The sequence below is a fragment of the Phytoactinopolyspora halotolerans genome, from assembly GCF_010550675.1.
In the GTDB taxonomy this organism is placed as follows: domain Bacteria; phylum Actinomycetota; class Actinomycetes; order Jiangellales; family Jiangellaceae; genus Phytoactinopolyspora; species Phytoactinopolyspora halotolerans.
In genome coordinates this window covers 1-57,671 of record NZ_JAAGOA010000009.1, presented here as the reverse complement: position 1 = coordinate 57,671, position 57,671 = coordinate 1, and the positions used below count along the sequence as shown (strand labels likewise).

The window sequence follows — 57,671 nt, the reverse complement described above, 5'->3', positions numbered from 1 at the left end:
CTACGCGCAGCGAGCGGGCAGCACACGCACCGCCTGCGATCCTACGTAAGTCGGCCGCCCGGACGCGACTTGGATTCCACCGCCGCTGATGATCATCAACGGGTGGCCGTCCTGTGACCGGTCCACCCGTTGATGATCATCGGCCACCGGTCAGACCTTGTCCTCTTCCTCCGGTCCGCGTCCCCGGCGTGGCTCCTTCAGCATCATGCCCTCGGGGCTGTTCAGGTACTCACGCGTCTCCCGGGCGACCAGACCGGCGAGAATCAGCAGGCCGATCAGGTTCGGCAGCGCCATCAGACCGTTCATGACGTCGGAGAACGTCCAGACGGTCTCCAGTTCGGTCACCGCCCCGACGAAGACGACCACGACGAACACGGCCCGATACGGCATGACGCCGACCCGGCCCACCAGGCGTTCCACATTGCGTTCGCCGTAGTAGGACCAGCCGAGCAGGGTGGAGAACGCGAAGAACGCCACGCTCAGGGCCACCACATTGTCGCCCCAACCGCCCGGCAAGCCGTCCTGGAAGGCCAGCGACGTCATCGGGGCGCCATCCCGGCCGCTCTGCCAGGCGCCGGTGACGACGATCACCAGACCGGTGAAGGTCACCACGACGATGGTGTCGATGAACGTCTGCGTCATCGACACCAGCGCCTGCCGGACCGGATGCGTGGTCTTCGCGGCGGCGGCCGCGATGCCACCGGTGCCCAGGCCCGACTCGTTGGAGAAGATGCCGCGGGCGACGCCGTAACGCAGCGCCAACAGGAATCCCGCGCCGAGGAAGCCACCCACCGCGGAGGTGCCGGTGAACGCATCGGTGAAGATGAGCTCGATCGCGTCCGGCAGCTCGCCGACGTTCGCCAGCAGCACCCACGTGCCGGCGAGCAGATAGATCACGATCATCAGCGGCACGAACGCCGCGGTGACCCGGCCGATCACCTTGATGCCGCCCAAGATCACCGCGGCGGCGGCGACGGTGAGAATCAGCCCGGTGAGCCAGGTCGGCACGCCCCAGGAGTCGTCCGCCGTGCTGGCGACCGTGTTCGACTGGGTCATGTTCCCGATGCCGAAGCTGGCCAGGATGGCGAATACGGCGAACGTCACGCCCAGAATGGGGCCGAGCCGACCCTTGATCCCGCGGGTCAGGTAGGTTTGCGGGCCTCCGCTCTGCTCTCCCGCCGCGTCCGTGTGCCGGAACTTCACCCCCAGGAAGGCTTCGCAGTACTTGGTGGCCATACCGACCAGGCCGGTGATCCACATCCAGAACAGCGCACCCGGTCCACCGAGGTAGATGGCGCCGGCGACGCCTGCGATGTTGCCGACGCCGACGGTGGCGGCGAGCGCCGTCGTCAGCGCCTCGTAATGGGTGATGTCGCCCTCACCTTGAGGATCCTTGCGCTTGAGCAGACCGAGCCGCAGCGCCCGCCCCAGCGTACGAAACTGGATCGCGCTCAGACGGAAGGTCAGGTAAAGGCCCGTTCCCAGCAGGAGCGGGATGAGGATCCCGAAGAAGTCGTAACCTCCCCAGATCTCGCCGCCCCAGACCAAGCCGGACGCCCGGCTCAGAAAATCGTTCACACTGTCCATGCAGCAGCTCCTTCAGTGCTCGGGTCGGGGCACATCCTGCCGCGCGGAGCGCGTTTTGACCAGAGCTGGAACGACCGGTCACACGACCGTTACCTCAGCTACACCGCAGCTGCGACCCGGACCGGCGACTCTTCACGCCGGCGAAGCGAGCCGTTTCGTCACGTGGCCGAGGACGTCGGCGAGCGCGACGCCCTGTTGCTCACCCGACTCGAGATCCTTGACCTGCGCCACGTTCTCGGCCAGATCCCGTTCTCCGATGACGACGGCGAGCCGGGCGCCGCTACGGTCGGCGGCCTTCATCGCGCCCTTCAGCCCGCGGCCGCCGACGGACATGTCCGCGCGTACGCCGGCGCGCCGCAACTCCGCCACCACGCCGAACAGCGTCCGGGCGGCCTCCTCGCCCAGCGGCACCGCGAAGACGTCGACGCCGCTGCGGCCCGGTAGCGGGAGCCCTTCGGCCTCCATCGCCAGCAGCGTCCGGTCCGCGCCGAGCGCCCAGCCCACGCTGGGCAGCCGCGGGCCGCCGATCAGCTCGGAGAGCCCGTCGTACCGGCCGCCGCCGCCGACGGCCGACTGTGCGGCCCCGATGCCCTCATGGACGAACTCGAACAGCGTGCGGGTGTAGTAGTCCAGGCCGCGCACCAGCCTCGGATCGTCCCGGTACGGGACCCCGGCGTCGGTGAGCAGCGAGCGGACCATGTCATGGTGGGAGCGATCCGCGGCCGACAGGAAGTCGCTGATGACGGGCGCGTCCGCCAGCGCCGCCTGGATCTCCGGGCGCTTGTCATCGAGTACCCGCAGCGGATTGATCTCCACCCGCCGGGCGGTGTCCTCGTCCAGGTCCAATCCGCGCAGGTACTCCTGCAGCGCCGCGCGGTAAGCCGGCCGTGACTCCTCCGAGCCGAGCGAGTTGACCACGACGTGCACCCCGGTCAGGCCCAGCGACCGGTACGCGTCCATCGCCAGGACGATGAGCTCGGCGTCGACGGCCGGATCCTCCGTGCCGAGCACCTCCGCCCCGACCTGGGAGAAGTGCCGGTAACGGCCTTTCTGTGGCCGTTCGTAGCGGTAGTACGAGCCGGAGTACCACAGCTTCACCGGCAACGCGCCCCGGTGCAGCCCGTTCTCCAGCGCGGCGCGGAGCACCGGTGCGGTGCCCTCCGGTCGCAAGGTCACCTCGTCACCGCCGCGGGTGGTGAACGAATACATCTCCTTGGTCACGATGTCCGTGGACTCGCCGACCCCTCGAGCGAACAGCGCGGTCTCTTCGAACGACGGCGTCTCGATATAGCCGTACCCGGCATGCCGCAGCGGCTCGGCCATGGCGTCGCGGACGGCCAGGATCGCCTCGCCGCGGGGCGGGACGAAGTCGAACGTGCCCTTCGGGGCGCGGAATGCCGGTTGGTTCACGGGATCCTTCTCACGGGAGTCACTGTTCTCGTTGTCGATTCTGCGTCACGATCCGGTGTCGACGGTGCCCGGCCGTGCCGTCTCTGTCCGGCCGGCCGCCGGTGGTTCCGTCGTCATAGGTCGCGCAGGAACGGGTTCACCGATCGCTGCCGGCCCAAGGAGTCGCCCTCGCCGTGTCCGGGCAGCACCGCCATCGCGTCGGGCAACCCGCCCGCGCTCTCCGGGGTGGCGAGCCATCGCAACGTGCGCTGCATCACCTCGGTGTCGCCTCCGGGCAGGTCCGTGCGGCCGATCGTGCCGGCGAACAGCACGTCGCCGGTGAACAGCCACGGTGGCTCCGCAGCGTTCTGGTCCAACGGCGCGGCGGCCCCGTCGCCTGGTGCGGGTGCCGGGTAGGGCGGGTCCACGGAGTACAGCGTCGACCCCTCGGTGTGCCCCGGTGCATGCATGACCCGCACGCTCACCCCGGCGAGTTCGAGGTCCTCATCCCCGGTCAGCGGCCGCACGTCGGACGGTCGCGACCAGTCGTCGGCAAGCGCCCCGAGCGCCGATGCGAGTTCCGGGCCCAGCGTGCCGATCGGGTCGTCCAGCCGATACTCGTCCGCGCCATGGATGTAAACCGGGATCTCCCAGCGGCGGCACAGCCCGGCGAGTCCGTACGTGTGGTCGACGTGGCCATGTGTGACCAGCGCCGCCGCGGGCCGCAGTGCCCGCTCCTCGAGCAGCTCCACCAGCTGGGCGTCGACACCGATACCCGGATCGATGACCACGCACTGATCACCGCCCTCACGAGCCAGGATGTAACAGTTGGTACCCAGCACCGGGCTGGGGAACGACAGAAGCTGCACGCGGCGAGGTTACCGTCCACATCCCGACTACTGCGAATTGCCGCGAACTCGTTATCTTCTCTCCGGGATATCCTGCCTAGACTGACCCTTCGCAACACCCTAATACTATTGCTATGCCTTCACCCGACCCCGGATGAGGACCCGCCGTGACGCAGAACCCCGGTAGCCAGGAGCCAGAACCACTCCAGGCGGCCACCGCTGACGAGACCGCGCCGGAATCGCCGGCACCGGAACCAGCAGAAGAGTCCGCGCCTGAGACCGTCGCGTCCAACGCCTGGGGGCGCGTCGACGCAACGGGTGAGGTGTTCGTCCGAACGTCACAGGGCGAACGCTCCGTCGGTTCCTGGCAGGTCGGCCAGCCGGAGCAGGCGCTGGCGTTCTTCGGGCGGAAGTTCGACGATCTCGCGGTTCAGGTAGACCTGCTCGAGCAGCGTCTCACCTCCGGAGCCGCGCCGCCGGACGAGACCGCCGCCAGCGTGCGGAAGCTGCGCGAGCAGATCGCCGACGCCAAGGCGGTCGGCGATCTCGATGCCCTGTCGCGCCGGTTGGACGCCGTCGAGGAGCACGTCTCGCAGCGGCGCGCGGAGCGCAAGGCCGCCCGCGCGAAGGCTCAGGAAGAGGCACAGGCGCGCAAGGAGGAGATCGCCGCCGCCGCGGAGGAGATCGCCGAAGGCAACGACTGGCGGGGCGGCGCGGACCGGCTACGCGCACTGCTCGACGAGTGGAAGACGCTCGCCCGCTTGAATCGTGCGACCGACGACGCCCTGTGGCGCCGGTTCTCGACTGCGCGCACCCATTACACGCGGCGACGCAAGGCGCACTTCGCCGAGCAGGCAGAGCGCCGGGAGAACGCGCGCGTGGTGAAGGAGCGCATCCTCGCCGAGGCCGAGGAACTGGCCACCTCCACCGACTGGGGGCCGACCTCGCGCCGGTTCCGCGACTTGATGTCGCAGTGGAAAGCGGCCGGGCCCGCGCCGCGCAACGTGGAGGACACGCTGTGGAAGCGGTTCCGCGCCGCGCAGGACACGTTCTTCGATGCGCGCGCCGCCGAGCAGGCGCAGCGCAGTGACGAGGAGAACGCCAACCTTCAGGCGAAGGAGGCGCTGCTCACCGAGGCCGAGGCACTGCTGCCGGTGCAGGATTGGAAGGCCGCCCGGGCCCAGCTCCGGGACATCCAGGAGCGCTGGGAGGCGATCGGCTATGTGCCGCGGGACGCTCGGCGCTCCGTCGAGGGCCGGTTGCGTCGGGTGGAAGAAGCCATCCGTGACGCCGAGCAGGCCGAGTGGAAGCACAGCAACCCCGAGGCGTATGCCCGCGCGCAGGACACGGTCGACCAGCTACAGAACCTGATCGCCGACCTGGAACGGCAGGTGGAGAAGGCGCGCGCGTCCGGCAACGAGCGCAAGCTGCGCGAAGCGCAAGAGGCCCTGGAGGCGCGGAAGGCCTGGCTCGACCAAGCCATCCAGGCCCGCGACGAATTCGCGCGCTGACACCTCACCTGCGTCGTCCGCGAGCCGCCGGCGCCCGCCAGCGCCTACGGAAAGACATTGTGGTCGCTCCGGCAACCGCAATGTCGTTCGGTCGGAACGATCACCTAAGTGGACACGGCCGGCACGCCGCTGGTGAGGCGGTAGGCGTCGAAGACCCCTTCGACGCCCCGGACCGCCTTCAGGACGTGCCCGAGGTGCTTGGGATCGGCCATCTCGAAGGTGAAGCGGCTCTTGGCGATCCGGTCGGTGCCGGTCGCGACCGTGGCCGAGAGAATGTTGACGTGCTGGTCGGACAGGACGCGCGTGACGTCCGACAGCAGCCGGGCCCGGTCCAGCGCCTCGACCTGAATGGCCACCAGGAACATGCTGTTCGCGGTGGGCGCCCATTCGACCTCGACCATGCGCCCCTGCTGCTGGCGCAGCGCATCCACATTGGAGCAGTCGACCCGGTGCACCGACACCCCCGCACCGCGGGTGACGAATCCGACGATCTCATCCCCCGGTACCGGCGTACAACATCGAGACAGCTTCACCCAGACGTCGGTGACGCCCTTGACGACCACGCCTGGATCCCCGCCGGTGCGACGACGCGGCCGCTCCGGGCTGGCGGCCTCGGCGGCATCCTCGGTGGTGCCCTCCTCGCCGCCCAGGATGTAGACCAGCTTCTGCACGACACTCTGTGCCGAGACGTGGCCCTCCCCCACGGCGGCGTAGAGCGCCGAGATGTCGGCATACCGGAGGTCGTCCGCGACGGCGGTGAGCGCCTCCTGGCTGAGCATCCGCTGCAGCGGCAGATCCTGCTTGCGCATGGCGCGGGCGATGGCGTCCTTGCCGTGCTCGATCGCCTCTTCCCGGCGCTCCTTGGAGAACCACTGCTTGATCTTGTTCCGCGCCCGGGCGCTGGTGACGAACGTCAGCCAGTCCCGGCTGGGCCCGGCGCCCTGCGCCTTGGACGTGAAGATCTCCACCACGTCGCCGTTGTCCAGCTTGGACTCCAGTGGGATCAACCGGCCGTTCACCCGGGCCCCGATGGTGCGGTGCCCTACCTCGGTGTGCACGGCGTAGGCGAAGTCGATCGGCGTGGCCTCGGCCGGTAGCGCCACCACGTCACCCTTGGGCGTGAAGACGTAGACCTCGTTGGACTCCATCTCGAATCGGAGCGACTCGAGGAATTCGCCCGGGTCTTCGGTCTCCTTCTGCCAGTCGAGCAGCTGCCGCAGCCACGCCATGTCATTGGCGCCATCGCCGTCGGCGGTACCCACGGTCTTCTCACCGTTCCGGCCGGCGTTGCTCTCTTCCTTGTACTTCCAGTGCGCGGCGATGCCGTACTCCGCGCGACGGTGCATGGCGAAGGTCCGGATCTGCAGCTCCACCGGCTTGCCCTGCGGGCCGATCACCGTGGTGTGCAGCGACTGGTACATGTTGAACTTCGGCATCGCGATGTAGTCCTTGAACCGCCCGGGAACCGGGTTCCAGCGGGCGTGCACGATACCGAGCACGGCGTAGCAGTCGCGGACCGACTCGACCAGGACACGGATGCCGACCAGGTCGTAGATGTCGGTGAACTCGCGGCCGCGGACGATCATCTTCTGATAGATCGAGTAATAGTGCTTCGGGCGGCCGCTCACCGATGCCTTGATCTTGGCGCCGCGCAGGTCGCTCTGCACCTGATCGATGACGGAGACCAGATAGTCGTCCCGGGACGGCGCACGTTCGGCCACGAGCCGGACGATCTCGTCGTAGACCTTCGGATGCAGGGTGGCGAAAGAGAGATCCTCGAGCTCCCACTTGATGGTGTTCATGCCGAGGCGATGCGCGAGCGGGGCGTAGATCTCGATGGTCTCGCGGGCCTTACGCCGAGCCGACTCCTTCGGCACATACCGCCAGGTCCGCGCGTTGTGTAGCCGGTCCGCCAGCTTGATGACCAGGACCCGGATGTCCTTGGCCATGGCGATCACCATCTTGCGGACGGTCTCCGCCTGCGCTGCCTGCCCGTATTTGACCTTGTCCAGCTTGGTGACGCCGTCGACCAGCATGGCGATCTCGTCGCCGAACTCCTCTCGGAGTTGCTCGAGCTTGTAGTCGGTGTCTTCGACGGTGTCGTGGAGTAACGCGGCGGCGAGCGTGGGCGGGGTCATGCCGAGCTCGGCCAAGATCGTCGTCACGGCGAGTGGGTGGGTGATGTACGGGTCGCCGCTCTTCCGCTTCTGGCCGCTGTGCGCCTCCTTGGCCACCTGGTAAGCCTTCTCGATGACGCTGAGATCGGCCTTCGGATGCACCGCCTTGATCGTGCGGAAAAGCGGCTCCAGGGCAGGCTCGGACTGCTGACGCTGCGAGGTCAGTCGCGCGAGTCGCGCGCGGACCCGGACCGGCGCCAGGGCTCCGGTGGAGGCGGTCTGCTCGGCCACAGCACCCCCTTTCGTCTTGACGAAGAGGCAACGCGGTGTCTCTACGAGAGAGACAACACAGTGTAGGCGCCTAATGTTTCCTCGGTGAACCGGACGTCTGATTCCAGGCTAGTCCACCGGTCCAAAACATGGCTACGCAGACGCTGTCACAGCGACAGCAGAACGTGTACGTCCACGTCCAGGAGTTTCTTCCGGCCGTGCAGGAACCCCAGCTCCATCAGAATGCTCACGGCGGCCACCTCGGCGCCCGCGGCCCGGACCAAATCGACCGTGGCCCGCACCGTCCCGCCCGTCGCCAGCACGTCGTCGACGATGAGCACCCGCTCACCGTCCGTGAACGCGTCGCGGTGGACCTCGATCGTCGCCTGGCCGTACTCCAGCTCATAACTCGCGGACGACGTGTCGGAAGGCAGCTTGCCCTCCTTCCGCACCGGCACGAAACCGGCACCGAGCCGGTTGGCCACCGGGGCTCCCAGGATGAACCCACGAGCCTCGATGCCGACCACCGCGTCGATCGGACCGTCCGCGGCCGCCGCCAGCAGATCAACCGTCTTGGCGAACACGTCCGGCTGACGCAGGAGCGGCGTGATGTCCTTGAACATCACGCCCGGCTCCGGCCAGTCTGGGACGTCTCGGATATACGACAGCAGCAACTCGTGATCGGCGGCGCTGATCGCCGATGCTGGTGCGTCGCTCATCTGATTCAGCGTGACTCGGCGTCGTTCGCCTGGTTCTCCGGCTTCTTCTCCGCGGCGTCCGGCGTCGCGTCGTCTGCCTCGGCCATGGCCTCATCGGCCTCGCCTTCCGGCGTGTCCACGCTGATCTCGTCGTCGGTGACCGGGCTGTCGATCACGCGCGCGATGGCACGACGGACGTACACGTTGGTGACACCAGGCGACACCTCGAGCTCCACCTGGTCGTCTTCCTCATTGATGGCCGCCACAGTGGCGATCAGCCCGGCTGTGGTCATGACCTTGCTGCCCACGGCAAGTTCCCGCTGCATCTCCGCCATCTGCCGCCGCTGTTTCTGCTGCGGCCGGATGAGGAGGAAGTAGAAGACTGCAATGAGCAGAAGTGGGAGCAGCAGCAAGTCCATAACTGACGAGCTTCCTTAGATAGGGGTTTGCGGGACGTTCGCGCGATTCTAGTCCCTGTTCACCACCCAGTGTAGAACCTGGGTGCTAGTTGCGGCGAAGAGCTCGATATCGCTCACTCACCGTCGGCGACGCTGAACAGATCCGGTTCGGCGTTGGTGGAGAACGGAGCGTGCTGCGGGACCGTCATGCCCAGGTGAGCCCAGGCCGCCGGCGTCGCTACCCGTCCGCGCGGAGTGCGCGCCAGCAGGCCGGCACGGACCAGGAACGGCTCGGCCACCTCCTCGACCGTCTCCCGCTCCTCCGCGACGGCGACGGCGAGCGTGCCGAGGCCGACAGGTCCGCCGCCGAAGTTCTTGCACAGCGCGGCCAGCACGGCCCGGTCGAGCCGGTCCAGGCCGATCTCGTCGACCTCGAACACCTCCAGCGCGGCGCGAGCGATGTCGCCGGTCACCACCGCGTCGGCGCGGACCTCGGCGAAGTCTCGTACCCGCCGCAGCAGCCGGTTCGCGATGCGTGGCGTTCCGCGGGACCGGCCCGCGATCTCTCGCGCTCCGTCCTCGCGCAGCTCGACCGAGAGCAGCCCGGCCGACCGGTACAGCACCTGCTCGAGCTCCTTGGGCTCATACAGCTCCAGATGCCCGGTGAACCCGAAGCGGTCGCGCAGCGGCCCGGGCAGCAGTCCGGTACGCGTGGTCGCGCCCACCAGTGTGAACGGAGGCAGCTCGAGCGGAATGGCGGTCGCACCCGGCCCCTTGCCGACCACCACGTCCACCCGGAAGTCCTCCATCGCGGTGTACAGCAACTCCTCAGCGGGCCTCGCCGTGCGATGGATCTCGTCGAAGAACAGCACCTCGCCCTCGCTGATCGAAGAGAGGATGGCAGCGAGATCACCCGCGTGCTGGATCGCCGGACCGCTGGTGATCCGCAGCGGCACCCCCATCTCGGTGGCGACGATCATCGCCAGGGTGGTCTTGCCCAGTCCGGGCGGTCCGGAGAGCAGAATGTGGTCAGCGCTACGCCCGCGCCCGCGCGCGGCGTCCAACACCAGCGACAGCTGCTCCCGCAGCCGCTCCTGGCCGATGAATTCGCCCAGCGTGCGCGGCCGCAGCGCGGCCTCCACCGCCCGCTCGTCGGCATCCGCTCCGCCGCCGACGAGGCGGGCGTCCACTTGCTCGGACTCGTCGAACATGCTCATCGGCGAAACCTCTCGCTGCGCATCACTTCGCCAGCGTACGCAGCGCCGCCTTCAACAACGACGGCACGTCCGCAGCGTGGCCGTTCTCCGCTGCGAGCGGGGCGACCTGGTCCACGGCCGCGTCCGCATCCCGGGCCGACCAGCCCAGCCCGAGCAGCGCCGTGCGCACCTGTTCCTGCCAGCCACCCGCGGGCGCGGCGGCGATGGAACTCGTGCCGGCGGGCCCGCCGGCGGCGGCTCCCAGCTTGTCCTTGAGCTCGATGACGATGCGCTGCGCACCCTTTTTGCCGATCCCCGGCACCTTGGTCAGCGCTGCGAGGTCTTCCGTGGCCACCGCCCGGCGCAGATCGTCCGGCGAGTGCACGGAGAGCATCGCCTGTGCCAGCCGGGGGCCGACGCCGCTGGCCGTCTGCAACTGTTCGAAGACCGCACGCTCGTCGTCGGTGGCGAACCCGTACAGGGTGAGCGAGTCCTCCCGCACGACCAGGCTGGCCGATAACTGCGCCTCACTGCCCGTACGCAGCTCGGCCGTGGTCGACGGGGTGCAGTGCAGCGCCAGCCCGATGCCTCCGACGTCGAGGACCGCCTCGGTGGGCCGGACACTCGCCACTGTTCCGCGCACGAACGCGATCAACTACCTCACCCCATTCACCGTCGGACGCCGCTCACCGTCGGGCCCCGTTCACCGCGGCAGCCAGCCGGTTCGCCGCACCACCCCGCCAGACCTGACAGATCGCCAGCGCCAGCGCATCGGAGGCGTCCGCCGGAGCAGGTTTGCTCTCCAACCGGAGCAGCCGCATCACCATGAACGCCACCTGCTCCTTGTCGGCCCGGCCGTTCCCGCTCACCGCCGCTTTCACCTCGCTCGGCGTATGCATCGCGACGGTCAGGCCGCGCCGCGCCGCGACCAAAGCGGCGACGCCACTGGCCTGTGCCGTTCCCATCACCGTGCGGACGTTGTGCTGGCTGAAGACCCGCTCGACCGCCACCGCGTCCGGCGCATACTGCGATATCCACTCGTCCAGCTTGACCTCGATACGGAGCAACCGCTCCCCCAGGTCGGCAGCGGCCGGGGTGCGGATGACGCTCACGTCGACCAGCCGGAGCGGCCGACCTGGAGACCCCTCCACGACGCCGATCCCGCATCGGGTCAGCCCCGGGTCAACGCCGAGAACACGCATGCGACCCGCACTCCCCTGTCGTTCAGATTTCTGCTCATATGGACAGTCCGGCGTCCTGGCGGCTCAGCCGTGTGCACCGCCAAACGACGCCGAACACTAGTTCGGGCCTTACCTTACTCGCAAGGATCACCTCGTCCCCCAGCGACGCGCCGACACGAGTAGGCGCGACGCACGCTTCAAGGAGCGTCCGGGCCGTGGCGACGGAAGAAGGCACGGATCTCGGTCGTGGCGCTGATCGACTCCGTCTTGCTTCCGAGTCCGTCCATGGCCATGTCGATCGAACTCCCCGGCCAGGTATGTCCATCGCCCGCGGTGACGTAGAGCATGACCTCCGATCGGGCATCACGGCCGCTGTAGCGGATCCTGCTGACACCGGGGGCGATCGAGCGACGGCCGGCATCCTGCACGGCACCGTTGCGCCGTGCCCAGGTACGCGCGGCGACCTCGACCGGGTAGCCCCACCGAAGGCTGCCGTCGCCGTCGTAGGCGTTGACCGGGTCGCCGGTCCCATGGAACGCCACCACCGGGACGGGCGGGCCGGACGGGAAGTCCGTGGGATCCGGCGCGCTGGGATCGTCCGGCCGGGGGCGGCCCGCCCGCAGACCGGCGACGGCGGCGAGTGCCGTGACACGCTCGGGATGCCGGACCGCGAACGCCGCCGCCATCCGCGCTCCGCCGGAGAACCCGGCCATCCACGCCGCGCGCTTGCGAACGTCGGCCCGGACACATATCTCGTCGATCACCCGCATGAGGAAGCCGACGTCGTCGCGCGCATCCGCCGGTGGCAGGTCGCCCGCCGTGGTCGGAACGCCCGGCACGTTCCATCCCCACCCGCCGTCCGGGTCCGTGTCCCCGGGCATCCGCAGCGCACCCTGCGGCGCCGCCACCACGAACCGTTCCGCGTCCGCGACGTCGTGCAGACCGCTGAGCGCCATCTGCGTCCGCGCGTCGCTCTGACTGCCGTGCAACTCGATGACCAGGCCCGACGGATGCTCCCCGGGCCGCAGCCGCGGATGACGCACCAGGACAGGCCATTCCGCATGCCGGTGCCGGACGGTCACGACATCAAGCGACGTCCGGTCGCCAGCGTTGATCACGGCTTGATTCTCGCATCATCACGGGCGCCGACTTCCTGAGGGACATCATCGAGCCGCCGACCTCTTGAAGGGAGGTCACGGATGCGGCGCTGTCACGGGACGCCACGCGTCACCTCCCTCAAGAAGTCCGCAGGCAGGCGCAACTGAGGCACCATGTGTCAGTTTGGCAAGGCTTACCGAAATTCGCTACGGTAAGCCTCACCTAAATGGTTTGCGCTGGGCCTTCGTCGCGTCGATAGAGCCGTCGACGGACGACGGCCATCAAGGGTCGGCACAACGTAGGGATGCACGTATTCGCTTCTGCGTGGGCGCGCGCTGCGCCGACGCAGAACTGTCGCGGAGGTACCGCAATGCGCGCCAGAGGTGCGACCAGAAGGACCGCCATCACCGGGCTGACCATGAGAGGGCTGGTGGGTACGCTCGTTCTCCTCCCAGCGGTGACCGCGTGCGGCTCCGACGACGCCGACCTGACGGTCTACTCCGGCCGCGGAGAGTCGCTCGTCGGACCCATCATCGAGCAGTTCGAGGAGGAGAGCGGTCTCAGCGTCGATGTGCGCTACGGCAACACCGCCGAGATGGCCGCGCAGATCTTGGATGAGGGCTCCAACACCCCGGCCGACGTGTTCCTCGCCCAAGACGCCGGCGCACTGGGCGAAGTGTCGTCCACCGGCGCGTTCGCGCCGCTGCCGGCCGACCTCCTCGACCAGGTGGACCCGGCGTATCGCTCGGCGGACGGCGACTGGGTAGGGCTGTCCGGACGGTCCCGGGTGGTTGTCTACAACACCGACCGGCTCACCGAGGACGAGCTCCCCGAGACGGTCGCCGAGTTCACCGACCCGGGTTGGGAGGGCCGGATCGGCTGGGCGCCGTCCAACGCCAGTTTCCAGGCGTTCGTCACCGCGATGCGGGTCCTCGAAGGCGAGGACGCCACCCGGGCCTGGCTCGAGGCCATGCGGGACAACGGCACCCAGGTGTACGAGAACAACATCGCCATCGTCGACGCCGTCGCCAACGGGGAAGTCGACGCCGGCCTGGTCAACCACTACTACCTGTACCCGAAGCTGGAAGAGCAGCCGGACCTTCCGGCGGCCAACAAGTTCTACGGCGGAGGTGACGTCGGCGCGCTGGTCAACGTCGCAGGCGCCGGAATCCTCGCCGAGTCGGACGCGACCGACGCGGCCACCCGGTTCGTCGAGTTCCTTCTGAGCGATACCGGGCAGACGTACTTCGCCACAGAGACCTCGGAGTTCCCGCTGGCGGACGGCGTGGCCCAGCCGGAAGGGATGCCGGAGCTGGCCTCACTCACCCCACCCTCCATCGACCTCGCTCAGCTCGAGGACCTCAGCGGCACGCTCGACCTGCTGCAGGAGACCGGGGTGCTCTAGATGTACGCGCCCCGCCGGCAGTCCACCCGGCAGACGACCCGGCAGACGACCCGGCGGCTGAGCAGGCCGCTGAGCAGGTGGCCAGGCCGCGCGCCCGCACGCGGCCTGCTGACCGCGGCGGCGGTCGCGGTGGCCGCCCTCGCCGTCCTTCCCGCCGTCTACCTGGTCATCCGCGCTGCCGAGGGCGGACAGGCGACGGCGTGGGACGTGCTCGGCCACGCCCGCACGTACGAGGTGCTGCTGAACACGGCCGGGCTCACCGCCGCCGTCACCGTCGGCGCCATCGCGGTCGGGGCGCCGCTGGCATGGCTCACGGTCCGCACCGACGTCCCCGCCCGCGGGCTGCTGACCGTGCTGCTGGCGCTGCCACTGGCGTTGCCGTCATACGTCGCGGCCTACGCGTACGTGTCTCTGCTCGGACCTCGCGGACTGGTGCAAGGCTGGCTGGAGCCGCTGGGTGTGGACAGGCTCCCGTCGATCTACGGCTTCTGGGGTGCCTGGGCGGTACTCACCGTCATCTCGTATCCGTACGTGTTCCTGACCGTGCGGGCGGCGCTGCGCCGGATGGATCCCAGCGCCGAGGAAGCCAGCCGCACGCTAGGCCAGTCCGCTGCCGGGACCTTCCGGCGGGTGCTGGTGCCCGCGTTGCGACCCGCGCTCGCCGCCGGCGGTCTGCTGGTCGCGCTGTACACCCTCAGCGACTTCGGCGCGGTGTCGATGCTGAGGTTCGATGCGTTCACCCGCGTCATCTACGTCCGCTACGGCCTCATCGACCGGTCGGCCGCCGCGGTGCTGGCGCTGCTGCTCGTCGTCCTGGCCGTCGCCGTCCTCATCGCGGAGATGAGAACCAGGCGCGCGGCGGCCGCGCACACGCATGCCGGGGCCCGATACGTGCGCACCGTTCCACTGGGGCGCTGGCGGTGGCCGGCCTGCGCCGGCGCAGTCGCGGTGTTCGTCCTCGGTGCCGTGCTGCCGGTCGCGGTGATGGTGCTCTGGCTGGTGCGCGGGATCCGCGCCGGATACGCCTTCGGCGGCTTGGGCGAACTGGTACTGAACAGCATGCAGGCCGCCGGCTGGGGTACGGCCGTGGCCGTTGTGGCGGCTTGGCCGGTGGCGATCCTCACCGCCCGGCACACCACCGCGCTCACCCGGGTGCTGGAGCCCGCCACCTGGATCGGCTACGCGCTCCCGGGCGTGGTGGTCGCGCTCGGCCTGGTCTCTTTCGGAGCCCGGCACGCGCCGGCGCTGTACCAGACCATGGCGACATTGGTGGTCGCGTACGTGGTGATGTTCCTGCCGCTCGCCGTGGGACCGATCGCCACCTCGGTCCGCCAGGTCAATCCGGCCTGGGAACACGCCTCCCGCACTCTCGGACACGGCCCCCGTGAGACCTTCCGGCGGGTGGTGCTGCCGTTGTCCCGTCCCGGTGTCACCACGGCCGCCGCACTGGTCTTCCTGACCGTGATGAAAGAGCTCCCCGCCACGCTCATGCTCGCTCCGACCGGATTCTCGACGCTGGCGACCCAGGTGTGGAGTGCGACGACGGACAACTTCTACGGCCGGGCGGCGGCGCCTGCACTGACTCTGGTGCTGCTGGCCAGCCTCCCGGCCGCCGCACTCGCCTTGCGAGACGAGATCCGCCCCGGCCGTAGCGGCACAGCCGCCGGCGACCGTGCGACGGGACTGCGCCGTTCCGTGAGGGGAACGCGATGACCGTCTCCACCCCACCGCTGTCCCGGGCGCCGCTCGGTACCCCTGCCGGCGTGCCGTTCGCCCGGGGCCTCGCCGTCCACGGCGAACGCCTGGCGGTGCTCACCTCCACGGAACGTCTCACCTACGCGGACCTCGCCGAGCGGGTAGACGCCTGTGCCGAGCGGCTCGGTACCGCACGGCGGCTGGTCGTCATCGCCGGAAGCAACCAGGTGGACACCCTCGTGACCTATCTGGCCGCGCTGGCGGCCGGGCACGTCGCACTGCTCGCCGCACCCGCGCAGGCCGACCGGCTCATCGCGCGATACGACCCCGACGTCGTCGCGGGCGACGCGGGCGACGGGTGGCGACTGGACCACCGACACACCTCCCCTGCGCATGACCTGCACCCCGAGCTCGCGGTGTTGATGAGCACCTCGGGCTCCACCGGATCTCCCAAGCTGGTGCGGCTGTCCGCCAGGAACATGCAGTCCAACGCGGAGTCCATCGCCGCGTATCTGGGCATCCGCGAGAGCGACCGTGCCGCCACTACGCTGCCGATGCACTACTGCTACGGCCTGTCGGTCGTCAACAGCCATCTCAGCCGTGGCGCCGGGCTGCTGCTGACCGACCTCTCGGTGGTCGATCCCTGCTTCTGGGACCTGTTCCGCGAGCACCGCGGCACGACGTTCCCCGGGGTGCCGCACACATTCGACCTTCTCGACCGGGTGGGCTTCGCCGAGATGTCCCTGCCGCATCTGCGGTACCTCACCCAGGCGGGTGGCCGGCTGCCGGCCGACCGGGTCCAGCACTACGCCGCGCTCGGCCGCCGGCACGGATGGAATCTGTTTGTCATGTACGGGCAGACCGAGGCCACCGCACGGATGGCGTATCTGCCCCCGGATCTGGCGGCCACCCATCCACACACGATCGGGCTGCCGATCCCCGGCGGTTCCTTCTCCATCGAACCGGTGCCCGACGACGACGCGGCGACGGGCCACGGCGCCGACGGTGGCAAGACGACCGCCAACGGCACGGCGGCCCACGACGACACCACTGCCGTCGGGGAACTCGTGTATCAGGGGCCGAACGTCATGCTCGGCTACGCGGAGAACTCGTCCGACCTCGCGCTGGGACGCACCACACACATGCTGCACACCGGCGATCTGGCCCGGCGAACCGACGCCGGCCTGTACGAGATCGTCGGTCGGCGCAGCAGGTTCGTCAAGATCGCCGGACTACGCGTCGACCCCCAGCAGGTGGAGGCGCTGCTCGCCGAGCGCGGGCTCACAGCGTGTTGCGCCGGCATGGATGGACTCCTGTGCGTCGCCGTCGAAGCCGGGCACGACCGGGACGCGGGTGGGCGGCCACCGCGAGATCCGGAAACGGGCGAGTGCACAGAGCATGGTCTGGCCATGGGAGGGCGTGCGCCAGGTGACCTGGGGTCGCTCCGGCTGGATATCGCCGGCTCCTGTGCGCTGCCGCCGGCCGCGGTTCAGGTGTTCGGCGTCGACGCCATACCGCGACTCGGCTCCGGCAAGCCCGACCACGCCGCCGTGCTCGATCTCGCTGTCACCTCAACCCGGACCTCTGGGTCTACCGCCGCCCCTCGGTCTCCTGATACTCCCGCCGCCGGCACTCCCGGTACTTCCGTCGTTCCTTCGACACCCTCGGGCCCGGCCGCCCCTGTCTCGCCGGCCGCCCCTGCCTCCCCGGCGGCCCCGCGGTCGGCCGCCGACCCGGCGACCCTGCGCGACCTGTACGCCGAGATCCTGCACCGCCCGGACGCGACCGAGGACGCCACGTTCGTCTCACTGGGCGGCGACTCGCTCTCCTACGTCGAGATGTCGATCCGGTTGGAGGAGAAACTCGGGACCCTCCCGCTGAACTGGCATACGACGCCGATACGGGACCTCGCGCCACGGCCACGCCCACGGCCGTTCGGCGGACGCGCGATAGAGACGAGCGTCGTGCTGCGCGCCGCGGCCATCGTGGCCATCGTCGGGACACACGCAGGGCTGTTCACCGCGCTCGGCGGGGCACACGCGCTGCTCGCCGTCGCCGGGTTCAACTTCGCACGGTTCCGGCTCGATGAACCCGACCGCCGCCGGCGTCTGCGGCAGCAGCTGGGAGCGATCGCCCGGATCGCCGTGCCCAGCATGGTGTGGATCGCCGCCGTCACCGTGCTGACCAGTCAGTACGGGCTGACGAACATCCTGTTGCTCAACGGCTTCCTGGGCAGCTCGACCTGGACCGGCGCATGGCACTTCTGGTTCGTCGAGGTGCTGGTCTACATCCTGATCGGCCTGGCGGTGCTGATGGCCGTGCCATGGGCCGACCGGCTAGAGCGGCGGTTCCCGTTCTCGTTTGCGCTGGCCGTGGTCGCGATGGGCCTGTTGACCCGCTATGAAGTGGTCGGCCTCGGTGTTCCGTACATGCTGCCGGCGCTGTGGCTGTTCGCTCTGGGCTGGGCCGCCGCCCGCGCCCGTACGGTAGGGCACCGCCTCCTGCTCACGGCGGTGACCGTCGCCGCCGTACCGGGATTCTTCGACAACCTCGCCCGGGAGTCGGTCATGATCGCCGGCGTGGCGCTGCTGCTGTGGACCGTGCACGTGCCCTGCCCGGCCGTGGTGGGCCGGATCGCCGGGGTGCTGGCGAGCGCCTCGCTCTACATCTACCTCGTCCACTGGCAGGTCTATCCCCACCTCACCGGGATCCACCCGGCTGTCGCCGTCGCCGCATCGTTACTCGCCGGGCTGTTGGTGTGGCGGCTCGCGGCCCTGCTGGAGCACCGCCTACGGTCCGGCCGAGTCTGGTCCGCGGCGCGCTCCTGGACACCACCGCGGCGAGCCGACCGGGTAAGATGACGACCGTGAGCGAAGGAGCCAGTTCCAGCGGTGACCAGCACCGTCAGCAGGAGCAGCCGTCGGCCGAGGACGTCCGCAGATACCTCGAGCAGCTCCGCGGCGTACCGTGCGAGCAGATCCTCACCGAGACCCTCTCCGGCACGTTGACCGCGGCGCAGGCCAAGCTCGGCCGGCACGACGCGCGGTTGCTCATCGACACGGCCGGTCTGGTGTTCACGCATGCGAAGAGCTACCTGAACAACGCCACCGCCAGCCAGTTCGAGCAGGTGCTCAACCAGCTTCGCATGGCTCAGGTCCAGGCCGAGCAGCGCGCCGGCAGCCAGGCGGAGGAGAACGATCTCCCGCAGGCCCCGGCCCCGCCGGCGGCCGGCACACCATCCGCGGGCGCCCCGCCCGCCGGCGGCGCAGCGGCAGCCTCAACGCCTTCCGCGCCGCAGCAGCCCTCCCCCGCCTCCAAGCTCTGGGTTCCGGGCCGTCCGTAACGGTGTCCGCCAACGGTGGAGCGTTGTCCGAGTCAGGCGTCGATCCGGTAGGCGACCGCGGCCGGCCCCTGGTAGGCGACCACCACCGGCGCCCCGCGCTCGGCGACCGGCGGCCCCGAGCTGCGGACACGCAAGAGCTGGCCGTTCTCCATCCGTACCAGCGTCACTGTGTCGTGGCCGTAGAACTCCACCAGTTCGACGCGCGCCGCGCCCGCGGCATCTCCGGCGGCGCCGCCAGGGCTGATCGCGACTGATTCGGGCCGGACCAGCACATCGACCGTGCCTGACACACGGTCGGCGACGGGGATGCGCCCCAGTACGGTCATAGCCGCGCCACCTGAGGACTCACCCGGAACCAGGTTCGCGTCGCCGACGAACTCCGCCACCCACCGATCCGCCGGCCGAGCGTAGATCGTCGTCGGCGGTCCCTGTTGCACGATCTGGCCGTCCCGGATCACGGCCACATTCTCCGCCAGCACGAACGCCTCCTCCTGATCGTGCGTGACCACGACGGTGGTGATGCCGAGGTCGGCGAGCAGCTGGTGGACCTCCGTGCGCACCCGCACGCGCAGCGCGGCGTCGAGGTTGGAGAACGGTTCATCCAGCAGCAGCACCGACGGCTGCGGCGCGATCGCCCGGGCCAACGCGATCCGCTGCTGCTGCCCGCCGGAGAGGGTACCGGGTGCACGGTCGGCCAGCGCGCTCAGGCCGACCATCTCCAGCGCATCCCGCACCCGCGTGCCGATCTTCTCCTTGCCGAGCCGCCGTAGCCCGTAGGCGACATTGTCCGCGACGGTCAGGTGCGGAAACAGCGCCCAGTCCTGAAAGACCATGCCGACCCGTCGGCGTTCCGGCGGAATCCGATCCCCGGGCCCGACCAGCACCCGGTCGCCGGCCGCCACGGTGCCGCCGTCCGGGTCTTCCAGACCGGCCACGATCCGCAACAACGTCGTCTTCCCGCAGCCGCTCGGCCCCAGCAGAGCAAGCGTCCCACCGGCGCCGACCATCAGGGACACGCCACGCAGCACCGGCACCTCGCCGAATGCCTTGGTGACGTCGGTGACGCGCAGATCTACCGGCGAGGCCGCGGACGGGGGCACGCCGGACTCCCGGCGTGAGGACATCAGCCCACCGCTTCCATGATCTCGTCGGAGACGTCGTAGTTCGCGTAGACGTTCTGCACGTCGTCGCTGTCCTCGAGCGTCTCGATCAGCCGGAAGATCTTCTTCGCGCCGTCCTCGTCCAGCGGCACCGTCACCGACGGGATGAACGAGGACTCCGCCGACTCGTAATCCAGGCCGGCGCTCTGGATGGCTGTGCGGACGTCGACCAGCTCGCCGGCCTCGCACCGGATCTCGAACGACTCACCGAGATCTTCGACCTCTTCGGCGCCGGCGTCCAGCACCACCTCGAGCAGATCGTCCTCGGTGAGGGTCTTCTCCCCCTGCAGCTGTGGCACGACGACGACGCCCTTGCGGTCGAACAGATAGGAGACCGATCCGGCGTCGGCCATGGTGCCGCCGTTGCGGGTCATCGCTATCCGGACCTCGGAGGCCGCCCGGTTCCGGTTGTCCGTCAGACACTCGATCAGGACAGCCACACCGTTCGGGCCGTAGCCCTCGTACATGATGGTCTGGTAATCGGCGCCGCCGCCCTCGGCGCCCGAGCCGCGCTTGACGGCACGGTCGATGTTGTCGTTCGGCACCGACGACTTCTTCGCCTTCTGGATGGCGTCATAGAGCGTGGGGTTGGCTGCCGGGTCGCCACCGCCGGTACGCGCCGCCACCTCGATATTCTTGATCAGCTTGGCGAACAGCTTGCCTCGCTTGGCGTCGATCGCCGCCTTCTTGTGCTTCGTGGTCGCCCACTTGGAGTGGCCGGACATCGGCTAGGCCTCCTTGATGATGTTCAGGAACAGCGCGTGTATGCGTGCGTCGGCGGTGAGCTCCGGGTGGAACGACGTGGCGAGTAACCCTCCAGCTCGCACCGCGACGATTGTACCGGCCGAGCCGTCGTCGCCCGATTTCACGCGCGCGAGTACCTCGACGGACGCACCGATCTGCTCCACCCACGGGGCGCGGATGAAAACCGCGGTGAGCGGTGGCTCCCCGACGGCCGGGAAGTCGAGCTCCGCCTCGAACGAATCCACCTGCCGCCCGAACGCGTTCCGGCGCACCGTGATGTCCAGCCCGCCGATGGTCTCCTGGCCGGCGACGCCGTCCTCGACCCGGTCGGCCAGCATGATCATGCCGGCACAGGATCCGAACGTGGGCAGACCGGTGTGGACCCGCTTGCGCAGCGGCTCGAGCAGACCGAAGGAACGTGCCAGCCGCCACATGGTGGTCGACTCGCCGCCGGGGATCACCAGCCCGTCGACCGCATCCAGCTGCTCCTCGGTCCGCACGGCGATCGTCCGCGCGCCGAGCGACTCCAGAATGCGCCGGTGCTCGGCCACGTCGCCCTGCAACGCCAGTACGCCGACCGTTGGTCCATTCACCATGTGTGTGCTCGCGCTCCGATTCCGTGGAGACGGCGGTCTCCATCGCCATGTCGTGCTTATCGGCCGCTCGGTGCGACCGCCTTCAACGGTAACCGGTACGGCGGCGGATCCCGTCACGGGCGGCTAGTCGATGACGCGCCGCACGCCGTCCCACGCGTCGGCGCCGAGCATCCGCGCCAGATCCGGCAGCGCCGGCGGGTACACCGTGACCTCGGAGGCCACCAGCTCGTCCACGTCCCACCAGCGGATCTCGGAGACGGATGCACGCTCCACCTGGGTCCATCCCTCGTCGCTGACGTCGTGTGACCCGACGAGCCGCGCGTAGAAGAGCGCCTCGTCTTGGCGGCACGGCCGTCCGAAGTACCTGAACGAGGCACTCCGCTCGGCCACCGGGCCGCGCAGCTGCGACTCGTCCACGGCCAGCCCGCTCTCCTCGCGCACTTCGCGGGCGGCGGCGCGTCGTGGATCCTCGCCCGGTTCGAGACCGCCACCGGGCGTGAACCACCAGTGACGGGCCGGATCGTCGACGTCGAAACCGCGCAGCAGCAGTACCCGGCCGACACCGTCGATCAGGATGACCCGGGCCGCCTGCCGCGTCCACACGCCGTCGCGGTCCTGCGTCCAATCGGCGAAGACCTCGTCGGGCGTGGGCGTGCCGACGTGCTCCGTTTCCCGCACGTGTCCGGGTTTACCAGCCGCGCTCGGCCAGGCGGTGCGGCTCCGGCACGTCCTCGACGTTCAGGCCGACCATGGCCTCACCCAGGCCCCGGGAGACCTTGGCGATGACGTCCGGGTCGTCGTAGAAGGTGGTGGCCTTCACGATCGCCTCGGCACGCTTGGCCGGGTCGCCCGACTTGAAGATCCCCGAGCCGACGAAGACACCCTCAGCGCCGAGCTGCATCATCATCGCCGCGTCGGCCGGCGTCGCGATCCCGCCCGCGGTGAACAGCACGACCGGCAGCTTGCCCAGCTCCGCCACCTCGCGGACCAGTTCATACGGCGCCTGCAACTCCTTCGCCGCGACGAACAGCTCGTCCTTCGGCAACGACTGCAGCCGGCGGATCTCGTCCCGGATCTGCCGCATATGCGTGGTGGCGTTGGAGACGTCACCCGTGCCGGCCTCGCCCTTGGAACGGATCATCGCCGCCCCCTCGGTCAGCCGCCGCAGCGCCTCGCCCAGATTGGTGGCACCGCAGACGAACGGCACGGTGAACTGCCACTTGTCGATGTGGTTGGTGTAGTCGGCCGGCGTGAGCACCTCGGACTCGTCGACATAGTCGACCCCGAGACTCTGCAACACCTGCGCCTCGACGAAATGCCCGATCCGCGCCTTGGCCATGACCGGGATCGAGACGGTGTTGATGATGCCCTCGATCAGGTCCGGATCGCTCATCCGGGCGACGCCGCCCTGCGCGCGGATATCGGCGGGTACCCGCTCGAGCGCCATCACGGCCACCGCGCCGGCGTCTTCGGCGATCTTGGCCTGCTCCGGCGTGACGACATCCATGATCACGCCGCCCTTGAGCATCTCGGCCATGCCGCGCTTGACCCGTGCGGTGCCGGTCTCGGGGGCCGCTGGGGCCGCAGACTGCGACGTGGACTGTGCCTGGTCGGACACGCTGATCAAACCTCTTCTGTGTACGGAAGGTATGCGCTGTGCTAGTACAACCATCCTACGTCCTCAGTCGGCCGCCCGCGTGTCGCGGCGAAGCCGCAGGCCAATAGAACGACAACGTGGGCCAACCGAACGACGATCCGGCTACGCGCGCGACCACGATGTCATCTCCTTACCGGCGCAGGCCCACACGGGCCAGGTGTGTCTACCTGCGGTGCGTGCTAGAGGCGGACGCCGAGCAGGGTGTCGGCGAGCTGACGCACCAGGCCGGGAGCGGATGCGTCGGCGCCCTCGCCGGCCAATGTCGCCGCCACCCACTCGTCTATCACCCGGAGCGCGCCCGGAGTGTCGAGATCGTCGGCGAGCCGTTCCCGGACGCCGCTCAGCACCGGCGTCGCGTCCGGGCCGGCCGGCCGGGACACCGCCTCCCGCCACCGATCGAGCCGATGTGAGGCGTCCGCCAGCTGCCCGTCGGTCCATTCCCGGTCGGCTCGGTAGTGCTCGGTGTACAGGGCCAGCCGGACCGCGCCCGGGTCGGTCTCGCCGCGCCGCAGTGCTGCGGCGAACACCAGGTTGCCCAGCGACTTCGACATCTTCTCGCCCTGGTAACCCATCATCCCGGCGTGCACGTAGTTCTGGGCGAACGATGGTTTCCCGGTGGCCACGTGTGCCTCGGAGGCACACATCTCATGGTGCGGGAAGATCAGGTCGCTGCCGCCGCCCTGCACGTCGAAGCCGGAACCCAGATGCTCCAAGGCGATCGCCGTGCACTCGATATGCCAGCCGGGTCGGCCGGATCCGTACGGGCTCGGCCAGGCCGGCTCCCCGGGCCGTTCGGCACGCCAGAGCAGGCAGTCCAGCGGGTCCTGTTTTCCTGGGCGGTCCGGATCGCCGCCGCGCTCGGCGAACAGCTCCCGCATGGTGGCGTCGTCGAGCCCGGAGATCGATCCGAACGACGGGTCGGAGCGCACGGAGAAGTACAGGTCACCCCCGACGTCATACACTGCGGACGCGTCCTTCAGCCGCCCGATCAGTTCGGTGATCTCGGCGACGGCGTCCGCGGCGGCGATGTAGGAGTCTGGTGGAAGCACGCGGAGCCACGCCATGTCCGCGCGGAACAGATCGGTCTGTTCCGCGGCCAGGTCCGCCCAGTGCTGGCCGGTCTGCGCGGCACGCTCCAGCAGCGGGTCGTCGATGTCGGTCACGTTCTGCACGTAGCTCACCTGCAGACCGGCGTCCTGCCAGGCCCGGTTCAGTACGTCGAAGGCGACGTAGGTCGCCGCGTGCCCCAGGTGGGTGGCGTCGTACGGGGTGATCCCGCAGACATACAGCGACGCGGTCGATGCCGACGCAGCGACCCGGACCGAGCCGGTCGCCGTGTCGTATAGCCGGACCGGATCGCCCCTCCCGGGTAGTGGCCGGATGTCGTCAGCTGCCCAGGCGTCCATACGTTCGACCCTAGTTGCTCAGAAGACCGGCCACGGCACCGGCATCCTGCCGGCAGGTTCGGGTAACGCCCCATCCTGCAGCAACGTCGAGATCCGCTCGTGCAACGCGTCGATCTCGGCCGGATCGAGCAGTTCCGCCAGCTGCATGGTCAAGGTGCCTCCGAGTGTCTCCTGCAGCCGCACCAGCTCCGCCCGTTCGGCGGCGGTCAACGGCTGACCTGCCCAGCCCCACAGCACGGTCCGCAGCTTCGGCTCGTCGTGGAACGAAACACCGTGGTCAACACCGACGATCGCGGACATGTTCCCGACCATGTCCGGATCGCCGTGCAGCACATGCCCACCCTTGCGGTCGGCGTTGTTCACCACCGCATCGAACAGCGCCAACCGGCGCAACCCGGGCTCGTCGGCGTGGACCAGAACCACAGGCCGGCCGTCCTCACCGAACGCGCTGAGGATCGGGAGCCACCCGTGCGGCACCTCACCTTCTCCCACCACGTCCACCCACGGCGTCGCTCTGCCGGAACGTGCCCCGGACGTGGTCTCCGGGTCTGGTTGTTCCAGCCACAGCTGGCACATCCCCGGTCCGAGCGGGCCGTCGTCGCGCAGCACCGTCGGCGGTACGACGTGCCACCCGGCCGCCTCCGAGACGTGGTACGCCGCCACCTCACGCGCGGCGAGCGTGCCGTCCGGAAAGTCCCACAACGGACGCTCTCCGGAGATCGGCTTGTACACGCACCGCACACGGCGCTCCTCGTGGGCGACCTCGCCCAGCAACGTCATGTTCGACGCGACGACGAGCCGCCCGGAGACGCTCAGCTCACCCTCGGTAAGCAGCCCGAGCAGATCCACAGCGACAACAGCTCTCTGTCTCGATAGCGCTCTGTCTCGATCAGTCCCGCCGCCGGTAGCCGTTCTGGCGCGGGCAGATGTGCCCCTCTGGTTCGAGCGCCAGGCCGCACAACGGGCACGGCGGGCGGCCGGCCGCCACCAGCGCCTGTGCGCGCTTGGCGAAGGCGCGTGCCTCCCCCGCGGTCAGCTTCACCAGGAAAACGTCGCGGGAGGAGTCTTCCGGATTCTCCGGCGGCTCTTCCTCCGCTTCCTCCTCGGCGCCGGCCTCACCGGCGGCATACGCCGTGATGACGACGCGCTCGATCTCCCCCTCCCAGGCGAGCGTCAGCGTGCCCACCCGGAACTCTTCGACGATGGGCTGCTCGAGCGGTGCCAGATCCTCTGCCTCGGGCGGCGCCTCGGATGGGATCGCCGCCTGTCCCTCGGTGCGCCGGACGATCTCGTCCAGCATCGCGTCCACGCGCTCGGCCAGGACCGCGACCTGCTCCTTCTCCAACACCACGCTCGCCAGCTGGTTCTTGTCACGGGCTTGCAGGAAGAACGTGCGTTCACCTGGCTCACCGACGGTGCCGGCGACGAACCGCTCCGGCGAGTCGAATCGGAACACCTGTACTGCCACGGGATAACCCTATCCCGCTCCCCCGCCCACGGCGGCATCACTCGACGGTCTCCGCCTGCGTGCCCGGCGGGCACCGGCCAGCGGGGTCAGATCCTGCCCGGTGTCATTGAGCCGCAGCACGAAAGGGCGGCGTTCGGTGTACGAGATGGCGGTCACCGAGGCCGGGTCCGCGACGATCCGCTGGAACTGGTCGAGATGCATACCGAGCGCGTCCGCGACGATGGATTTGATCACATCGCCGTGCGAGACGGCCGCCCACACCGCGCTGGCTCCGTGTTCGGCGAGAACGTGCTCATCGTGCTCCCGCACGGCGGCCACGGCGCGGGATTGCATCTCCCGCAGCGACTCGCCCTGCGGAAACACGGCCCCCGACGGGTGTTCCTGAACGACCTTCCACAACTTCAACCGGCGCAGCTCGGACAGCGGGCGCCCGGTCCAGGCGCCGTAGTCGCACTCCTGCAGCCGTCCGTCCACGGCGTCGACCTCACCGAGCTCCTTGGCCGTCTGTACGCACCGTTCCAACGGGCTGGTCACCAGCCGCGCCAGACGGATGCCGCGCATCCGCTCGGCCAGCCTGGCGACCTGCTGCTCACCGGTCTCGTCCAGCCGTACACCCGGGCTCCGTCCAGCGAGCACGCCGGCGGCGTTCGAGCCGGTACGACCGTGGCGGATCAACAACACGACAGGCACGCCTCGAAGCGTAACGCGAGGCCGCTACCTTGCCATCACAGATCCCTTCTGTACCATTAGCGTGGTTTTGTTCCGTCGGCGTGATGCTCTCGAGTCGCGCGCGTTGCCGGAATGAGATATGCAAGACCTGGACAGAACCGACAACCGAGGACACGATCCGCGTTGAGAAAAGGACCGGCGCAATCGCCCACAAGGCTTCACGCACCGGCACGAAGGGAGTAGTTCCAGCTCTATGCGCCGTTTCCGACGCAGCATGCGTGCTGTCGTAGCGGCCGGCGCCGGCCTCGTCCTCGTGACAGCCGGCATGCCCGCCCACGCCGAGCCCGCCTCCCCCATCGGCAGCACTGCCGTGGTGATGTCCAACACGACGCCATCACCCGACTCGCCCACCTCGCCGCCCGCCGAACCACCGTCCGGCGATCCGGACGACTACGAACGCACCGACCCAGGGGACGCCTACGACCAGGCCCTCGCCGACGCCCAGACCGTGGCGGTCGCCGAGGCGCAGGAGTTGCTGCAAAGCGTTCTTCACGAGGTCGACGAGGCCAGCGCCAGCCTCGACCGGGCCCGCGCCGCCGCCGACTCGGCCCGCTCCGCCGAGCAAGATGCACGGCGGGAGGTCAAGGTCGCCGAGGAGGCGATCCAGCGCACCGAGCGCGAGATGAACGAGATCGAGGCCAGTACCGAGGACGCCAAGGCGGCCTTGGGCAGCGTGGCCCGCGAGGCCTATCAGAACAACGGGCTCGCCACGGTCAGCGTGGTGCTCGGCGCCGAATCCCCGCAGGAGCTGACCGACCGCTACAACGACATGCGGACCATCCTCAACGCCGGCGACGACGCGCTGGGGCGGCTGGCGTCGCAACAGGCCGATCTGCGCAACGCGTCCGCAACGCTGGAAGCTCAGCGGCAGGACAAAGAACGTCTGGCCGAACAGGCAGAGGAACGGCGCGCCGAGGCGGAACAGGCCGAGACCGCCGCCGAGGAGGCCAGGGCGGAACACGCCGACAAGCAGGAGCAGGTGGAGAAGGCCCTGGAGCTGGCCGAGGATGCCAAGCTCGAGGACTACGAGCGTTACATGGAGCAGATGGACGAGGCCACCGCGGTCACCGAGCTCCTGCAGAATCTGCCCGACCCCGAGCCCGATCCCCCGCGAGACGGCGGTGGCAGCGCGGACCGCGATCGTGACCGTTCCGACGATGGCAGCGGCGACGGGGATACCGACGACGGCGGTGGCGGAAGCGCCGAGGGCACCGGGTCGTTCGCGCTGCCCGGGAACGGGTCGGTCACCTCAGAGTACGGCCCGCGGATGCACCCGATCCTGGGATACGTCAAGATCCACACCGGCATCGACTTCAGCGCGGGCGACGGCAACATCTACGCCGCGGACTCCGGTACGGTCGTGGAGGCGACGTTCAACACCGCCTACGGCAACATGGTGATCGTCGACCACGGGGTTTCCAACGGTCAGCGGATCAGCACTCTGTACGCCCACCAGTCGGGGCTGAGCGTCTCGGTCGGTCAGCAGGTGGCGAAGGGACAGGTCATCGGACAGATCGGTTCCACCGGGTACTCCACCGGACCGCACCTGCACTTCGAGGTCCGCATCAACGGCGAACACACCAACCCCCGCCCGTACCTCCCGCTGTAGGACCGTCCCTACCCACACACAACAGACCGCACGGTCTGCTACACGACCGCCGCCGCTCACACGACAGACCGCACGGTCTGCTACACGACCGCCGCCGCTCACACGACAGACCGCACGGTCTGCTACACGACCGCCGTCGCCCACACTGCAGACCGCACGGTCTGGTACACAACCGCCGCCGCCCACACAACTCGTCCCACAATCGCGTCATCACCGGCTGTTTCTCACACAACCGGTGCGCGGGACCGGGTCGTGCGGGCGGCCGTGTGAATGCTGCCCGGTTCAAGCACGGTTGTGTGAGCGGCCGTGTGACTGACAGCCGCTGAATGAAGGCTTTCTGGGGTCGTGCGACGTGTCGTGCGAATTCCAGCCGCCGGCAGCGGCCAGAACTGCCACGATCAGACGCACGACCCTCTCGAGCGGGCCAAACCGCCACAGCTCTTCACACAACGGCCACGCCGGGCAACGCCACGCCGGGCAACGCCACGCCGGGCAACGCCGCGCCCGGGCAACGCCGCGCCCGGGCAACGCCACGCGGCGAGCAACATCCCGCGAGGCAACCCAGGCCGGGTTGTCGAGGGGGAACGCCGAGAAGAATGCCCTCTTGCCCGGTCAACCAGGACAACTACCCACCCATCCGGTCATCCGGGGCCCATGCCTGCGTGCGCAGTCAATCAGGGGTGATTACCCACCGGCCGGTCAACCAGCAGGGCACCCGCTCACCCGCCCGGTCAACCAGCAGGGCATCCGCTCACCCGCCCGGTCAACCAGAAGAAGCGCCTGCGTGCGCGGTCAACCGAGACGGTACCGGCGGGTCCGGTGACCGCCTGTGTTCAGTCGGTGTGGACGATCTCTACGCTCTCCGCGAAATGACACGCGGACGGGTGGCCCTGCCCACGGTCGACCAGTGCGGGATCCTGGTCGACGCAGATCTGCTGCGCCTTCCAGCAGCGTGTGCGGAACCGGCAGCCGGACGGCGGATCGGCCGGCGACGGCACGTCTCCGGTCAGCACGATGCGTTCCTTCGCGCCGCGCAGTGCGGGCTCATGTACTGGAACGGCGGACAACAGTGCCTGCGTGTAAGGGTGCGCGGGCTGATCGTAGACGTCGGCATGGGTGCCGGACTCGACGATACGGCCGAGGTACATCACGGCCACCCGATCGCTGAGGTGCCGCACCACCGACAGGTCATGCGCGATGAACAGATAGGACAGGCCGAGCTCGTCCTGCAGGTCCTCCAACAGGTTCATCACCTGCGCCTGCACCGACACGTCCAGCGCGGACACCGGCTCGTCGCACACCAGGACGCTGGGGCGCAACGCGAGTGCCCGGGCGACGCCGATACGTTGCCGCTGCCCGCCGGAGAACTGGTGTGGGTACCGGTTGGCATAGTCCGGGTTCAGGCCCACCAGGTCAAGCAGTTCCCGCACCCGTCGCGGCCGTTCCTTGCGCGGCACCACGTCCGGGTGGATGTCCCACGGCTCGGCCACGATGTTGCCGACCGTCATCCGCGGGTTCAGTGACGCGTACGGATCCTGGAAGACGATCTGCACCTGCCGCCGGTAGCGACGCAGCTCGCGCCGGCTCATCGCGGCCACGTCCTTGCCCTCGAACAGGATCTGCCCGGAGGTCGGCTTCTCCAGCCCCATGATCAGCTTGGAGACGGTGGACTTCCCGCATCCGCTCTCCCCCACCAGGCCCATCGTCTCGCCGGGATAGAGTTCAAGATTCACTCCGTCGACCGCCTGCACGTGGCCGACGGTGCGCTGGAAGACGATCCCTTGCGTCAGCGGGAAATGCTTGACCAGGTCCTTGACGACCAGGATCGGCTCACCGGTATCACTCACCGAAAATCTCCTCGCTGTAGTGACATGCCGCCATGCGGGCCGGACGCACTTCCCGCAGCTCCGGCACGTCGCCGGCACAGTCCTGATCGGCCGCGGCGGCAGAGCCGATCCTGGCGTGCGGGCATCGCGGGTGGAATGAGCAGCCCGGTGGGATCGCGGCCAGGTTGGGCGGCTGTCCCTTGATCGGTTGCAGCCGGGTGCCCTTCGTCTCCGCCTGCGGCACCGAGCTCATCAGGCCGGCGGTGTACGGATGCGTCGGCGCGGTGAAGACCTCGTCGATGGTCCCGGACTCGACGATCTTGCCCGCGTACATGACGGCCACCCGGTCCGCGACCTCGTTGACCACGCCGAGGTCGTGCGTGATGAGGATCAACCCCATCCCGGTGTCCCGTTGCAGGTCGTTGAGCAGCTCCATGATCTGCGCCTGGACGGTGACGTCGAGCGCCGTCGTAGGCTCGTCGGCGATCAGGATCTCCGGATCCAGGGCCAGCGCCATCGCGATCATCACGCGCTGGCGCATTCCCCCGGAGAACTGGTGCGGGTAGTCGTTCACCCGCTCGCGGGCCGCGGGGATGCGGACGCGTTCCATGAGCTCGATCGCCTTCGCCTTCGCCTCCCGGCGTGAGGCCCCCTGGTGCGCCCGGTACATCTCGCCGATCTGGTGACCGACGCTGAACACCGGGTTCAACGAGGACAACGCATCTTGGAAGACCATGGCGATCCCAGGTCCGCGGATCACGCGCTGTTGCGCCGCCGGCATCGTGAGCATGTCCTGGCCGTGGAAGAGGATGGAGCCGCCCGTGACGAACCCCGGTGGGCTGTCCAGGATGCCCATGACCGCCTGGACGCTCACACTCTTCCCGGAGCCCGATTCGCCGAGGATGGCCAGCGTCTCGCCCGGCCGGACCGAGTACGTGATGCCGTTCACGGCCCTGACGAGGCCGTGCGGCGTCCGGAACTCGACGTGCAGGTCGTTCACTTCCAGCACGGGAGCCCCGGCGGCGCCGGAGATATCTGGTGTGGTCAAAGTCTGAGACATCAGCGCAACTTCGGGTCGAGGGCGTCACGCAGGGCGTCGCCCATCAGGATGAATGACAGCACCATCAGGGACAGGAAAATACTCGGGAAGAACACCAGGTGCGCGGAATCCCGCAGCCGGCCCATGCCCGCGCTGATCTGCAGCCCCCACGCGATCTCTGGTAGTTGCAGCCCGAAACCGAGGAAGGACAGCGTCGCCTCGGCTGCGATGAACAGGCCCACCGTGATGGTGGCGTACACCAGAACCGGGGCCACCGCGTTGGGCAGGATGTGCCGGGTGAGAATGCGCCACGTCGACGCACCCAGGGCACGAGCCGCCTGGACGTAGTCGGCGTCCTTGACCGACACGACCGTGCCTCGCACGAGTCGCATCGCGGTCATCCACCCGAATATCGCCAGCGCCAGCGACACCTGCGCGATACCTCGGTTCTGCATCACGGACAGCAGCAGGAACGCCCCGAGGACCAGCGGCAGACCGTAGAAGACGTCGGTGATGCGGGCCAGTACCGAATCGATCCAGCCGCCGTAGAACCCCGCGAGCGAGCCCATCGTCACACCGATCAGCAGGACGCCGAGGACGCTGGAGAACCCGACGATCATCGACACCCGCGCGCCGTAGACGACGTTGGCGAAGTAGTCACGGCCCTGGATGTCGTAGCCGAACCAGGCGTCGCCGGTCGGCGGGTCCGCCGACAGTCCAAGGTCGATCACCTGCCGCGGGTCGGCATTGGTGAACAGCTGCGGCGCCACCGCCATCACGGCGAAGATCAGGAAGAGGCCGGCTCCGAGAAGAAAGGTCGGACTGCGGCGGAGCTGACGCCATGCGTCCGACCACAGACTCGCCTGCCGGATCTCACCGCCCGCTTCAGCGACCGTGACGTCTTCGGTGCGCTGTTCCTCCGCGGTGGAGGAGTCGACGATCGTCGGAGAATCGCCGCCGTAGGCCGGCTCCGTGCCGCTGTCCTGCTGTCGTTCAGTCATAGCGGATCCTCGGATCAATGACGGCGTACAGAATATCGACCACCAGGTTGAACGTGATGTAGAAGAAGACGAAGACCGTCACGATCCCGACGATGACGAACCCTTCCTGGCGCTGGACGGACTCGAAGACCGCACGTCCCAAACCCGGAATGTTGAACACCGTCTCGGTGACGATCGCCCCGGCCATCAGGCTCGCCAGGTCGGCCCCGACGAATGTGACCACCGGGATCAAGCTGTTCCGGAGGGTGTGCTTGCCGACCACCACCGACGGCTTCAGCCCTTTGGCCTTCGCCGTACGGACATAGTCCTGGCGCAGGTTCTCCGCGATACTCGTCCTGGTCAGCCGTGCCACATAGGCGAGTGACAGCGCCGCCAGGACGAACGCCGGCAGGATATAACTGCGGAACCCCTCGCTGAGGCCCGCGATGGGGAACCAGCCGAACCGCAGCCCGAACACGTACTGGGCCAGGAACGCCAGCACGAAGACCGGGATCGAGACCACGAGCGTCGTGGAGACGAGCACCAGGTTGTCCATGTAGGAGTTCCGCCGGATACCGGCGAGGACACCGGCGATCACACCGATGATCACCTCGATCACCACCGCCAGCACAGCCAGCCGCACGGTGATCGGAAGCCGCTGCGTGATGGTCTCCGACACCGGCCGACCAGAGAAGTCCTGCCCCAGGTCACCCTGGAGCAGACCGCCCAGATACTTGAGGTACTGGATCAGCAGCGGATCGTTCAAGTTGTATTCGTCCCGGATCGCCGCCTGCGCCGCGGGCGTGAGCGGCCGGTCGCCGGCGAGCGCCCGCACCGGGTCACCGGGCAGCGCGTAGACGATGGTGAAGATCAGCAGGGTGGCGCCGATCAGCACCGGGATCGTCATCAAGAGCCGGCGTGCGATGTAGCGGCCCATGCTCCTCCCTAGCCTTGCCAGTCAACACATTACTCATGGTTGAGGTGCGCCCCACCCCTGGGACGCACCTCAACCGATGAGGATTCAGAGCCGCACGGTCACTCGACGACGGTGACGCTCTGCAGCTCGATCCGGGAAAATGCGTTGATGGTGACGTTGTCCACGCGCTCGGTGTGGACCAGCTGGTTCACACCGTAGAAGAGCGGCGTCGACGGCATCTCCTGGCACAGGATGTCCTCGGCCTGCTGGTAGAGCGAGACGGCCTCGTCGGGGTCGTCCGCCTGGTTGGCCTCGGAGATCAGGCTGTCGAACTCCTCGTTCGTGAAGTACGTGTCATTCGCACCAGCCGGAGGCAGCGCGGACTCGGAGTACAGCGGCTCCAGGAAGTTCTGGATGTGCGGGTAGTCCATCACCCAGCCGGCCCGGTACGGGCCTGTCATCCCCTGGTCGTCCCGGAGCGGGAGGTACTCGGCGAAGTCCAGGCTCTCCAGGTTGTAGTCGGAGATCCCCAGGTTGTCCCGCAGCTGGTTGCCGACCGCCTCAACCCACTGGTCGTGTCCGGCGCCGGAGTTGAACCAGAGGTCGATCGGCTCGCTCCGGTCGAAATCGGTCTCGTCCAGCAGCTCGTTCGCACGGTCGGGATCGAAGGTGTTGAACTCGCACGCGTCCTCGCGGTATCCCTCCACCACCGGGGAGGCCCAGGAGTTCGCCGGCGTCCGCGAGCCCTCGAAGATCGCCTCGGTGATCGCCTCCCGGTTGATCGCCATCGCGAACGCCTGCCGGACCCTCGGGTCCGAGTAGCGCTCGTCGTAGGTCGGGAACGCCAGTGGGGTCATGTCGCCACGCGGGCTCTCCACCCACCGATCGCCCCACTCGTCCGGCCCGGTGCCGATCGCGCTGACGGGGAGGGTGTCGCTGATGTCGAGGTTGCCGGCCTGCACGTCGGTGTAGCCGGTGTTCTCGTCCGCGTACACGCGCAGCTCGACGCGGTCCGCTTGAGCGGCGTCGTCACCGGCGTAGTCCTCGTACCGGTCGAGGGTGATGCCCTGGCCCGGCACGAACTCCTCGTTCGCCATGAACGGGCCGTTGCCGATCGGCTGCCGGCCGAACGCCTCCTCGTCCTCGAAGAAGGCTTCCGGCAGCGGATAGAAGGCCGTGTAGCCGGTGGTCATCGGGAAGATGGAGAACGGGTCCTTCAGCGTCACCGTGAAGGTCCGCTCATCGACGACCTCCAGGCCGGACATCTCCTCGGCGGACGGCTCCTCGACCACCTCGGTGTTGCCCTCGTCATCGGTCTCGACGACACCTTGCAACTCGTCGTAGCCCTCGATGTTCGCGAAGAAGTACGAGTTACCCGCGCCGTTGGGACCGTAGGCGGTCCAGTTCCAGGCGTCGACGAACGACTCCGCCGTCACCGGGCTGCCGTCGTGGAACGTCCATCCGTCCTTCAGCGTGACGGTCCACGTCTGCTGGTCGTCGGACTCGATCGACTCCGCGACGCCGTTGAACTCCATCTCGTACGTGTCGGAGTTGTACGTGACAAGGCCCGTGAACAGCGAGTCCACGATCTGGCCACCTTCGGTCTCATTCGTATTACCAGGGATCAGCGGATTCTCGGGCTCGCCGATGTACGTGCTGAACTCGCCACCTGTGGCTTCACCGGTGTCGCCGTCGCCACTGTCGCCGCTGCCGGTGTCGCCGCCCTCATCGTCGTCGTCACCACCGCATGCGGCAAGCGCGAGCGCTAAAGCGGTGATAGCCGCCAGGCTCGCCTTTCGCGCAGAGTTACGCATTGGGGATACCAACCCTCCTGATTGTGTCGCATTTCCGCCACCCTGGCCCCCCTTTCTAGGCCGACGGATCGGCTACGGCAAGTTTGCAGCATGGCTAGGGGCACACCGCAACCAACTTGTGACTAGTTTCCGGAGTTCAGACGACAAAACATCACGAATTCTCAACGGGCGGTCGTAAATCGTCCGGAACCCGGACGTCGCGCGATCGTTTTGTGTCCTGCGTCGATGCGCTTGTCAGGCGAACTCGCTCAACGTCCCGGTCGCCAGGAGGAGAAGCGTCAGCCCGCCGAGCGCGATCCGGTACAGCACGAACGGTGCGAAAGAGCGCCGCTCCAACCACCGCATCAGCCACGCGATGACGGCATAGCCGGCGAAGAACGACACCACGGTGGCCAAGATCGTCGGTCCCATCCCGTAGACCGAGCCTTCGTCCATGGCCGACGGCCACTCGTAGATGCCCGCCCCCATCACGGCCGGAATGGCCAGCAGGAACGCGAAGCGTGCGGCGGTCGCCCGGTCCAGCCCGAGCAGCAGGCCCATACTGATCGACGCGCCCGACCGGGAGACCCCGGGAACCAGGGCGAGAGCCTGTGCGAGTCCCACCAGGACGGCGTCGCGCAGGTTCAACTGGTCCGCCATCCGATCCTTCCGGCCGACCCGGTCCGAGATGCCGAGGATGATGCCGAGGACCACGAGGGTGGTGCCGACGACCCACAGTGACCGGAAGTCGTGTTCGATCACGTCCTTGAACGTGATACCGCAGATCACGATAGGAATCGTGCCGATGATCACGTACCAGCCCATCCGGGCTTCCGCCGGATCGTAGACGCCAGGGGCCACAGCTCCGGTCCGTGCAAGCCGCCGCCGCCGACGCGGGCCGGCCGCCCCGCCCGCCCCGGCGGCGGCCATCTCCTCGGCTCGCTCCGGCTCCAACGCCGTGCCCCGCCGGAAGACCGAGAGCGACCACGCCCGGATGATCCGCCAGATGTCCTTGATGAAGTACAGGATCACCGCGGTTTCGGTGCCGATCTGTGTGACGGCCGTGAACGCCGCACCCGGGTCCTCCCACCCGAACAGCTGCGGGTAGATCCGCAGATGCGCACTGGACGAGATGGGGAGGAACTCGGTGAGTCCCTGCAGCACGCCGAGGACGACGGCCTGGAACCATTCCATGCGTGTGGTGCTCCTATCACGGCTGATCACGGGTGCGGGAGATGCAACACCGCACCGCACCACCTTAACCGGCCGCGTTTGCACAGCCGACGCTGGCAAAGCCGGTACTCTCGCCGTGTGGAACTGCGACGACTGGGCAGAAGCGGACTCCGCGTGTCGCGCTACGCGTTGGGCACGCTGACCTGGGGCCGGGACACCGACGAGCACGACGCCCGGGAACAGTTGGAGATCTTCGTCGAAGCCGGCGGGACGCTCATCGACACCGCCGCGTCGTACGGCGAGGGAGCCAGCGAGGAGTTACTCGGCCGGCTACTCGATAAGAGCGTGCCCCGGGCCGACGTCGTCATCGCCACCAAGGCGGGCCGATCCGGCCCGTTCGGCCAGGACGTCGACGACGTCTCCCGCAAGATGCTGCTGGATCAGCTCGACGACTCGCTGGACCGGCTCGACGTCGACTACGTCGACCTCTGGCAGGTGCACACCTGGCACGATGGGACGCCCCTGGAAGAAACGCTCAGCGCCTTGGACTACGCGGTGGCCACCGGGCGCGCCCGGTACGTCGGCGTGTCCAACTACGCCGGGTGGCAGACCGCGTGGGCCGCAGCGCATCAGGCCGCGGCTCCCGGCCGGACGTCGATCATCTCCACGCAGGTCGAATACTCTCTGGTCCAGCGCGGTGTGGAACGTGAGGTGGTGCCGGCCGCGCGGCAGTTCGGCATCGGCCTGCTGCCCTGGTCACCGCTCGGTCGCGGCGTGCTGACCGGAAAATACCGCCGCGGTACGCCGGCCGACTCGCGGGCCGCGGCCTCGCACATGGCGGGGTTCGTCGACCAGTATCTCGACGCACGCTCACGGCAGATCGTCGAGGCCGTCTGCACTGCCGCCGACGGCCTCGGTGTCCAGCCGCTCCAGGTGGCCCTGGCGTGGGTGCGGGACCGGCCGGGCGTCGCCGCACCGCTGCTCGGCGCCCGCACCACCACTCAGTTACGGACCCAATTGGCCTCCGACGACATCGAGCTACCGGACGAGATCCGCACGGCCTTGGACGAGGTCTCTGCCGCCGCGGCGTAGGCACACGCAGCGGACCAGCCGGCCGAGGCTCGGCTCGCTCGCACACGCGGTCCGACTCGGCGTCAGCCGCGCACCCGCCCGTCGGCGTCCAACTCCAACGTGACCGCGTCCCCGTACTCCCGACGTTCCGTGCGCTCCAGCTCGTAGTCGGTGTTGAGCACCGGAAAGACGTACACCGGGGTAAGCGTCACACGGGCGCCGTCCCGCAGGCGTTCGACATCAACCTCGAGGTGGCCGTAGTGCTTGCCACCCTCGACCAGCTGGAGAACACCATCCACGGACTCCCAGCGCTCCGGCTCGCTCTGATCGGCGGTCCACTGACTGTACGGGTTGTACTTCAGGAGCGGGTCGTTCAATGACGCACCGTTCCGGCGGTCCCCCCGCAGACCGTCCCCGGCGACGCCGACGTCGTAATACTGGACGCCCACACCGTCGCCGTCGGAGTCGACGAAGCTCCGTTCGAACATCTCGCTGTGGCCGGACAGCACCGCTGTGACCCCGTATGCCTCGAACAACTCGTGGTACTGGCGCATCGGTGTGCCGCCCTGGCCACTGGTCAGCTCGTGATACATCGGCAAGCCGTGCTCGCCGCTACTGTAGGCCGAGTGGTGGAACTGGACGAACACGATCCGCCCCTGCTCGCGCGCGTCCGCCAGCTGTTCCTCCGCCCATTGCCACTGGACGCTCCCGCGGTTGAAGTCGGCCAGGTCGGTCCCGCCGGCGGCCTCGTACTCCGCACGTGTGTAGTTGTTCTGGGTATCGGAACCCGGCCCGCGATACTCCTGCCCGGTCGCCTTCGCGTCATCCGGGTAGTTGCCGGGCGCGTCGTCCGGCTCGCCGTTGGAACTGTCCAGCGTGATGACCGTGACCGGGCCGTAATCGACGCGGTAATAGTTGTCCCGGTGCGCCGCCGTGCCGTTGTCCGGCGAGTCGAAGTAGGTGTGGTATTTCTCGCGGCCACGCACCACCGGCGAACGGTCATCCGGAGTCCCGTAACCGCCGTTGAGAGCCCCGAAGTTCTCCCAGTTGCCGATGGCCGGCAGGATCGGCCGGTATGACAGGCCGCTGCCGGACTCCCCCGCGTTGTGCCGGAAGAACTCGTCCCACGCCGGCTGGTAGCCGCCGCCCTGGACGAGATCGCCGGGCATCATCACGAAGTCTGGGTCGCGTTCGGAGATGACCTTCAGGTTCTCCCGGTAGCCCTCGTCCTCGGTGAGCATGTAGCGCAGCGTCCGCACCCCGGACAACACGGTGGTGCCGAAGGTCTCGTCCCAGAGGCTGCCCGGCTCGACGCTGGGCCGCGACCGGCTGCCGTCCGCCAGCGCGCCCGGTGCCCATTCCCGCCGCTGCACCCGGCCGCGCGGCTCCGTCTCGGAGTCGGACAGCGCGACGAACCGGACCTTGTTCCACCGATCCGCGCTCGGCGCCGTGGTGAAATGCGCGCGGTATGTCGCGTCACCGGCGCGAACGCGGTACGTGTAGTGCTTTCCTGGCAGCAGGCCGGTGACGTCGACGGTGTGTTTGTAGTTCTCGCCCTCGTGCAGCCACGAGCCCGGTTCCAGACCGGCGATCTCCTGCGTCAGCTCCGCCTCGGTGTACGTCAGCGCCGTCTCGTGCGTCGGCTGCGTGGTGAACTCCGCGCCGCCTCGCAACCCCGGCCCGCGCACTTCCAGCTCGCCCGGGTCGGACGTGGTCGTGAACCACGTGATCGTCATGCTCTCGGCCGACGGGTTCTGCAGATAGGGGTTGACCCGGAAAGCCCCGTCCATATCCGGCCCGGCGCCCGCCGGCGTCACAGTGAGCAATGTGGCGGTCATCATCGCCACCGACGCCCCGAGCGCGATCGTCCGCACCCACCGCCATCGCCGAGTCTCCCGCATGCCGCAAGCTCCTTGTCGTCGAAAGACATGCCGGCCGATCGGGCCGACCTTCCGCCACACTCTCGCACTCCGGTCTGACAACGGCGCCAACGGCAGGCGAACGACGCTCATCGCCGGTTCACCGTTTGCCGGTTACCCGTCGCAGCGCCGTGGATCGTGGCCTCGGACGACGATCTAGAGCTTCCGGTCGACGGGTCGCCCATCGTGGTCGCGGTCGTCCGTCATCGAGTCATGCCTCGTCGTCGCGCTCGACCACCTCGTCGAGGCGGTAGATGAGCATCTCGTCGTCGATCACCCCGAACGGCTCGTCGACGAGACTGTCGGTGTCTGTGTCGGTGAGCTCCTGAACCCAGACCGTTCCACCCCTGGGCTGCAACCCCGCGCTCTCGGCACGTTGGTCGAGCCCGTCCACGCCGTAGGCGTGCAAGAGTTGATAGAGCGCACGGCCGGCATGCGTGACATCGGCGACCGCCGCCTGCTCCGGTTGCGCAGGATAGAGCTCGCCATACGCCTCCCGGCCCGCTCGCAGCAGCTCACCGGTCTCAGCGATGTCGTAGTCGCGCCGTACGAACACGCCGACCGCCTCCGGCTCGGCGTCGGCGTCCTCGTACTCCACGTCGACATGCGGGCCTTCGGGAAACTCCCACGGAGTGACCTCATCGCGAAGCTCGAACAAGAGGTCGTCATAGGCGGCCGCGGCATGCCGCAGCGCCGTGTAGGCAGACTGGACCGCCACGTCCGCCTCGCCGGTGCGCGCCAGACACGCCTCCAGGTGGTTCTCCAGCGCATCCGTCAAGCTGTCCAGCGCCGCCTGCAGGCGGGTTCGATCGTCGGCATCACTGATCACAATGCACGACCGTACATGGTTCCGGCGGTCGTGAGCAGGCTCACCGGTACGATCCGTAGCGGCACATGGCAAGATAGGTGAATGGAACATGCAGTGGCGGTGAACACCAGCTCTCGATTCGCCCGCGCCACGGAGTACGAGTTCCGCTATCTGTTCCTTCCGCGCAGCTCGTCCCGCTCCGCAACCCGCAGACTCCTTACTGAACAGGCCGAGTACGGCCGCTGGGAACTCGCCCGGCTGCGCCGGTACGCCGACGGCACCTGCAAGGTCACCCTGCGCCGGAAGATCCTGCGCGTGCGCCGCACCATGTGACGCCTCACGCATGGCGGGCGTCAGGTGAGATCGAGGAAACGGTCGAGCACGCGAGCACCGAACTGCAGGCTCTCGGTCGGGACACGCTCGTCGACGCCGTGGAACATGCCGGCGAAGTCCAGATCCGGTGGCAGCCGGAGCGGCGCGAACCCGAAGCAACGGATGCCGAGCGTGCTGAACGACTTGGCGTCGGTGCCACCGGAGAGGCAGTACGGAACGGTCCGCGCGCCGGGGTCCTCGGCCATCAATGCGGTACTCATCGCGTCCACCAGCGATCCGCTGAACTCCGTCTCGACGGCGATGTCGTGTACGAGATACTCCCGCCGCACGCGCGGCCCCAGCACCTCGTCCAGGGTCGCCTCGAACTCCTCCTGGTAGCCCGGCAAGAACCGCCCGTCGACCCTCGCCTCGGCCTTCCCCGGGATGACGTTGTGCTTGTACCCGGCCTGGAGCATCGTCGGGTTGGTCGTGTTGCGGACCGTGGCGCCGACGATCCGCCCGACGTTGCCCAGCGTCTTCAACAACGACTCGGGATCCTCCGGATCGAGCTCGACGCCGAGTGCCTCGCCCGCCGCGTCCAGAAACGCGCGCACGGCCGGCGTGATCCGCACCGGCCATTCGTACCGGCCCAGCCGGCCTACCGCCTCGGCCAGCTCGGTGACCGCGTTGTCGTGGGACAGCATCGACCCGTGACCGGCCGTGCCGTCGACGGTCAGCCGCATCCAGGCGATGCCCTTCTGGGCCGTCTCGATCAGGTACAGGCGCAGGTCGTCGCGGACGGTCAGGCTGAACCCGCCGACCTCACCGATCGCCTCGGTCACACCCTCGAAGAGTTCGGGGTGGTGATCGACCGCCCAGTGCGCGCCGAGCCCGCCGCCGGCCTCCTCGTCGGCGAGAAAGGCCAGCACAACCGGCCGGTCCGGCAGTCGACCGGCCCGTACCCGATCGCGCACCACCGAGAGCACCATCGCGTCCATGTCTTTCATGTCCACCGCGCCGCGTCCCCAGACGCAGCCGTCGGCGATCTCACCGGAGAACGGATGGTGAGTCCAGTCCGCGGCATCCGCCGGGACGACATCCAGGTGGCCGTGGATCAGCAATGCATCGGTCCGGCTCGGGTCCGCGCCCTCGATCCGTGTCACCACCGACGTCCGGCCCGGCTCGGACTCGACGACAACCGTCTCCAGCCCCACGTCGGAGAGCTGCCCTGCGACGTACTCGGCCGCGGCTCGCTCACCGGGTCCGCTACTGTCACCGAAGTTGCTGGTGTCGATCCGGATGAGATCCCGGCAGAGATCCACCACCTCGGCATCGGGGCGGGAACCACGTGCTGGTGTCGGCGAAGGTGTCATAGGGCCAGCTTAGGGCCATGTCCGCGGGCTGCTCTGGACGCCCGGCCGGATCACGGTATTATCAACCCCACTACCAGGTTTATGACGATACGTACGTAACTCACTGACTGACCGTTGACCTACCGCGGTCCCGTTCTTCCCCGTTGCCGTACGAGCACGCCCGGCCTAGCGCCGCTGGATTCTCCATTCTCGATTTCTCATCGGCTCACATCCTTCGCCATGCTGCCGCGATTGACGCGGTCAGCGATTTATCTGCCAGTTATCAAGCCCACCCTAGACATTTTTCTTCAACCCCTACTAGGCGCTTGACCTGCTTGTTCGTCCGATACATGTTCGCTATGATCCGATGCGTCGCCACATGAGCAGCTGCTGTGACTTAGCGACGAGTGCCACTACCGTCATTGACCACCCGTGAAATCAACTCGCCGTCATCAACACGAGAAGGACTGGAATATCGTGCCTATTCAAGATTTCGATCCCGACGTCCGTGGGTCCGAGTACGTGTACAAGCGGCTTGCCGACCACATCGAGGCGCGCGTGCAGGCGAACCAGATCGAGTCTGGCTCCCGCCTCCCCGCCGAGCGCGATCTGGCACGCGAGTATCGCGTCTCCATCGGCACAGCACGCAGAGCCACCAAGGAACTGCGCGATCGGCGCCTCGTCGTCACCGTTCCGGCGAAGGGCAACTTCATCGTCCGGAAGGTTCCCGCACAGGGCACAGCTGAATGATCGGGCGTCGCCCCGTGACGCGACCCCGGTCCGCGCCTCCCTCGCGCGGTGCTCTCGACCTGGCATGATGCGCCAGGTGAGTAGCCGCGCGAGGGAAAGCGCGACGCCGAGGGGCTACTGCGACGCACCCGCGCCGACGGGTTACGGCAAGGTAGCCACGAGTTCCTCGACCGCTACCCGGCGTCCGGTGTAGAAGGGAACCTCCTCGCGCACGTGCCGACGCGCCTCCGATCCGCGGAGGTGGCGCATGAGGTCGACGATGCGGTGGAGTTCGTCGGCTTCGAACGCCAACATCCACTCGTAGTCGCCGAGCGCGAACGATGACACGGTGTTGGCCCGCACGTCGGGGAAGCCGCGAGCCATCTGGCCATGCTCGGCAAGCATGGCTCGCCGTTCCTCGTCCGGCAGCAGATACCACTCGTAGGAACGGACGAACGGGTAGACACAGACGTACCCCCGCGGCTCTTCCTCCGCCAGGAACGCCGGGACGTGGCTCTTGTTGAACTCGGCCGGCCGGTGCAGCGCGGCCTGCGACCACACCGGTTCCAGCCGGGCACCGAAACCGGTCCGCCGAAACCGGTGGTACGCGCCCTGCAGTTCGTCCATCGAGGGACCGTGCCACCAGATCATGACGTCCGCGTCGGCGCGCAAGCCGGCGACGTCGTAGACGCCTCGGACAACGACGTCCTTGCCCACCAGCTCCTCGAACAGGCGTGTCACGCCGGCCGTCAAGGGCGTACGGTCGGCGTCCCCCAAGGGGTCGCGCAGCCGGAACACGGACCACATCGTGTACCGGATGACGTTGTTCAGGTCGCGCGCCTTGGGCCGGGAAGACTGCTCGCTCATGGTTCGATCCTGGCATGCCCGCCGGCGGCGCCGTCAGGTACCCGGCTGTTCCGCTCGCCTGGTCGAGATCAGACGAGCCGCGGCCTGCCGCGCAGCGCCGATGCACGCCGCAATGCCGACACCGTCGTAGATCGCACCGCACACCGCGACGCCCGGCAGCCGGGATACCGCGCTGCGGACGCGGGCCACGCGGTCGAGGTGGCCCACGGCGAACTGCGGCAGGGCGCCGCCCCACCGGGTCACCCTGACGTCCGCCGGACGGCCGGCCAGTCCCACGGCGTCGCCGAGATCCCGCAGCACCGCTTCCACCAATTCCTCATCGGATCTTTGCAGCTCCTGCGCTTCCCGGTGACGGCCGATGGAGGCCCGCAGCAGCACCAGGTCGCCGGCACGTTCGGCCAGCCATGGCCATTTCACCGATGAGTAGGTCACCGCCTTGATGGTTCTGCCTTCGGCGGGCGGCACCAGGAATCCCGACGACGCCGGAGACCGTGGAAACGCGGCAGAGGGTACCGCCAAGGTGACGACCGCCATGCTGGCCGCCTCTACTGTCGCCAGTTCCGCCGCTGCCTCGGCGCATTCATCAGCCAGCAGACGCGCCGCGGCCGTCGCCGGGACCGCCAGGACCACGGCATCGGCCTCGATGATCTCCGTGGCCGGTACCGGACCGGCGAGCAGCTGCCAGACGCCGTCGGAACGGCGGAGCTCACGCACGGCCACGCCGGTCCGGATCTTCGCGCCGGAGGCCTGCGCCACGGCGGCGGGCAACCGACCCACTCCGCCGGCGATTCCGGCAAAGGGCGGCGCCGGCGTGCTGGCGTTGTCTCCCCCGTTCTGGGCCGCGCCGTCGTCGGCCGAACCTCGTGCCGGTTCCTGCCTCGTGCGGCCCACGGTCACCTGCCGCACGGACTGGACGGCGTCGGCCAGCGTGGCATGCTCACGCGCGGCCGCCCCCAGCGCCGGTACGGTGGCGTCCAGCGAGAGCTCGTCGGCGTGGCCGGCGTAGACCCCGCCCAGTAGCGGCTCGACGAGCCGGTCCACCAGCGCCCGCCCGTACCGGCCGGCAACGAGCTTGCCGACGGCGATGTCCTGGGTCAACGGCATCGGCACCGGCCCGCCGATGCGGTCACGCTCGGTCGCCTGCTTCACCTCGTCGTCGGTCAGCAGTCCCGCCAACGACGACGGATCGGCCGGCACGCCCATCACCGTTCCCGGCGGCAACGGATGCATCTCGCCCGCACTCCACAACCCCGCACTCACCTGAGCCGGCTGGACGATCTCATCGCCCAACCCCACCGCGCGCGCCAGATCGACCGCCTCCGGGCGCCGCGCCAGCAACGACTCGGCGCCTTCGTCCACCGGTATCCCGGCGACCTCGGACACCCGCACGTCGCCGCCGAGCTCGTCCCGCTGTTCCAACACCGTGATCTCGACCTGGTCGCCCAGCGCTTCGCGCAGGAACCATGCCGCGGCCAACCCGCTGATGCCACCGCCGACGACCGCCACATGCGCGCGGCCCGGTGGGGCGGCGGATCCGTCCGGTCGGCTGCTCCGGGCAGGCCAGGAGGCCGCAGCCGCCTTCGGTTCCGTTGAGCGCACGATCGTCACCAGCTTTCCATCGTCTCGTAGCCCAAGTGTGACCGCCGGATCGCAACCATCCGAGCTGAGCCCGCGTCCGATCAATGAACGAATCGGGCCCGGTTCGCATCACCCATCGACTGCGACGTACATCGTTCGCGACGTGATCGCGGAACGATGCCGACCCATGGAGGACAGCGATGAAACGACGGACGGCAGCAGCTTACGCGGCCGCGGCCACGCTTCTGACACTCACCGCCTGTTCGAGCGGCAACGACGATGAGGGCGCCGCCGGGGACAGTGCTCCGGCGGCCGAAGCCCCGGCACAAGGATCCGTCGAGCAGGAGTCGGACGCTGCGGCGGAGGACGACTCGGCAGGGTCCGGCGACGCAGCACGATCCAACGCGGACTCCTCCGACTCGGCCGGCGGTGTGATCACACAGATCCAGAACGACGCGATCAACCGCAACATCATCTACACCGTCGACCTGCGGATCGACACCGAGGACGCTGCCCGGGCAGCCGACGAAGCGGCGAAGATCGCACGTACCGCCGGCGGATTCGTCGCCGAGGAGAACACGACGCCGCGCACGTCGTCGCTCACGTTGCGCATCCCGACCGACGAATACAACGACGCGGTGCGTGATCTGCAGGAACTGGGTGACGTCGTCGACCGTGGGACGACCACGCAGGATGTCACGCAGCAGGTGGTGGACACCGAATCGAGGATCGACTCGCAACGGCAGAGCATCGCGCGGATCCGGGAACTGCTCGACGAAGCGACCGACCTGAGCGACGTCATCTCCATCGAGTCGGAACTGGCCAGTCGCGAGGCGGACCTCGACTCGTTGCTCAGTCAGCAGGAGCGGCTGTCCGATCTGACCTCGCTGGCCACCGTCAACGTCACCTTCGCCGAAGAGAGGGACGACGAGGACGAAGAAGAGGATGGCGAGACGTTCGGTTTCGCCAGCGGCTTGAGCGGCGGCTGGGACGCCTTCACGACAACCCTCTCGGTGGCCGCCGGCGTGCTCGCCGCCATGTTGCCGTTCCTGGTGCTGCTGGCGCTGCTCGGCGTGCCGGTCTGGATCTGGCATCGGCGGCGCCGGCCGACGCCCTCCGCCGCCGGCGATGCGGCACTCAGCCCACCCGCGTGAGCTTGGTTGACCGGGCTGCTCGTCGCTGAGGCTTGGCCGCCGGCTCAGGGCGGTGACCAAGCTCCAGCGACCAGGCCGGCCGTCAGCCCGCCATCGCTCGGATGCGCTCCACCACGCGCGCCAGCACGTCCGGGTCGGTCGACGGCAGCACACCGTGCCCCAGATTGAAGATGTGACCTTCGGCAGCGCGCCCTTCGGTGACGATCCTGTCCACCTCCGCCTCGATCACCGGCCAGTCGGCGAGCAGGAGGGCCGGATCGAGGTTGCCTTGCAGCGGAACCCCAGGCACCCGGCGCGCCGCCTCGTCCAGCGGGATCCGCCAGTCGACTCCGACGACGTCCGCACCGGCCTGGGCCATCAGTGGCAGGAACTCCGACGTACCCACCCCGAAATGTATCCGCGGCACGTCGTTGACCTCGGCCAGCACCGCGGCGCTGTGCGGCAGCACGAAACGCTCGTACTCGGCTTTCGACAGTGCCCCGGCCCAGGAATCGAAGAGCTGAACCACGCTTGCCCCGGCGTCGATCTGCACGCGCAGGAACGTGGCCGTGATCCGGGCGACCCGTCCCAGCAGGTCGTGCCAGACGTCGGGCTGGCTGTGCATGAGCGCCTTGGTCCGCTCATAGTGCCGGGACGGCCCGCCTTCGACCAGGTACGAGGCCAGCGTGAAAGGGGCGCCGGCGAAACCGATGAGCGGTGTGCCGGCCAGTTCCTCGACCAGGCCACGCACGGACTCGGTGACGAACGAGACCGCACCCGGCTCGAGCGGGGGCAGTCGGTCCAGGTCCGCGCGTCCGCGCACCGGCTCTGCCACGACCGGGCCGACACCTGATTCGATCTCGACGTCGATCCCGGCGGCGCGCAGCGGCACCACGATGTCCGAGAAGAAGATGGCCGCGTCGACCCCGTAACGACGCACCGGCTGCATGGTGATCTCCACCACCATCTCCGGCCGGCGGCATGATTCCAGCATCGGCACGCCTTCGCGCACCTTCCGGTACTCGGGCAGCGACCTGCCCGCCTGACGCATGAACCACACCGGCGGACGTTCGGTCTGTTCGCCGCGGCAGGCGCGGACCAGAAGGCTCTCGTTCACGTCTCAATCGTGGCATGGTGGGCGCGCCTCGCTGACAGCGGGCACAATCGGGCCTAACCTGCGATATGTGGCGAGCAGCAGTGAGCGGCTCCAGCCGGAGGCACCGGCCGCCTTCATCCGGGCGGTCGAGACGTTGCGCTCTGCCCAGTTTCGTGCCGAGGTACAGCTGGAAGAGCCGCCGGCCCCGAAACGGCTGGCGACATACACCTTCGCGCTCAGCGCCGACGTCATCGTAGACGACGAGCACGACCCAGACCCAGACCCGGTCGCGACCGGACGGCTGGTGCTTCTGCATGAGCCAGGCGGGCACGAAGCTTGGCACGGCGAGTTCCGGCTGGTGACGTATATCCGGGCCAGTCTCGAGCGGGAGATGGGCGCGGATCCGTTACTGCTGGCAGTGGCCTGGACGTGGCTGACCGATGCGCTAGAGGCCAGATCCGCTCCATACACCGCCGCCAGTGGCACCGTGACCAGGGTCGATTCCGAAGGCTTCGGTGGCATGGCGGGCGAACCTGCCAGCTGCGAAGTCGAGATCCGGGCCTCGTGGACGCCCGTGGCGGCAGGCGCGGCGTCCGGTCCAGGACCGACCGGACCGGCCTCCGTCACGTCGGGCTCCACGGGGTCGCATCTCGATCTGGAGCCACACGCGTTGGCCTGGGGCGACGGCCTCATCACGGCGGCGGGCCTGCTGCCGCTGCCGGCCGGCGTCGTCGCCATGCCGTCCGTCCGATCGAAACAGCGGCGCCGGTGACAGCTGACGCACCCGTCCCGCTCACCGAACCGCGAGAGGGGCTCCCGGAGGTCACGACAGACCCGGCGAAGTTACGGGCCGTCGTCGATGCGGTGACGAACGGGTCCGGACCAGTCGCCATCGACGCCGAGCGTGCCTCCGGCTATCGCTACGGTCACAGCGCCTACCTGGTTCAGGTGCGACGTGCCGGCGCCGGGACGTTTCTCATCGACCCGCTCGGCGTGCCCGACTTGACCCCACTCGGTGCGGCCATTGCGGACACCGAATGGGTGCTGCACGCCGCCACGCAGGATCTACCCTGCCTCGCCGAGGTCGGCATGCGGCCGACCACGCTGTTCGACACCGAGCTAGCAGGCCGGTTACTCGGGCTGCCGCGGGTGGGACTGGGTGCACTGGTGGAGAGTGTGCTCGGTTTCCAGCTGGAGAAGGGACACTCGGCAGCGGACTGGTCGACCCGTCCGCTGCCGGAGGCTTGGTTGCGGTATGCGGCGCTCGACGTCGAGCTGCTCATCGAGCTGCGCGACACCCTCGAGCGGCAGTTGCGTGACAGCGGCAAGCTGGAGTGGGCGTTGGAGGAGTTCGCCGCGATCGTCGCCGCGCCGCCGCCGGAGCCGCGCTCCGACCCGTGGCGACGCACCTCCGGTGTGCACCGCGTGCGTGATCGGCGGGGACTGGCCGCGGTCCGGCAACTGTGGCTGGAGCGAGACAGTTTGGCCCAGCAGCGTGATCTCTCCCCGGGGCGGGTGCTGCCGGACGCCGCCATCATCGACGCCGCCCTGGCGATGCCGGCCACGCCGGAGGACCTGGCCAAACTGCCGGTCTTCAAAGGGCGCGCACAGCGCCGGGAGCTCAAGCGCTGGTTCGGTGCGATCGCGGCCGCACGGGCGTTGCCCACAGCGGAGCTGCCGCCGCAGACGGCGCGCTACGACGGACCGCCACCAGCGCGCAGCTGGGCGTCCCGGGAACCGGAGGCAGCCGCCCGGCTCGCGGCTGCCCGCGCGGCCCTCGGCGAGATCGCCGAACAGCACACGCTCCCAGTCGAGAACCTGCTGACCCCGGATACGCTGCGCCGGGTGGTCTGGGATCCGCCAGACCCGCCGACCGTCGAGAACGTGGCGTCCGCCTTCCGTGCCCGCGGTGCGCGGGAGTGGCAGATCCGGCTGACGGCCAAGCCGGTCGCGGAGTCGCTGACCTCCACAGCCATCTGAGCCACCGCGATCTGAGCCACCGCGATCCGAGCCACCGCCTCAGGCCGGACCGTGGCTTCGGCCAAGCCGTGACTGGGTGAGGCATGGTCCGGGCGAGACGTGGGCTCCGTCAGGACCGGGAGAAGCGTTCACGTGCCACGGTCCAGGCGTAGCGGTCGAAGCGGCCGTCGTCGCGGATCGCATCGACGGCGTCGTACGCCATCAGCAACGCCTGGTGGACGTTGTCGAAAATGAACAGGCCCTGGCGCCCAAGGGTCACGATCCGCCGGATCATCCTGGCCCATGCGTCGACCTCCGCGAGGTCGTTCTCGTAGCCGAGGCGGTAGATCGGATACACCTGACCGAGGCGCCGGGTCTCCACGTGAACCCGGTTGACGCTGGGCAATCCGGTCAGCCCTAGCGTCTCGTCCACCAGGTCTGCCAGCGATTCGTCATCCAGGCCCCACACCTCGTCGGTCATCGAGCACGGTATCTCCGCGCAGAGCACCGAGTGGTCGTCGGGGTCCGCGGGATTGTCGCGGTAGTTGGCCGGCTCCGAGATGCGCAGCACGGGCGTCCGGGGATCCGGGATGTCGTGCGAGTCGTAGCGGCTCCATCGCCCACCCTCGTGCACGACGTAGACCAGCAACATCGCCCGGTAGCGCAGGCGTGCTGCCGACTCGATGGACGTCAGCGACGGCGCGGGCCGCGAGATGCGGGCGAGCACCGGCAGCGGCAGCGTGGAGAAGACCAACCCCCCGGTGACGACGTCGCCGTCCTGGGTACCGACCTCGACCTCGTCTTCGTACACGCGGACTCGGTCTACTTCAGCCTCGAGCCGGATGTCCACGCCGGAGTCGACCGCCGCGTTGGCGAGCGCCTCGACCAGCTCCCCGAAGCCGTTGCGCGGGTAGTAATAGCCGCTCGCGGTCTGCTGCTTCTTCCGCCGCAACCGGCCGACCGCCCGGCCGGCCACTTTCCATGCACTCAACCGCGCGGACTGCCGATACGCCTGCTCGGCGCTGATGTTCTCGCCGGGCATTCCCCACTGCTTCTGGGCGAGCGGCCCGTAGACCGACTCGTACAGCGCGGGGCCGACGCGGCTCTGCACGACGCTCGCGTAGCTCTCCTCGCTCCCCCGGCGGAACGACATCGTGGTGGAGTCCTTGGCGATGCGGGCCAGCAACGACGCGGGCAGCCGTCGCGCCACCTCGTCCACGCGCAACGGCAGCGACAACCACTGGTCCCCCACTCGGATGCGGCTGGAGCGGGTGCGCAACTGCAGGTCGTCGCCCATGAGAGTGCGTAGATCCCGGAGCAGCCCTTCCGGCGTCGCTCGATCCAGGCGGTGCGAACCTTGGTCGCAACGGATGCCGGCCACCTCGACCGATGCCCCCATCCCGCCCACGTGGTCAGCCCGTTCGAGCAGCGTTACTTTGAACCCACGCTGGGCAGCGCGCCATGCGGCCACTAGGCCGGCTGGGCCTGCGCCGATGACGATCAGATCGTGAGAAGTACCCATGGAGATCGCCAGCCTATCGCTCCCCGAGACGATCTTGAGCAGGACACGCTGCTCACTCGAGCCAAAGTACCGCCCCGAAGCCCGCAACGGTGCACGCCGGTCTCCCCGGGTCAGCGTCACGCTCTGCATCCGGCCTCGCGTGGGGCTCCGCATCCGGTCCCACATCGAGACTCGCGTCGGGTTCGCCCCCTCGGTTCGCCCGGGTTCGCTCTTGGTTCGCCCTCAGTTCGCCCGGGGGGGGCATTCGCCTCGCCCGATGAGTCCGACCCGGGCGCGGACTGCGTGCCGGACGATCTAGTGTTGTCGCCGTGAGCCGTGAGGACGGACGTTTGGTGATCGAGATCCGTGACGCGCTGCACGCCGCCGCCGACCCGGTCAAGGCGGAGCCCATGCGTGCGTACATGAAGTCCGACATGCCGTTTCTTGGAGTGCAGAAACCGGCCCGGGTGCGAGCGTTGCGGCAGGTCTTCCGTTCTCATCTGTTACCGGACAGGGAGACCTGGGAGTCGGTGATCCGTGAGCTGTGGGACGAGGCACGCTTCCGCGAGGAACGTTATGCGGCGACGGATCTCGCCCAGGCCCGTCCGTACCTGGATTGGGCGCGAGACCCGGCGTCGCTCCCCCTCTACGACCACCTGATCGTCGTGGGTGCGTGGTGGGACCATGTCGACGAGGTCGCGATCCGGCTCGTCGGCGGCGTGCTCCGGGCGGATCCGACGGCGACGGCGCCGCTGGTACGGACCTGGTCCCGCGATTCTGACCGATGGCGACGGCGGAGTTCCGTCATCTGTCAGGTCGGAGCGGGCGAAGACACCGACGTCGAGCTGCTCCGGGAGTGCGTCCTCGCCAACATCGACGACCCCGATTTCTTTCTCCGCAAGGGCATAGGATGGGCGCTGCGTCAGTATGCCAAGCAGGATCCTGCCTGGGTACGGACGTTCGTGTCCATCCACCGCGAACAGCTGTCCCCGCTGTCTCGGCGCGAGGCCCTGCGCAACATCCTCACCAGCCCCGCCACGAGCCCCACTTCCTCCTCAACCTGACCCCGCGATGCCCTCGCGAGTACCGATACTCGCCACCGCGGCGGACAGACCCCCGAGCGGGGAGGACGGATCTTCGTTCATGGCGTGGCGGGGCATCGGCGTGGGAGGAGCGCCAGCGACGACGAGCCGCTGGGCGAGAACGGAGATCCGTCCTCCCCGCGGAACGACACACCCCAATGGCGAGTATTGTTACTCGCGAGTAGCATGGCTCCCACAGCCACTGCCGTCTGGCCTTGCAGGAGGTTTCGTGTCCCCGTCCACCAGGCACCTTCGTGACGCCGCGTTCATCGACGGTGTCCGCACTCCGTTCGGAAAAGCGGGCGGCATGTACGCCGAGACCCGCGCCGATGATCTCGTCGTCAATTGCATCCGGGAGCTGCTGCGGCGCCACCCGTCGCTCCCGCCGGAACGTATCGGTGACGTCGCGATCGCCGCCACGAACCAGATCGGCGATCAAGGCCTGACCATCGGACGCACCGCCGCACTGCTGGCCGGACTCCCCCGGTCGGTGCCGGGTTACGCGATCGATCGCATGTGCGCCGGAGCCATGACCGCGGTGACGACGGCGGCCAGCGGCATCGCCTTCGGCGCGTACGACGCCGTCATCGCGGGTGGCGTCGAGCACATGGGACGGCACCCGATGGGTGAGGGCATCGACCCTAACCCGCGGTTCCTCTCCGAGAAGCTCGTCGACCCGTCGGCGCTCGTCATGGGGAACACGGCGGAGAACCTGCACGATCGGTTCCCGCACCTGACCAAGGAGCGGGCCGACGCCTACGCCGCCGCCAGCCAGGCCAAGCTCGCCAAGGCCTACGCCGACGGCAAGATCCAGCCCGACCTGGTGCCGGTCGCCACTCGGAGCCAGGAGGAGGGATGGGGGCTTGCCACGGCCGACGAGCCACCGCGCCCGGACACCACGGTCGAGGGCCTGGCCGGGCTCCGCACGCCGTTCCGGCCGCACGGGCGGGTCACCGCCGGCAACGCGGCCGGACTCAACGACGGCGCCACGGCGGCTCTGCTCACCGGCACCGATACGGCGGCCGAGCTTGGACTCACCCCGAAGATGCTGCTGGTGTCGTACGCGTTCACCGGCGTCGAGCCGGAGGTGATGGGCGTCGGGCCTATCCCGGCCACCGAGCGTGCGCTGCGTCAGGCCGGACTGAGCATGGACGACATCGGTCTGATCGAGATCAACGAGGCGTTCGCCGTCCAAGTTCTCGCGTTCCTCGACCATTTCGGCATCTCCGACGATGATCCACGGGTGAACCCCTACGGCGGTGCCATCGCCGTCGGCCATCCGCTCGCCTCCTCGGGCGTCCGGTTGATGAACCAGCTGGCCCGGGAGTTCGAGGACCGCCCGGACGTCCGGTACGGCATTACCACGCTGTGCGTCGGGCTCGGCATGGGCGGGACCGTCGTCTGGGAGAACCCGCACCACGCCGCCAACCAGCAAGCCTCCGGGCAGCAGCGCGCAGCCAACCCATCCGACACATCCAAGGAGGACGTCGCCTGATGACCGCCACAGAGACCGGCGCCGAGCTCTCCTTCCCGGACGAGGTGGTCAGCCACGCACATGTGCGCTTCCTCGAGCTTCCACTGAACGCGGGCAAGGCCGCCCTGATCACGCTCGACAACGGGCTGGACCACAACAAGCCGAACACCCTGGGCCCGGCGACGCTCCGTGGCCTCGAGCGGGCGATCGACACCGCCTATGCCGAGCCCGGCGTCGTCGCCGTCGCCGTTACCGGCAAGCCCTTCATTCTGGCCGCCGGCGCGGACCTGAAGGCGATGGCGCTGCTGACGAAGCGGGAACAAGGCGTCGAAGTCGCCCGGCTCGGACACCGCGTGCTCGGCAAGCTCGGGGACGGGCCGGTGCCGACGTTCGGACTGATCAACGGCATGGCCCTGGGAGGCGGGCTCGAGGTTGCGCTGAACTGCACCTACCGGTCCGTCAGCCGGGCGGCGCAAGGGCTGGCGCTGCCCGAGGTCTTCCTGGGATTGATCCCTGGCTGGGGTGGCGCATGGCTGCTGCCGAACATCGCCGGCCCCGAGACCGCCGTCAAGGTCATCATCGAGAACCCGCTCAACCAGAACAAGATGCTCTCCGGCGGTCAGCTGGAAGGGCTGGGCATGGCGGACGTCACGCTGGACGCCGCCGACTTCATCGAGCAGTCGCTGACCTGGATCGCCCAGGTGGTTCGCGGCGATATCAGTGTCGACCGCCCCGCCATCGACCGCACCGAGGAGGTGTGGGAGGCCGCTGTGGCGCGCGGCCGCGCCATCGCTGACGGCAAGGTCCACGGCGCCGCGCCGGCCCCGTACCGTGCGCTGGAGCTGATCTCGGCCGCTCGCACCAGCAGCAGGGCTGAAGGATTCGCCGCCGAGGACGAGGCGCTCGCCGATCTGGTGATGTCCGAGGAGCTTCGTGCCGGGCTGTATGCGTTCGATCTCGTGCAGCGCCGGGCGAAGCGGCCGGCCGGCGCACCGGACAAGGAGCTGGCGCGACCGGTGACCAAGGTCGGCGTAGTAGGCGCCGGGTTGATGGCCAGCCAACTGGCGCTGCTCTTCCTGCGCCGGCTCGAGGTGCCGGTCGTGATGACCGATCTGGATCAGGAGCGTGTGGATCGCGGCGTCGGCTACGTGCATGGCGAGGTCGACAAGCTGCTCAGCAAGGGCCGGATCTCGCCCGACCAGGCCAACCGGTACAAGGCGCTGGTCAGCGGGTCAACGGACAACGCCGTCTTCGCCGACGCCGACTTCGTCATCGAGGCGGTGTTCGAGGAGATGGAGGTGAAGAAGCAGGTTCTCAGCGAGCTGGAATCGGTCGTCTCGGCGGAATGCATCCTGGCGACCAACACGTCGTCGCTCTCTGTTACCGAGATGTCGTCGGTGCTGAAGGCTCCGGAGCGCGTCGTCGGCTTCCACTTCTTCAATCCGGTCGCGGTGCTTCCGCTGCTTGAGGTGGTCCGTGGTGAACACACCGACGACGCGACCCTGGCCACGGCCTTCGCGACGGCCAAGACGCTCAAGAAGTCCGCGGTGCTGGTCAAGGACGCACCCGCGTTCGTGGTGAACCGGATTCTGCTCCGGGTGATGGCCGAGGTCTTCAAGGCCACCGATGCTGGCACGCCGGTCCAGGTCGCCGACAACGCGCTGTTGAGGCTGGGACTGCCGATGTCGCCGTTCGTCCTGCTGCAACTCGTCGGGCCGGCTGTGGCACTGCACGTGCTCGAATCGCTCAATGCGGAGTTCCCCGAGCGTTTCCCCTTGTCGGCGAACCTGCAGCGACTGGTCGAGGCAGGTAAGCCCGGTATCTGGTCCTGGGATGAGAAGGGCAAGCCCTACCTCGACGAGGACACCGCCGCCCTCATCCAGCAGGGCGACACCGCGCTGTCCGAGGAACAGGTGGTGGATACCGTCCTCTCGGCGGTCGCGGAGGAGATCCGCCTGATGCTTGATGAGGGTGTGGTCGCAGAACCCCAGGACATCGATCTGTGCATGATTCTGGGCGCAGGCTGGCCGTTCCATTTGGGTGGAGCGACCCCATATCTCGATCGCACGGGCATCGCTGAGAGGGTGACCGGTCGGCGGTTCCTGTCGCCGGGCGTGGCCAGCCTTCCGGCGTCCGCATAAGCGCACCGTCGTCGCGCGGACGTGGCGCGCTTGGCCGGTCCTGCAACTCTGTTCCCCCTGAGCTGCAGGGCCGGTCTTTGCGTTTATCGGAGGCGTGTGGCGCTACCAGGTGATCGCCAATCGACCTTGCGTCGTACGCTTGTTCGATGTAGGGTGGGTTTATCGGTGTTGGAGCGGTGTTGTTTCTGGTTTCCGCTCGGTGTGTTGAGTTCTGTGGTGGTTGGTGTGGGTTCGGCGGGTGTGGCCGGCCCGGTCCGTTGACCGTTGTGCCTTTTGGAGGCCGGCCGCCATGTCCGTTCATTCCCATCCCAGCGACGACGACGCCGTTCCCGGTGACGCTGTCCACGACGATGCTGTCCACGACGACGGCGTGCCCCGCGGTAGCGGCGACGAGCGTGCCCACCACGACACACGTCCCGGCGACAGTCAGCGCCGCGACGGCGAGTCCCGCCGCAGCGGCGACGACGAGTCCCACGGTGACGACGGCGGGCGTGGTGGTGATGTGCCGGTGCGGCGTGGTGGTGATGCCGCGTCCCGCCGCCGCGACCACACCCAGTCCGGCAACGGCGGCGGTGGTGAGGAGGTCGGTGGTGGTGGGCCGTGGCCGGTTCCGCAGGGTTTGGATGCGGTGCCGGCGGGTGCGGATCTGCTGGCGGTGTTGGAGGGCATCCCGATCGCGGGGGTGTCCGGTCGTGACACGGTCGAGGTGATGAAGGCGGCCTATCGCCAGGCCACCCGGGATCGGGCGTTGTTCCTGCTGTGTCTGTTGGAGACGGGGATGCGGGTGCCTGGTTCGGCGGACACGGTGCAGCGGGTACAGGTGCCGGGGGAGTTTGCCCCGGAGGAGGCCCGCGCGGCGTTGGTGTGGTCACGTTCACGCGCCGGGCGGGTGTTCGGTTTCGCCTACGACATCCATCACCGGCTGCCGATGCTGGGTCAGGCGATGCTGGCCGGGGTGTTGGACGAGCCCCGGGCGCAGGCGTTCGTGTCCTGGACCGACGGCCTCGATGATGATCAGGCCGGTTACATCTGTGCCTTCCTGCTCCCCGACGCGCCGGGGATGACGGTGGCGGAGTTGATCGATGCGATCAAGAAGGCCGCGATCGCGATCGATCCGGAGTTCGCGGAGAAGAAGTACCGCAAAGCGATCCGGGGTCGGCGGGTGGTGGGTTCGCGTAACCCTGACGGTAGCGCGAACGTGGCCGGCTACGATCTGCCCATCGATCGGGCCGCCGCCGCGTGTGAGCGTATCGATGTGTTGGCGCGGGCGTGTAAGAAGGCCGGTGATACCCGCAAGATCGACCACATCCGGGTCGATCTGTTCCTGGGCATGCTCGACGGGAGTCTGGAAGATCTCGACGAAGACCAGATCATCACCCACATCCTCAACCACCCCTTCACCGACGACACCACCACCAGCAACACCGCCGACACCAACACCAGCGGCGGAACCGACCGTCCCAGCGGCGATGGCTCCCCCACCAGCAACGGCTCCAACCGTCCCAGCAACGACCCCGACAACGGCACCGACGACGACCACGGCCACGGCGGTTCCGACACCGACGGCCCTGGCGGTTCCGACGACAGCCCCGGTCCCGACGACAGCGACGGCGGTTCCGACGCTCCGGGTGGCGGTAGCGGGCCTGACGCACCCGACGACGACAACCCCGGTGACGACGGCTCCGGCGACGGTCCTGGCGCCGGCGACGGTAGTCCTGGCTCTGGCGGCGGCCGCGCAGGTCGTGACTCCGGCCAGCGCGGCGGCAAGGATGATTCCTCCAGCGCTCGCACCACGAGCACGAACACGTGCGATCCTCACGATGACGCGGACACGACCGGCCCTGCCGGCCAGACCGATACACCCGGTAGCGGTGCGACCAGCTCTCCCACCGACGACAACACAGCCTCGGCTGATGCGGATGGTGCAGGTGCGTCATCGTCGCGCCCTGGTGTGGGTGGTTGGTCGGTGCCGGAGTTGCGTATCGGGTTGGCGAGCCTGCTCGGTGTGGACGAGCACCCCGGTGAGATACCCGCCTGGGACTTCATCCCCGCCGCCGTCGCCCGCCAGATCGCCGCACGAATGCACTCCGCGCAGTGGCGGTTCGCCATCTGCAACAACGACGGACAGTTGATCCAGACCGGGATCACCACCGCCCGGCCCCGCTCACCCGACGAGCAAGCGGTGCGTCGGGATGCCCGCCGCGGCGGCATCCTCGAACTGCATGTCACCATCTCGATGCTGGCCCGCCTGGCCACCCTGATCCACACCACCACCGACGGCCAGGCGGCGGATGAGCCTGCCCACACGGTGCAGGAGTGTGCCCGTTGGGCCGCGGTCATCACCGACCTCGCCCGCCAACACACCGATGCCACCGCCGGGGAGACCACCACCGGCACCCAAACGGGTTCGAGTAACGGTTCCGGCACCGGTACGAGTCCCGGGTCCGGCACCGGTACGGGTTCCGGCAACGGAGCGGGTTCCGGCAACGGAGCGGGTTCCGGCAACGGAGCGGGTTCCGGCAACGGAGCGGGTTCCGGTATCGGCACGGCCAATGGCGCCGGTACAGGTGACGGTGCCGACGGGGACGCGGGGGTGCGTCGGCGTCGCGCTGGGGCGGGGCTGCGCCGACACATCCAGATCCGGGACCGCTGCTGCACGCACCCGACCTGCCGGATGCCCGCCGTACGCACCGACCAAGACCACGAACACGAATTCTGCCTCGGCGGACTCACCGTCGCGGGCAACCTGGCCTGCCTATGCCGCCACGACCACCGCCTACGCCACGACGGCGGCTGGAAAGCCCACCGCCCCGACAC

General features: G+C 68.6%; 48 protein-coding genes. 16 read left to right on the top strand and 32 right to left on the bottom strand.

Features of this window, described 5'->3' with window-relative positions:
* Positions 1–150: 150 nt before the first annotated feature.
* The 3 genes from G1H10_RS14190 to G1H10_RS14180 form a co-directional block, all read right to left on the bottom strand.
* Positions 151–1,587: an alanine/glycine:cation symporter family protein gene (locus tag G1H10_RS14190; RefSeq protein ID WP_163738727.1), complete on the bottom strand. Its 1,437-nt coding sequence runs from the start codon at positions 1,585–1,587 to the stop codon at positions 151–153.
* Between the two features lie 132 nt (positions 1,588–1,719).
* Complete coding sequence (gene hisS / locus G1H10_RS14185; RefSeq protein ID WP_163738724.1) at positions 1,720–2,997, bottom strand: histidine--tRNA ligase; 1,278 nt, start codon at positions 2,995–2,997, stop codon at positions 1,720–1,722.
* A gap of 113 nt (positions 2,998–3,110) precedes the next feature.
* Positions 3,111–3,845: an MBL fold metallo-hydrolase gene (locus G1H10_RS14180; RefSeq protein ID WP_163738721.1), complete on the bottom strand. Its 735-nt coding sequence runs from the start codon at positions 3,843–3,845 to the stop codon at positions 3,111–3,113.
* Positions 3,846–4,147: 302 nt separating this feature from the next.
* Between G1H10_RS14180 and G1H10_RS14175 the strand changes: the two genes are divergently transcribed.
* Positions 4,148–5,335 (top strand): DUF349 domain-containing protein, encoded by a 1,188-nt coding sequence (locus G1H10_RS14175; RefSeq protein WP_376778619.1) that lies wholly within the window; start codon positions 4,148–4,150, stop codon positions 5,333–5,335.
* 104 nt (positions 5,336–5,439) lie between these two features.
* Here the strand turns inward: G1H10_RS14175 and G1H10_RS14170 are convergent, their stop codons facing one another.
* The 7 genes from G1H10_RS14170 to G1H10_RS14140 all read right to left on the bottom strand — a co-directional run bounded on the left by G1H10_RS14170 (position 5,440) and on the right by G1H10_RS14140 (position 12,313).
* Positions 5,440–7,743 (bottom strand): RelA/SpoT family protein, encoded by a 2,304-nt coding sequence (locus G1H10_RS14170; protein ID WP_312856578.1) that lies wholly within the window; start codon positions 7,741–7,743, stop codon positions 5,440–5,442.
* A gap of 146 nt (positions 7,744–7,889) precedes the next feature.
* Positions 7,890–8,441, bottom strand: coding sequence for an adenine phosphoribosyltransferase (locus tag G1H10_RS14165; protein WP_163738715.1), 552 nt, complete (start codon positions 8,439–8,441; stop codon positions 7,890–7,892).
* 5 nt (positions 8,442–8,446) lie between these two features.
* A complete protein-coding gene (gene yajC / locus G1H10_RS14160; protein ID WP_163738713.1) occupies positions 8,447–8,839 on the bottom strand; it encodes a preprotein translocase subunit YajC in 393 nt (130 codons plus the stop codon).
* 113 nt (positions 8,840–8,952) lie between these two features.
* Entirely contained in the window at positions 8,953–10,029 is a 1,077-nt protein-coding gene (gene ruvB, locus G1H10_RS14155; protein ID WP_216853286.1) for a Holliday junction branch migration DNA helicase RuvB, read from the bottom strand.
* Positions 10,030–10,057: 28 nt separating this feature from the next.
* Positions 10,058–10,669 carry a Holliday junction branch migration protein RuvA gene (gene ruvA, locus G1H10_RS14150; protein WP_163738707.1) on the bottom strand — a complete coding sequence of 204 codons (612 nt, stop codon included), beginning with the start codon at positions 10,667–10,669 and terminating at the stop codon, positions 10,058–10,060.
* A gap of 31 nt (positions 10,670–10,700) precedes the next feature.
* The gene (ruvC, locus tag G1H10_RS14145; RefSeq protein WP_163738704.1) at positions 10,701–11,216 is read right to left on the bottom strand and encodes a crossover junction endodeoxyribonuclease RuvC; all 516 of its coding nucleotides are present in this window, start codon (positions 11,214–11,216) and stop codon (positions 10,701–10,703) included.
* A gap of 176 nt (positions 11,217–11,392) precedes the next feature.
* Complete coding sequence (locus G1H10_RS14140; RefSeq protein WP_163738701.1) at positions 11,393–12,313, bottom strand: CE1 family esterase; 921 nt, start codon at positions 12,311–12,313, stop codon at positions 11,393–11,395.
* Positions 12,314–12,723: 410 nt separating this feature from the next.
* Here G1H10_RS14140 and G1H10_RS14135 point away from each other — a divergent pair, with 410 nt between their 5' ends.
* Genes G1H10_RS14135 through G1H10_RS14120 form a run of 4 tightly spaced genes read left to right on the top strand, consistent with a single transcriptional unit; the run spans position 12,724 to position 18,736 of the window.
* Positions 12,724–13,698 (top strand): iron ABC transporter substrate-binding protein, encoded by a 975-nt coding sequence (locus tag G1H10_RS14135; RefSeq protein WP_216853257.1) that lies wholly within the window; start codon positions 12,724–12,726, stop codon positions 13,696–13,698.
* Positions 13,699–15,411 carry an ABC transporter permease gene (locus G1H10_RS14130; RefSeq protein WP_163738698.1) on the top strand — a complete coding sequence of 571 codons (1,713 nt, stop codon included), beginning with the start codon at positions 13,699–13,701 and terminating at the stop codon, positions 15,409–15,411.
* Positions 15,408–18,254, top strand: a complete 2,847-nt coding sequence (locus G1H10_RS14125; RefSeq protein ID WP_163738695.1) for an AMP-binding protein — start codon at positions 15,408–15,410, stop codon at positions 18,252–18,254. Before G1H10_RS14130 ends, G1H10_RS14125 begins: the two co-directional genes overlap by 4 nt.
* A gap of 5 nt (positions 18,255–18,259) precedes the next feature.
* Positions 18,260–18,736, top strand: coding sequence for an ElyC/SanA/YdcF family protein (locus G1H10_RS14120; RefSeq protein WP_163738692.1), 477 nt, complete (start codon positions 18,260–18,262; stop codon positions 18,734–18,736).
* A 32-nt stretch (positions 18,737–18,768) separates the two neighbouring features.
* On the opposite strand, the gene G1H10_RS14115 is transcribed toward G1H10_RS14120, so the two are convergent.
* The 9 genes from G1H10_RS14115 to G1H10_RS14075 form a co-directional block, all read right to left on the bottom strand.
* On the bottom strand, positions 18,769–19,860 hold the full coding sequence (locus tag G1H10_RS14115; RefSeq protein ID WP_163738689.1) for an ABC transporter ATP-binding protein: 1,092 nt from the start codon (positions 19,858–19,860) through the stop codon (positions 18,769–18,771).
* Positions 19,860–20,621, bottom strand: coding sequence for a YebC/PmpR family DNA-binding transcriptional regulator (locus G1H10_RS14110; protein WP_163738686.1), 762 nt, complete (start codon positions 20,619–20,621; stop codon positions 19,860–19,862). Before G1H10_RS14110 ends, G1H10_RS14115 begins: the two co-directional genes overlap by 1 nt.
* 3 nt (positions 20,622–20,624) lie before the next feature.
* Entirely contained in the window at positions 20,625–21,236 is a 612-nt protein-coding gene (pdxT, locus tag G1H10_RS14105) for a pyridoxal 5'-phosphate synthase glutaminase subunit PdxT (RefSeq protein WP_163738683.1), read from the bottom strand.
* 123 nt (positions 21,237–21,359) lie between these two features.
* Entirely contained in the window at positions 21,360–21,914 is a 555-nt protein-coding gene (locus tag G1H10_RS14100; RefSeq protein ID WP_216853256.1) for an NUDIX hydrolase, read from the bottom strand.
* 10 nt (positions 21,915–21,924) lie between these two features.
* A complete protein-coding gene (pdxS, locus tag G1H10_RS14095) occupies positions 21,925–22,908 on the bottom strand; it encodes a pyridoxal 5'-phosphate synthase lyase subunit PdxS (RefSeq protein ID WP_174264346.1) in 984 nt (327 codons plus the stop codon).
* A gap of 164 nt (positions 22,909–23,072) precedes the next feature.
* Complete coding sequence (gene mshC, locus G1H10_RS14090; RefSeq protein ID WP_163738677.1) at positions 23,073–24,299, bottom strand: cysteine--1-D-myo-inosityl 2-amino-2-deoxy-alpha-D-glucopyranoside ligase; 1,227 nt, start codon at positions 24,297–24,299, stop codon at positions 23,073–23,075.
* Positions 24,300–24,317: 18 nt separating this feature from the next.
* Positions 24,318–25,148 (bottom strand): Rv2133c family protein, encoded by an 831-nt coding sequence (locus G1H10_RS14085; protein WP_163738674.1) that lies wholly within the window; start codon positions 25,146–25,148, stop codon positions 24,318–24,320.
* 40 nt (positions 25,149–25,188) lie between these two features.
* Complete coding sequence (locus G1H10_RS14080; RefSeq protein ID WP_163738671.1) at positions 25,189–25,767, bottom strand: Rv2134c family protein; 579 nt, start codon at positions 25,765–25,767, stop codon at positions 25,189–25,191.
* Between the two features lie 9 nt (positions 25,768–25,776).
* Entirely contained in the window at positions 25,777–26,457 is a 681-nt protein-coding gene (locus tag G1H10_RS14075; RefSeq protein WP_163738669.1) for an Rv2135c family putative phosphatase, read from the bottom strand.
* Positions 26,458–26,710: 253 nt separating this feature from the next.
* Here G1H10_RS14075 and G1H10_RS33970 point away from each other — a divergent pair, with 253 nt between their 5' ends.
* Complete coding sequence (locus tag G1H10_RS33970) at positions 26,711–28,105, top strand: M23 family metallopeptidase (protein WP_163738667.1); 1,395 nt, start codon at positions 26,711–26,713, stop codon at positions 28,103–28,105.
* 833 nt (positions 28,106–28,938) lie between these two features.
* Here the strand turns inward: G1H10_RS33970 and G1H10_RS14065 are convergent.
* The 6 genes from G1H10_RS14065 to G1H10_RS14040 form a co-directional block, all read right to left on the bottom strand.
* Positions 28,939–29,952: an ABC transporter ATP-binding protein gene (locus G1H10_RS14065; RefSeq protein WP_312856577.1), complete on the bottom strand. Its 1,014-nt coding sequence runs from the start codon at positions 29,950–29,952 to the stop codon at positions 28,939–28,941.
* On the bottom strand, positions 29,945–30,991 hold the full coding sequence (locus tag G1H10_RS14060) for an ABC transporter ATP-binding protein (protein ID WP_163738664.1): 1,047 nt from the start codon (positions 30,989–30,991) through the stop codon (positions 29,945–29,947). Before G1H10_RS14060 ends, G1H10_RS14065 begins: the two co-directional genes overlap by 8 nt.
* Entirely contained in the window at positions 30,991–31,971 is a 981-nt protein-coding gene (locus tag G1H10_RS14055; RefSeq protein ID WP_163738661.1) for an ABC transporter permease, read from the bottom strand. Before G1H10_RS14055 ends, G1H10_RS14060 begins: the two co-directional genes overlap by 1 nt.
* Positions 31,964–32,887: an ABC transporter permease gene (locus G1H10_RS14050; RefSeq protein ID WP_163738658.1), complete on the bottom strand. Its 924-nt coding sequence runs from the start codon at positions 32,885–32,887 to the stop codon at positions 31,964–31,966. Before G1H10_RS14050 ends, G1H10_RS14055 begins: the two co-directional genes overlap by 8 nt.
* Before the next feature lie 98 nt (positions 32,888–32,985).
* Complete coding sequence (locus G1H10_RS14045; protein WP_163738654.1) at positions 32,986–34,680, bottom strand: peptide ABC transporter substrate-binding protein; 1,695 nt, start codon at positions 34,678–34,680, stop codon at positions 32,986–32,988.
* A gap of 234 nt (positions 34,681–34,914) precedes the next feature.
* Positions 34,915–35,853 carry an undecaprenyl-diphosphate phosphatase gene (locus G1H10_RS14040; protein WP_163738650.1) on the bottom strand — a complete coding sequence of 313 codons (939 nt, stop codon included), beginning with the start codon at positions 35,851–35,853 and terminating at the stop codon, positions 34,915–34,917.
* Positions 35,854–35,970: 117 nt separating this feature from the next.
* Here G1H10_RS14040 and G1H10_RS14035 point away from each other — a divergent pair, with 117 nt between their 5' ends.
* On the top strand, positions 35,971–36,924 hold the full coding sequence (locus G1H10_RS14035; protein WP_163738647.1) for an aldo/keto reductase: 954 nt from the start codon (positions 35,971–35,973) through the stop codon (positions 36,922–36,924).
* A 62-nt stretch (positions 36,925–36,986) separates the two neighbouring features.
* Here the strand turns inward: G1H10_RS14035 and G1H10_RS14030 are convergent, their stop codons facing one another.
* Together G1H10_RS14030 and G1H10_RS14025 are read right to left on the bottom strand one after the other, a co-directional pair.
* Positions 36,987–38,804, bottom strand: a complete 1,818-nt coding sequence (locus G1H10_RS14030; RefSeq protein ID WP_216853255.1) for a purple acid phosphatase family protein — start codon at positions 38,802–38,804, stop codon at positions 36,987–36,989.
* Positions 38,805–39,033: 229 nt separating this feature from the next.
* Positions 39,034–39,651: a hypothetical protein gene (locus tag G1H10_RS14025; protein WP_163738644.1), complete on the bottom strand. Its 618-nt coding sequence runs from the start codon at positions 39,649–39,651 to the stop codon at positions 39,034–39,036.
* Positions 39,652–39,732: 81 nt separating this feature from the next.
* On the opposite strand from G1H10_RS14025, the gene G1H10_RS14020 reads away from it, so the two are divergent.
* Positions 39,733–39,963: a DUF5703 family protein gene (locus G1H10_RS14020; protein ID WP_163738641.1), complete on the top strand. Its 231-nt coding sequence runs from the start codon at positions 39,733–39,735 to the stop codon at positions 39,961–39,963.
* Between the two features lie 20 nt (positions 39,964–39,983).
* Here the strand turns inward: G1H10_RS14020 and G1H10_RS14015 are convergent, their stop codons facing one another.
* Positions 39,984–41,315, bottom strand: coding sequence for a M20/M25/M40 family metallo-hydrolase (locus tag G1H10_RS14015; RefSeq protein WP_163738639.1), 1,332 nt, complete (start codon positions 41,313–41,315; stop codon positions 39,984–39,986).
* A 456-nt stretch (positions 41,316–41,771) separates the two neighbouring features.
* Here G1H10_RS14015 and G1H10_RS32990 point away from each other — a divergent pair, with 456 nt between their 5' ends.
* Complete coding sequence (locus tag G1H10_RS32990; RefSeq protein ID WP_216853254.1) at positions 41,772–42,044, top strand: GntR family transcriptional regulator; 273 nt, start codon at positions 41,772–41,774, stop codon at positions 42,042–42,044.
* A gap of 141 nt (positions 42,045–42,185) precedes the next feature.
* On the opposite strand, the gene hemQ is transcribed toward G1H10_RS32990, so the two are convergent.
* A complete protein-coding gene (gene hemQ, locus G1H10_RS14005) occupies positions 42,186–42,890 on the bottom strand; it encodes a hydrogen peroxide-dependent heme synthase (protein WP_163738636.1) in 705 nt (234 codons plus the stop codon).
* 33 nt (positions 42,891–42,923) lie between these two features.
* Complete coding sequence (hemG, locus tag G1H10_RS14000; RefSeq protein WP_163738633.1) at positions 42,924–44,498, bottom strand: protoporphyrinogen oxidase; 1,575 nt, start codon at positions 44,496–44,498, stop codon at positions 42,924–42,926.
* A gap of 170 nt (positions 44,499–44,668) precedes the next feature.
* On the opposite strand from hemG, the gene G1H10_RS13995 reads away from it, so the two are divergent.
* Complete coding sequence (locus G1H10_RS13995; protein WP_163738630.1) at positions 44,669–45,622, top strand: DUF4349 domain-containing protein; 954 nt, start codon at positions 44,669–44,671, stop codon at positions 45,620–45,622.
* Positions 45,623–45,704: 82 nt separating this feature from the next.
* On the opposite strand, the gene hemE is transcribed toward G1H10_RS13995, so the two are convergent.
* Positions 45,705–46,718: a uroporphyrinogen decarboxylase gene (gene hemE / locus G1H10_RS13990; RefSeq protein ID WP_163738627.1), complete on the bottom strand. Its 1,014-nt coding sequence runs from the start codon at positions 46,716–46,718 to the stop codon at positions 45,705–45,707.
* Between the two features lie 67 nt (positions 46,719–46,785).
* Here hemE and G1H10_RS13985 point away from each other — a divergent pair, with 67 nt between their 5' ends.
* Both G1H10_RS13985 and G1H10_RS13980 read left to right on the top strand, forming a co-directional pair.
* On the top strand, positions 46,786–47,469 hold the full coding sequence (locus G1H10_RS13985; RefSeq protein ID WP_216853253.1) for a DUF3000 domain-containing protein: 684 nt from the start codon (positions 46,786–46,788) through the stop codon (positions 47,467–47,469).
* Positions 47,466–48,677, top strand: coding sequence for an HRDC domain-containing protein (locus G1H10_RS13980; protein ID WP_216853252.1), 1,212 nt, complete (start codon positions 47,466–47,468; stop codon positions 48,675–48,677). Before G1H10_RS13985 ends, G1H10_RS13980 begins: the two co-directional genes overlap by 4 nt.
* A gap of 109 nt (positions 48,678–48,786) precedes the next feature.
* Here the strand turns inward: G1H10_RS13980 and G1H10_RS13975 are convergent, their stop codons facing one another.
* On the bottom strand, positions 48,787–50,178 hold the full coding sequence (locus G1H10_RS13975; RefSeq protein ID WP_163738621.1) for a protoporphyrinogen/coproporphyrinogen oxidase: 1,392 nt from the start codon (positions 50,176–50,178) through the stop codon (positions 48,787–48,789).
* Between the two features lie 308 nt (positions 50,179–50,486).
* Between G1H10_RS13975 and G1H10_RS13970 the strand changes: the two genes are divergently transcribed.
* The 4 genes from G1H10_RS13970 to G1H10_RS13955 all read left to right on the top strand — a co-directional run.
* A complete protein-coding gene (locus tag G1H10_RS13970; RefSeq protein ID WP_163738618.1) occupies positions 50,487–51,221 on the top strand; it encodes a DNA alkylation repair protein in 735 nt (244 codons plus the stop codon).
* Positions 51,222–51,468: 247 nt separating this feature from the next.
* Positions 51,469–52,734, top strand: a complete 1,266-nt coding sequence (locus G1H10_RS13965) for a thiolase family protein (protein ID WP_163738615.1) — start codon at positions 51,469–51,471, stop codon at positions 52,732–52,734.
* A complete protein-coding gene (locus tag G1H10_RS13960; protein ID WP_163738612.1) occupies positions 52,734–54,854 on the top strand; it encodes a 3-hydroxyacyl-CoA dehydrogenase NAD-binding domain-containing protein in 2,121 nt (706 codons plus the stop codon). The genes G1H10_RS13965 and G1H10_RS13960 overlap by 1 nt, the downstream gene beginning before the upstream one ends.
* A gap of 289 nt (positions 54,855–55,143) precedes the next feature.
* Positions 55,144–57,671 (top strand): HNH endonuclease signature motif containing protein (locus G1H10_RS13955; RefSeq protein WP_163738609.1); only part of this gene is annotated, 2,528 nt, incomplete at its 3' end.

Coding starts and splice junctions, on each gene's coding strand:
- G1H10_RS14190 (WP_163738727.1), bottom strand. CDS start 1,587: ATGGACAGTGTGAACGATTTTCTGAGCCGGGCGTCCGGCTTGGTCTGG.
- G1H10_RS14165 (WP_163738715.1), bottom strand. CDS start 8,441: ATGAGCGACGCACCAGCATCGGCGATCAGCGCCGCCGATCACGAGTTG.
- yajC (WP_163738713.1), bottom strand. CDS start 8,839: ATGGACTTGCTGCTGCTCCCACTTCTGCTCATTGCAGTCTTCTACTTC.
- ruvB (WP_216853286.1), bottom strand. CDS start 10,029: ATGTTCGACGAGTCCGAGCAAGTGGACGCCCGCCTCGTCGGCGGCGGA.
- ruvC (WP_163738704.1), bottom strand. CDS start 11,216: ATGCGTGTTCTCGGCGTTGACCCGGGGCTGACCCGATGCGGGATCGGC.
- G1H10_RS14130 (WP_163738698.1), top strand. CDS start 13,699: ATGTACGCGCCCCGCCGGCAGTCCACCCGGCAGACGACCCGGCAGACG.
- G1H10_RS14125 (WP_163738695.1), top strand. CDS start 15,408: ATGACCGTCTCCACCCCACCGCTGTCCCGGGCGCCGCTCGGTACCCCT.
- G1H10_RS14115 (WP_163738689.1), bottom strand. CDS start 19,860: ATGTCCTCACGCCGGGAGTCCGGCGTGCCCCCGTCCGCGGCCTCGCCG.
- G1H10_RS14110 (WP_163738686.1), bottom strand. CDS start 20,621: ATGTCCGGCCACTCCAAGTGGGCGACCACGAAGCACAAGAAGGCGGCG.
- pdxT (WP_163738683.1), bottom strand. CDS start 21,236: ATGGTGAATGGACCAACGGTCGGCGTACTGGCGTTGCAGGGCGACGTG.
- pdxS (WP_174264346.1), bottom strand. CDS start 22,908: ATGGTTGTACTAGCACAGCGCATACCTTCCGTACACAGAAGAGGTTTG.
- mshC (WP_163738677.1), bottom strand. CDS start 24,299: ATGGACGCCTGGGCAGCTGACGACATCCGGCCACTACCCGGGAGGGGC.
- G1H10_RS33970 (WP_163738667.1), top strand. CDS start 26,711: ATGCGTGCTGTCGTAGCGGCCGGCGCCGGCCTCGTCCTCGTGACAGCC.
- G1H10_RS14060 (WP_163738664.1), bottom strand. CDS start 30,991: ATGTCTCAGACTTTGACCACACCAGATATCTCCGGCGCCGCCGGGGCT.
- G1H10_RS14055 (WP_163738661.1), bottom strand. CDS start 31,971: ATGACTGAACGACAGCAGGACAGCGGCACGGAGCCGGCCTACGGCGGC.
- G1H10_RS14050 (WP_163738658.1), bottom strand. CDS start 32,887: ATGGGCCGCTACATCGCACGCCGGCTCTTGATGACGATCCCGGTGCTG.
- G1H10_RS14045 (WP_163738654.1), bottom strand. CDS start 34,680: ATGCGTAACTCTGCGCGAAAGGCGAGCCTGGCGGCTATCACCGCTTTA.
- G1H10_RS14040 (WP_163738650.1), bottom strand. CDS start 35,853: ATGGAATGGTTCCAGGCCGTCGTCCTCGGCGTGCTGCAGGGACTCACC.
- G1H10_RS14030 (WP_216853255.1), bottom strand. CDS start 38,804: ATGCGGGAGACTCGGCGATGGCGGTGGGTGCGGACGATCGCGCTCGGG.
- G1H10_RS14020 (WP_163738641.1), top strand. CDS start 39,733: ATGGAACATGCAGTGGCGGTGAACACCAGCTCTCGATTCGCCCGCGCC.
- G1H10_RS14015 (WP_163738639.1), bottom strand. CDS start 41,315: ATGACACCTTCGCCGACACCAGCACGTGGTTCCCGCCCCGATGCCGAG.
- hemQ (WP_163738636.1), bottom strand. CDS start 42,890: ATGAGCGAGCAGTCTTCCCGGCCCAAGGCGCGCGACCTGAACAACGTC.
- G1H10_RS13995 (WP_163738630.1), top strand. CDS start 44,669: ATGAAACGACGGACGGCAGCAGCTTACGCGGCCGCGGCCACGCTTCTG.
- G1H10_RS13975 (WP_163738621.1), bottom strand. CDS start 50,178: ATGGGTACTTCTCACGATCTGATCGTCATCGGCGCAGGCCCAGCCGGC.
- G1H10_RS13960 (WP_163738612.1), top strand. CDS start 52,734: ATGACCGCCACAGAGACCGGCGCCGAGCTCTCCTTCCCGGACGAGGTG.